55 protein-coding genes, 2 pseudogenes and 1 riboswitch (2 of these 58 only partly in view) are annotated in these 54,632 nt (G+C 73.2%); of the genes and pseudogenes, 24 read left to right on the forward strand and 33 right to left on the reverse strand.

What is annotated here, in order from left to right; all coding sequences use genetic code 11:
- A protein-coding gene (locus tag ACY8FT_RS07575; RefSeq protein WP_462418278.1) for a S66 family peptidase crosses the window boundary here: on the forward strand, nt 1–958 show its 3' portion. It extends 89 nt beyond the left edge of the window; 958 of the gene's 1,047 nt are visible here — the last part of the coding sequence; its start codon lies off the left edge, out of view; its stop codon occupies nt 956–958.
- A 71-nt stretch (nt 959–1,029) separates the two neighbouring features.
- Here ACY8FT_RS07575 and ACY8FT_RS07580 read toward each other — a convergent pair whose 3' ends face one another.
- Both ACY8FT_RS07580 and ACY8FT_RS07585 read right to left on the reverse strand, forming a co-directional pair.
- Nucleotides 1,030–1,662 (reverse strand): DnaJ family domain-containing protein, encoded by a 633-nt coding sequence (locus tag ACY8FT_RS07580; protein WP_462418279.1) that lies wholly within the window; start codon nt 1,660–1,662, stop codon nt 1,030–1,032.
- A 24-nt stretch (nt 1,663–1,686) separates the two neighbouring features.
- A complete protein-coding gene (locus ACY8FT_RS07585; RefSeq protein ID WP_462418280.1) occupies nt 1,687–2,232 on the reverse strand; it encodes an N-acetyltransferase family protein in 546 nt (181 codons plus the stop codon).
- Nucleotides 2,233–2,402: 170 nt separating this feature from the next.
- Here ACY8FT_RS07585 and ACY8FT_RS07590 point away from each other — a divergent pair, with 170 nt between their 5' ends.
- Nucleotides 2,403–3,668, forward strand: a complete 1,266-nt coding sequence (locus ACY8FT_RS07590) for a metallophosphoesterase family protein (protein WP_462418281.1) — start codon at nt 2,403–2,405, stop codon at nt 3,666–3,668.
- A gap of 102 nt (nt 3,669–3,770) precedes the next feature.
- On the opposite strand, the gene ACY8FT_RS07595 is transcribed toward ACY8FT_RS07590, so the two are convergent.
- Nucleotides 3,771–5,087, reverse strand: a complete 1,317-nt coding sequence (locus tag ACY8FT_RS07595) for an MFS transporter (protein WP_462418282.1) — start codon at nt 5,085–5,087, stop codon at nt 3,771–3,773.
- Nucleotides 5,088–5,452: 365 nt separating this feature from the next.
- The gene (locus tag ACY8FT_RS07600; RefSeq protein ID WP_462418283.1) at nt 5,453–5,932 is read right to left on the reverse strand and encodes a MerR family transcriptional regulator; all 480 of its coding nucleotides are present in this window, start codon (nt 5,930–5,932) and stop codon (nt 5,453–5,455) included.
- 190 nt (nt 5,933–6,122) lie between these two features.
- On the opposite strand from ACY8FT_RS07600, the gene ACY8FT_RS07605 reads away from it, so the two are divergent.
- The 3 genes from ACY8FT_RS07605 (at nt 6,123) to ACY8FT_RS07615 (ending at nt 8,625) form a co-directional block, all read left to right on the forward strand.
- Entirely contained in the window at nt 6,123–7,700 is a 1,578-nt protein-coding gene (locus tag ACY8FT_RS07605) for a SulP family inorganic anion transporter (protein WP_462418284.1), read from the forward strand.
- A 165-nt stretch (nt 7,701–7,865) separates the two neighbouring features.
- The gene (locus ACY8FT_RS07610; protein WP_462418285.1) at nt 7,866–8,252 is read left to right on the forward strand and encodes a thiol-disulfide oxidoreductase DCC family protein; all 387 of its coding nucleotides are present in this window, start codon (nt 7,866–7,868) and stop codon (nt 8,250–8,252) included.
- Between the two features lie 172 nt (nt 8,253–8,424).
- Nucleotides 8,425–8,625, forward strand: a complete 201-nt coding sequence (locus tag ACY8FT_RS07615) for a hypothetical protein (RefSeq protein ID WP_462418286.1) — start codon at nt 8,425–8,427, stop codon at nt 8,623–8,625.
- 538 nt (nt 8,626–9,163) lie between these two features.
- Here the strand turns inward: ACY8FT_RS07615 and ACY8FT_RS07620 are convergent.
- Entirely contained in the window at nt 9,164–9,610 is a 447-nt protein-coding gene (locus ACY8FT_RS07620; protein WP_462418287.1) for a TY-Chap domain-containing protein, read from the reverse strand.
- A 235-nt stretch (nt 9,611–9,845) separates the two neighbouring features.
- Between ACY8FT_RS07620 and ACY8FT_RS07625 the strand changes: the two genes are divergently transcribed.
- Both ACY8FT_RS07625 and ACY8FT_RS07630 read left to right on the forward strand, forming a co-directional pair.
- Nucleotides 9,846–12,476: an excinuclease ABC subunit UvrA gene (locus ACY8FT_RS07625; RefSeq protein ID WP_462418288.1), complete on the forward strand. Its 2,631-nt coding sequence runs from the start codon at nt 9,846–9,848 to the stop codon at nt 12,474–12,476.
- Nucleotides 12,477–12,507: 31 nt separating this feature from the next.
- The gene (locus ACY8FT_RS07630; protein ID WP_462418289.1) at nt 12,508–13,158 is read left to right on the forward strand and encodes a lytic transglycosylase domain-containing protein; all 651 of its coding nucleotides are present in this window, start codon (nt 12,508–12,510) and stop codon (nt 13,156–13,158) included.
- Nucleotides 13,159–13,191: 33 nt separating this feature from the next.
- Here the strand turns inward: ACY8FT_RS07630 and trhA are convergent, their stop codons facing one another.
- The 3 genes from trhA to ACY8FT_RS07645 are packed head-to-tail and all read right to left on the reverse strand — an operon-like array spanning nt 13,192 to nt 15,328.
- Nucleotides 13,192–13,878 carry a PAQR family membrane homeostasis protein TrhA gene (gene trhA / locus ACY8FT_RS07635; RefSeq protein WP_462418290.1) on the reverse strand — a complete coding sequence of 229 codons (687 nt, stop codon included), beginning with the start codon at nt 13,876–13,878 and terminating at the stop codon, nt 13,192–13,194.
- The gene (locus ACY8FT_RS07640; RefSeq protein WP_462418291.1) at nt 13,875–14,570 is read right to left on the reverse strand and encodes an alpha/beta fold hydrolase; all 696 of its coding nucleotides are present in this window, start codon (nt 14,568–14,570) and stop codon (nt 13,875–13,877) included. Before ACY8FT_RS07640 ends, trhA begins: the two co-directional genes overlap by 4 nt.
- A 59-nt stretch (nt 14,571–14,629) precedes the next feature.
- Nucleotides 14,630–15,328, reverse strand: a complete 699-nt coding sequence (locus ACY8FT_RS07645) for a 5'-methylthioadenosine/adenosylhomocysteine nucleosidase (protein ID WP_462418292.1) — start codon at nt 15,326–15,328, stop codon at nt 14,630–14,632.
- 84 nt (nt 15,329–15,412) lie between these two features.
- Between ACY8FT_RS07645 and ACY8FT_RS07650 the strand changes: the two genes are divergently transcribed.
- The 4 genes and pseudogenes from ACY8FT_RS07650 to ACY8FT_RS07665 all read left to right on the forward strand — a co-directional run.
- The gene (locus ACY8FT_RS07650; RefSeq protein ID WP_462418293.1) at nt 15,413–15,988 is read left to right on the forward strand and encodes an aminotransferase class IV; all 576 of its coding nucleotides are present in this window, start codon (nt 15,413–15,415) and stop codon (nt 15,986–15,988) included.
- Between the two features lie 10 nt (nt 15,989–15,998).
- Nucleotides 15,999–16,178, forward strand: coding sequence for a hypothetical protein (locus tag ACY8FT_RS07655; protein WP_462418294.1), 180 nt, complete (start codon nt 15,999–16,001; stop codon nt 16,176–16,178).
- 38 nt (nt 16,179–16,216) lie between these two features.
- A pseudogene (locus ACY8FT_RS07660) lies at nt 16,217–17,692 on the forward strand (glutamine amidotransferase-related protein); the annotation flags it as partial.
- Between the two features lie 25 nt (nt 17,693–17,717).
- Nucleotides 17,718–18,224, forward strand: a pseudogene (locus tag ACY8FT_RS07665) (chorismate-binding protein); the annotation flags it as partial.
- 22 nt (nt 18,225–18,246) lie between these two features.
- On the opposite strand, the gene metX reads toward ACY8FT_RS07665, so the two are convergent.
- From metX to ACY8FT_RS07685, 4 genes are all read right to left on the reverse strand, one after another.
- Nucleotides 18,247–19,416: a homoserine O-acetyltransferase MetX gene (gene metX / locus ACY8FT_RS07670; protein WP_462418295.1), complete on the reverse strand. Its 1,170-nt coding sequence runs from the start codon at nt 19,414–19,416 to the stop codon at nt 18,247–18,249.
- Nucleotides 19,413–20,831, reverse strand: a complete 1,419-nt coding sequence (locus tag ACY8FT_RS07675) for an O-acetylhomoserine aminocarboxypropyltransferase/cysteine synthase family protein (protein WP_462418296.1) — start codon at nt 20,829–20,831, stop codon at nt 19,413–19,415. Before ACY8FT_RS07675 ends, metX begins: the two co-directional genes overlap by 4 nt.
- Nucleotides 20,832–21,082: 251 nt before the next feature.
- A riboswitch (SAM riboswitch) is annotated at nt 21,083–21,184 on the reverse strand.
- 122 nt (nt 21,185–21,306) lie between these two features.
- The gene (locus ACY8FT_RS07680) at nt 21,307–22,476 is read right to left on the reverse strand and encodes an alanine racemase (protein ID WP_462418297.1); all 1,170 of its coding nucleotides are present in this window, start codon (nt 22,474–22,476) and stop codon (nt 21,307–21,309) included.
- 13 nt (nt 22,477–22,489) lie between these two features.
- Nucleotides 22,490–23,080, reverse strand: a complete 591-nt coding sequence (locus tag ACY8FT_RS07685; RefSeq protein WP_462418298.1) for a TIGR03086 family metal-binding protein — start codon at nt 23,078–23,080, stop codon at nt 22,490–22,492.
- 106 nt (nt 23,081–23,186) lie between these two features.
- Here ACY8FT_RS07685 and ACY8FT_RS07690 point away from each other — a divergent pair, with 106 nt between their 5' ends.
- Nucleotides 23,187–23,726, forward strand: a complete 540-nt coding sequence (locus tag ACY8FT_RS07690; protein ID WP_462418299.1) for a YbhB/YbcL family Raf kinase inhibitor-like protein — start codon at nt 23,187–23,189, stop codon at nt 23,724–23,726.
- Between the two features lies 1 nt (nt 23,727).
- The gene (locus tag ACY8FT_RS07695; RefSeq protein WP_462418300.1) at nt 23,728–24,207 is read left to right on the forward strand and encodes a hypothetical protein; all 480 of its coding nucleotides are present in this window, start codon (nt 23,728–23,730) and stop codon (nt 24,205–24,207) included.
- Nucleotides 24,208–24,292: 85 nt separating this feature from the next.
- On the opposite strand, the gene ACY8FT_RS07700 is transcribed toward ACY8FT_RS07695, so the two are convergent.
- Together ACY8FT_RS07700 and ACY8FT_RS07705 are read right to left on the reverse strand one after the other, a co-directional pair.
- A complete protein-coding gene (locus tag ACY8FT_RS07700) occupies nt 24,293–24,613 on the reverse strand; it encodes a hypothetical protein (protein ID WP_462418301.1) in 321 nt (106 codons plus the stop codon).
- Entirely contained in the window at nt 24,610–24,978 is a 369-nt protein-coding gene (locus ACY8FT_RS07705) for an ArsR/SmtB family transcription factor (protein ID WP_462418302.1), read from the reverse strand. The genes ACY8FT_RS07700 and ACY8FT_RS07705 overlap by 4 nt, the downstream gene beginning before the upstream one ends.
- A gap of 98 nt (nt 24,979–25,076) precedes the next feature.
- Between ACY8FT_RS07705 and ACY8FT_RS07710 the strand changes: the two genes are divergently transcribed.
- Nucleotides 25,077–26,279, forward strand: coding sequence for an NYN domain-containing protein (locus tag ACY8FT_RS07710; RefSeq protein ID WP_462418303.1), 1,203 nt, complete (start codon nt 25,077–25,079; stop codon nt 26,277–26,279).
- Between the two features lie 54 nt (nt 26,280–26,333).
- On the opposite strand, the gene ACY8FT_RS07715 is transcribed toward ACY8FT_RS07710, so the two are convergent.
- Nucleotides 26,334–27,260, reverse strand: a complete 927-nt coding sequence (locus ACY8FT_RS07715; RefSeq protein ID WP_462418304.1) for a siderophore-interacting protein — start codon at nt 27,258–27,260, stop codon at nt 26,334–26,336.
- Between the two features lie 41 nt (nt 27,261–27,301).
- Nucleotides 27,302–28,174 carry a CPBP family intramembrane glutamic endopeptidase gene (locus ACY8FT_RS07720; protein WP_462418305.1) on the reverse strand — a complete coding sequence of 291 codons (873 nt, stop codon included), beginning with the start codon at nt 28,172–28,174 and terminating at the stop codon, nt 27,302–27,304.
- 60 nt (nt 28,175–28,234) lie between these two features.
- Here ACY8FT_RS07720 and ACY8FT_RS07725 point away from each other — a divergent pair, with 60 nt between their 5' ends.
- Nucleotides 28,235–29,434: an MFS transporter gene (locus tag ACY8FT_RS07725; protein ID WP_462418306.1), complete on the forward strand. Its 1,200-nt coding sequence runs from the start codon at nt 28,235–28,237 to the stop codon at nt 29,432–29,434.
- 84 nt (nt 29,435–29,518) lie between these two features.
- Here the strand turns inward: ACY8FT_RS07725 and ACY8FT_RS07730 are convergent, their stop codons facing one another.
- The 4 genes from ACY8FT_RS07730 to ACY8FT_RS07745 are packed head-to-tail and all read right to left on the reverse strand — an operon-like array spanning nt 29,519 to nt 34,198.
- Nucleotides 29,519–30,727 (reverse strand): MFS transporter, encoded by a 1,209-nt coding sequence (locus tag ACY8FT_RS07730; protein WP_462418307.1) that lies wholly within the window; start codon nt 30,725–30,727, stop codon nt 29,519–29,521.
- A 30-nt stretch (nt 30,728–30,757) separates the two neighbouring features.
- Nucleotides 30,758–33,550: an MMPL family transporter gene (locus ACY8FT_RS07735; RefSeq protein ID WP_462418308.1), complete on the reverse strand. Its 2,793-nt coding sequence runs from the start codon at nt 33,548–33,550 to the stop codon at nt 30,758–30,760.
- A complete protein-coding gene (locus tag ACY8FT_RS07740) occupies nt 33,550–33,951 on the reverse strand; it encodes a hypothetical protein (RefSeq protein ID WP_462418418.1) in 402 nt (133 codons plus the stop codon). Before ACY8FT_RS07740 ends, ACY8FT_RS07735 begins: the two co-directional genes overlap by 1 nt.
- Nucleotides 33,842–34,198 carry a TetR/AcrR family transcriptional regulator gene (locus ACY8FT_RS07745; protein ID WP_462418309.1) on the reverse strand — a complete coding sequence of 119 codons (357 nt, stop codon included), beginning with the start codon at nt 34,196–34,198 and terminating at the stop codon, nt 33,842–33,844. The genes ACY8FT_RS07740 and ACY8FT_RS07745 overlap by 110 nt, the downstream gene beginning before the upstream one ends.
- Nucleotides 34,199–34,288: 90 nt before the next feature.
- Between ACY8FT_RS07745 and ACY8FT_RS07750 the strand changes: the two genes are divergently transcribed.
- A complete protein-coding gene (locus ACY8FT_RS07750) occupies nt 34,289–35,758 on the forward strand; it encodes a basic amino acid/polyamine antiporter (RefSeq protein WP_462418310.1) in 1,470 nt (489 codons plus the stop codon).
- Here ACY8FT_RS07750 and ACY8FT_RS07755 read toward each other — a convergent pair.
- Genes ACY8FT_RS07755 through ACY8FT_RS07770 form a run of 4 tightly spaced genes read right to left on the reverse strand, consistent with a single transcriptional unit; the run spans nt 35,697 to nt 40,189 of the window.
- The gene (locus ACY8FT_RS07755) at nt 35,697–36,536 is read right to left on the reverse strand and encodes a GAF and ANTAR domain-containing protein (RefSeq protein WP_462418311.1); all 840 of its coding nucleotides are present in this window, start codon (nt 36,534–36,536) and stop codon (nt 35,697–35,699) included. The two genes, ACY8FT_RS07750 and ACY8FT_RS07755, sit on opposite strands and share 62 nt — an antisense overlap.
- A gap of 46 nt (nt 36,537–36,582) precedes the next feature.
- Complete coding sequence (locus ACY8FT_RS07760) at nt 36,583–37,293, reverse strand: ABC transporter ATP-binding protein (protein WP_462418312.1); 711 nt, start codon at nt 37,291–37,293, stop codon at nt 36,583–36,585.
- The gene (locus ACY8FT_RS07765; RefSeq protein ID WP_462418313.1) at nt 37,290–38,921 is read right to left on the reverse strand and encodes an ABC transporter permease; all 1,632 of its coding nucleotides are present in this window, start codon (nt 38,919–38,921) and stop codon (nt 37,290–37,292) included. Before ACY8FT_RS07765 ends, ACY8FT_RS07760 begins: the two co-directional genes overlap by 4 nt.
- Before the next feature lie 23 nt (nt 38,922–38,944).
- A complete protein-coding gene (locus tag ACY8FT_RS07770; RefSeq protein ID WP_462418314.1) occupies nt 38,945–40,189 on the reverse strand; it encodes a thiamine ABC transporter substrate-binding protein in 1,245 nt (414 codons plus the stop codon).
- A gap of 240 nt (nt 40,190–40,429) precedes the next feature.
- Here ACY8FT_RS07770 and ACY8FT_RS07775 point away from each other — a divergent pair, with 240 nt between their 5' ends.
- Entirely contained in the window at nt 40,430–40,807 is a 378-nt protein-coding gene (locus tag ACY8FT_RS07775) for a DUF4235 domain-containing protein (RefSeq protein WP_462418315.1), read from the forward strand.
- Nucleotides 40,808–40,966: 159 nt separating this feature from the next.
- On the opposite strand, the gene ACY8FT_RS07780 is transcribed toward ACY8FT_RS07775, so the two are convergent.
- Nucleotides 40,967–41,848, reverse strand: a complete 882-nt coding sequence (locus ACY8FT_RS07780; protein WP_462418316.1) for an alpha/beta hydrolase — start codon at nt 41,846–41,848, stop codon at nt 40,967–40,969.
- A gap of 165 nt (nt 41,849–42,013) precedes the next feature.
- The gene (locus ACY8FT_RS07785; RefSeq protein WP_462418317.1) at nt 42,014–43,396 is read right to left on the reverse strand and encodes an HNH endonuclease signature motif containing protein; all 1,383 of its coding nucleotides are present in this window, start codon (nt 43,394–43,396) and stop codon (nt 42,014–42,016) included.
- A gap of 235 nt (nt 43,397–43,631) precedes the next feature.
- Here ACY8FT_RS07785 and pdhA point away from each other — a divergent pair, with 235 nt between their 5' ends.
- Genes pdhA through ACY8FT_RS07800 form a run of 3 tightly spaced genes read left to right on the forward strand, consistent with a single transcriptional unit; the run spans nt 43,632 to nt 47,100 of the window.
- Nucleotides 43,632–44,756, forward strand: coding sequence for a pyruvate dehydrogenase (acetyl-transferring) E1 component subunit alpha (pdhA, locus tag ACY8FT_RS07790; RefSeq protein ID WP_462418318.1), 1,125 nt, complete (start codon nt 43,632–43,634; stop codon nt 44,754–44,756).
- Nucleotides 44,753–45,784 (forward strand): alpha-ketoacid dehydrogenase subunit beta, encoded by a 1,032-nt coding sequence (locus ACY8FT_RS07795; RefSeq protein ID WP_462418319.1) that lies wholly within the window; start codon nt 44,753–44,755, stop codon nt 45,782–45,784. The genes pdhA and ACY8FT_RS07795 overlap by 4 nt, the downstream gene beginning before the upstream one ends.
- A complete protein-coding gene (locus ACY8FT_RS07800) occupies nt 45,781–47,100 on the forward strand; it encodes a dihydrolipoamide acetyltransferase family protein (RefSeq protein WP_462418320.1) in 1,320 nt (439 codons plus the stop codon). The genes ACY8FT_RS07795 and ACY8FT_RS07800 overlap by 4 nt, the downstream gene beginning before the upstream one ends.
- A 173-nt stretch (nt 47,101–47,273) precedes the next feature.
- On the opposite strand, the gene ACY8FT_RS07805 is transcribed toward ACY8FT_RS07800, so the two are convergent.
- The 4 genes from ACY8FT_RS07805 to ACY8FT_RS07820 all read right to left on the reverse strand — a co-directional run bounded on the left by ACY8FT_RS07805 (nt 47,274) and on the right by ACY8FT_RS07820 (nt 51,058).
- Nucleotides 47,274–47,483, reverse strand: a complete 210-nt coding sequence (locus ACY8FT_RS07805) for a hypothetical protein (RefSeq protein ID WP_462418321.1) — start codon at nt 47,481–47,483, stop codon at nt 47,274–47,276.
- A 71-nt stretch (nt 47,484–47,554) separates the two neighbouring features.
- The gene (locus ACY8FT_RS07810) at nt 47,555–48,292 is read right to left on the reverse strand and encodes a response regulator transcription factor (protein WP_462418322.1); all 738 of its coding nucleotides are present in this window, start codon (nt 48,290–48,292) and stop codon (nt 47,555–47,557) included.
- Nucleotides 48,289–49,773 (reverse strand): sensor histidine kinase, encoded by a 1,485-nt coding sequence (locus ACY8FT_RS07815; RefSeq protein WP_462418323.1) that lies wholly within the window; start codon nt 49,771–49,773, stop codon nt 48,289–48,291. The genes ACY8FT_RS07810 and ACY8FT_RS07815 overlap by 4 nt, the downstream gene beginning before the upstream one ends.
- Before the next feature lie 79 nt (nt 49,774–49,852).
- The gene (locus ACY8FT_RS07820; RefSeq protein WP_462418324.1) at nt 49,853–51,058 is read right to left on the reverse strand and encodes a M20 metallopeptidase family protein; all 1,206 of its coding nucleotides are present in this window, start codon (nt 51,056–51,058) and stop codon (nt 49,853–49,855) included.
- A gap of 297 nt (nt 51,059–51,355) precedes the next feature.
- Between ACY8FT_RS07820 and ACY8FT_RS07825 the strand changes: the two genes are divergently transcribed.
- Together ACY8FT_RS07825 and ACY8FT_RS07830 are read left to right on the forward strand one after the other, a co-directional pair.
- Entirely contained in the window at nt 51,356–51,556 is a 201-nt protein-coding gene (locus ACY8FT_RS07825; protein ID WP_462418325.1) for a M20/M25/M40 family metallo-hydrolase, read from the forward strand.
- Nucleotides 51,557–51,585: 29 nt separating this feature from the next.
- Nucleotides 51,586–51,966 (forward strand): M20/M25/M40 family metallo-hydrolase, encoded by a 381-nt coding sequence (locus ACY8FT_RS07830; RefSeq protein ID WP_462418326.1) that lies wholly within the window; start codon nt 51,586–51,588, stop codon nt 51,964–51,966.
- Nucleotides 51,967–51,997: 31 nt separating this feature from the next.
- Here the strand turns inward: ACY8FT_RS07830 and ACY8FT_RS07835 are convergent, their stop codons facing one another.
- The 3 genes from ACY8FT_RS07835 to ACY8FT_RS07845 form a co-directional block, all read right to left on the reverse strand.
- The gene (locus tag ACY8FT_RS07835; protein ID WP_462418327.1) at nt 51,998–52,393 is read right to left on the reverse strand and encodes a hypothetical protein; all 396 of its coding nucleotides are present in this window, start codon (nt 52,391–52,393) and stop codon (nt 51,998–52,000) included.
- Nucleotides 52,394–52,424: 31 nt separating this feature from the next.
- Nucleotides 52,425–52,862 carry a helix-turn-helix domain-containing protein gene (locus ACY8FT_RS07840; protein ID WP_462418328.1) on the reverse strand — a complete coding sequence of 146 codons (438 nt, stop codon included), beginning with the start codon at nt 52,860–52,862 and terminating at the stop codon, nt 52,425–52,427.
- 63 nt (nt 52,863–52,925) lie between these two features.
- Nucleotides 52,926–53,171 (reverse strand): hypothetical protein, encoded by a 246-nt coding sequence (locus ACY8FT_RS07845; protein ID WP_462418329.1) that lies wholly within the window; start codon nt 53,169–53,171, stop codon nt 52,926–52,928.
- A gap of 194 nt (nt 53,172–53,365) precedes the next feature.
- On the opposite strand from ACY8FT_RS07845, the gene ACY8FT_RS07850 reads away from it, so the two are divergent.
- Both ACY8FT_RS07850 and ACY8FT_RS07855 read left to right on the forward strand, forming a co-directional pair.
- On the forward strand, nt 53,366–54,385 hold the full coding sequence (locus tag ACY8FT_RS07850) for a hypothetical protein (protein ID WP_462418330.1): 1,020 nt from the start codon (nt 53,366–53,368) through the stop codon (nt 54,383–54,385).
- A 14-nt stretch (nt 54,386–54,399) separates the two neighbouring features.
- Nucleotides 54,400–54,632 carry the 5' portion of a hypothetical protein gene (locus ACY8FT_RS07855; RefSeq protein ID WP_462418331.1) on the forward strand. 109 nt of this gene lie beyond the right edge of the window, so the window shows 233 of its 342 coding nt (coding positions 1–233); the start codon lies at nt 54,400–54,402; its stop codon lies beyond the right edge, outside the window.

The raw sequence follows: 54,632 nt of genomic DNA on the forward strand, positions 1-54,632 counted from the left end.
CGCGGTGCACGAGCAGGCGATGCACCGGCTGACCGAGGTCACCGGTCTGGTGCCGGTGGAGTACCCGACGACCCGGCGACTCAACGCCAGCCCTGAGGACCGTGCCCGCGACCTGAACGCCGCCTTCGCCGACCCCGAGATCCGGGCGGTGCTGTCCGTCATCGGCGGCGAGGACCAGATCACCGTGATCCCGCACCTCGACCGCGGGGCCGTGCAGCGTGACCCCAAGCCCTTCCTCGGTTACAGCGACAACACCAACCTGCACCAGTGGCTGTGGAGCCACGGCGTCGCGAGCTTCTACGGCGGCTCCACCCAGGTGCACCTCGGTCCCGGCCCGGCGGTCGATGCCGTGCACGCCGACTCGCTGCGCGCTGCCCTGCTGACTGGCGAGGCCCTGGAGGTCACCGAGCCCGGCGAGTCCGAGGACTTCGGCATCGACTGGGCCGACCCGCGGGCGCTGACCGACCACGGCGAGCGCGAACCCACCGAACCGTGGACCTGGGCCGGTCCGGCGCGCCGCGTCACGGGCCCGACCTGGGGCGGCTGCATCGAGGTGCTGCAGTGGGTGCTCACTGCCGGGCGCTTCCCGAGCGATCCCGGGGTACTGGGCGGTGGCGTGATGCTGCTGGAGACCTCCGAGGAGCTCGTCCCGGCCCGGGAGGTGGGCTGGATCCTGCGCGCGATGGGTGAGCGGGGCCTGCTGGAGGCGGTCGACGCGGTGGTGGCCGCCCGTCCGCCGACGGCGAGCCGCGAGGCCTCCCGCGACTCGGAGACCCGCGCCCGCCTGCGCGCCGAGCAGCGCGACGTGGTCATCGACGCCGTGGCCCGCTACAACTCCGAGGCCGTCGTCTGCGTCGGCCCGCCGTTCGGGCACACCCGTCCGCAGTGGGTCGTCCCCCACGGCGGCCTCATGACCGTGGACGGCGCCGAGCAACGGATCTGGGCCGACTACGCCTGAGGGGCTCGTTCAGTCCACCACGCACACCTTGGCCTGGTGGCTCCCGGACAGAAGCCTGACGTCGCAGGTGATCAGCGACGACGCCGCCACCAGCGACGCCGACCCCGTGCCCGACGATCGGCCTCGGCGCGCTGCTGTTCGGCCTCCGCGGCCGCCTGCTGAGCCAGCCGAGTGGCCTCCGCCTCCACCACGGGGCGCGCGACCCGCCATCGGGCCAGGTACTCCTCCACGTCCACGCGCCCGACGATCGGCGGGGAGGCGTCACCGGCGTGGGGCCGCTTGCGGTCGGCGATCACCCGGGCGTTGAAGTCCTCCAGGTGCTCGCGGGCCTGCCGCTCGGTGGGCAGGGTCAGGATCGTCTCCGCCAGCGCAGCCTTCTCCCGCCGCAGCTGCATGACCCCCGGCAGCGCCGCGGACAGGTCCGCGTTCTCGCGGCGCAGCTTGTCCCGGGCCCACCACTCCGGGTCGTAGGGCTCGTCCAGCCCCTCCAGCGGCCTGCCGGCGCCGGGCAGGTCGTCGAACTCGCCCGCACGCTGCGCCTGGAGGATCGCCTGGTCGGCCACGGTGCGGGCGATCGCAACCGTCATCTCCGGCCGCTCGTCGGTGTCGGCGGACGGCTGGACCGGCTCGTCCGGCCCATCCACCACCGGAGCCGGCACATTCGCGTCATCCGGCTCGTCCGACCATGCGGGATCCTGCACCATCCGCTCCAGCCTCGGCAGCGCGCGTCAGCGATTCGGGGCAGGCGGCGGGTCGAGCACCATCCCGATGACGTCGGGGGCCTCCGGCCGCAGCCACGCAGGCCGCTGCCGAGTCACCTCGCGCCAGCCCAGGTGCCGGTACAGCCCGATGGCGCGGTCGTGCGTCGCGAGCACATCCAGACAGGGCACGCACCCGGCCTCGAGGATCTGATCGGTGACGTGCCGCAGCAGCATCACGCCTGCACCGTTGCCACGGGCAGGGCGGGCCACGAACAGCCCCGCCACCACCTGCAGCTCGTCGGCGGTGCGGCCGGTGGCCTCGCACCAGGCGTCCACGAAGGGCGCCTCCCCCGGGTCGTCGGAGACGGCCAGCACCGCGGCGTGACCCACCGGCTGCTCGTCCTGCTCGGTCACCCACGCCGAGACCTCGGCCGGGCGCTGCAGGAAGCTCTCGACCGGCGCGGGGATCGGGTTCTGGTGCGGATAGCCGGTCTCCTCCTGCTGCTCCAGCAGGGCCACCGCGAGGGGTGGGAGGTCGGTGTCCCGGCGCGGTCGGATGGTGGCGGTGCTCATCCGGCCAGTCTCCCAGCCAGCCCCGCACACCGGCCCGGACCGGTCGAACGTCGTTCTCGCACTGTTTCTCCGGCCGATGCCGGCTGGTCACTCGGCATCGGCCCACCGGACACCCGCCGCTCCTACCGTGCACGGGCACTTCTCCTCCCCCTCACGAACGGAGCCCCCTCATGACCTCCCCCATCGACCGCCGCTCCGTGCTGCGCGGTGCTGGTCTCGGAGCCGCCGGTGCTGCGGCCACGGCCGCCAGCGCCACCTCGCCCGCCGCGGCCTCCCCGGTGCGCGGCGGCATCGAGCGGGCGCGCCTGCGCTTCGGCAAGGACGGCTCGTTCACCGTCGTGCAGTTCAACGACACCCAGGACACGCACACGACCGACCGCCGCACCACGCAGCTGCAGGAGGCCGTGCTCGAGGACGTGAAGCCCGACCTCGCCCTCATCAACGGCGACGTCGTCAACGGTGACATGAGCACCACCACCCAGGTGCGCCAGGCCATCAACAACGTCGTTCTGCCGATGGAGGAGCGCGGCATCCCGTGGGCGATCACGATGGGCAACCACGACGAGGACTCGGCGGAGAACACCGGCATGACCGAGCGCCGCATCCTGGAGTTCGTGCAGCGCTACCGCCACAACGTCAACGGCGACGGCGCGCGGGGCATCACGGGCACCGGCAACATGGTGCTGCCGATCCGCGGCTCCCGCGGCGGCCGTGCGAAGGCGGCCGTCTGGCTGTTGGACTCCGGTCGCTACGCCCCGGACGAGATCGTCGGCCAGGACTTCGAGGGCTACCCCGACTGGGACTGGCTGCGCTTCGACCAGGTGGAGTGGTACGCCCACACCTCCCGCCAGCTCGAGCGCATGAACGGCGGGCCGGTGCCCGGGCTGGTGTTCCAGCACATCGCCCTGTGGGAGCACCGCTTCATGTGGTGGGACAGCGTGGACTCGCGCACCGAGGCCGACCACGCACGCGCGGTGGAAAAGCACCGCATCACCGGCGAGCGCAACGAGGACGAGTGCCCCGGGCCGTTCAACTCCGGCATGTTCAACGCGATGCTGCACCGCGGCGACGTGCGCGGCCTGTACGTGGGCCACGACCACATCAACACCTACGAGGGCGACTACTTCGGCATCCGCCTGGGCTACGGCCCCGGCACGGGCTTCGGCGCCTACGGGCTGGGCGGGGCGCAGGACCACCGCCTGCGCGGTGCGCGGGTGTTCCACCTGACCGAGGGCAGCGACGCGCTGTACACCAGCGAGCTGCGCCTGGCCTCTGACTACGGCATCGACCTGACCGAGGGCTACCAGCCGGGCGAGCCGCGCCCGCTGCCGAAGTACGTGCGCTGGGCGGCGGGAGCCGCCCCGCCCCGGGGCGGCTCCGTCCCAGGGCAGGGCTCGACGCCGGGGTTGGGCAACAGCCTTGCCCGGGAGGGGTGATCTATCGGGCGATAGGTCGACCGGAACCCAGGCACCTGCCTGCGTGTTGGTCGACCTATCAGGCGTTAGCTCACCCCTCCCGCGGAACAGTTCCCGGCCCCGCTAGTGACGGGCCGGCTCGGGGTCCTCGATGTGCGCGATGTGCCCCAACGAGCGCCAGATGAGCAGCAGCGTCAGCCCCGAGCCGACGAAGCCGACCCAGAACGGCGCGGTGATGCCGAACGCGTCGGCGAGCACACCGCCGATGGGCATGCCGATGACCATGCCCCCGGTGAGTCCCACGAGGTTGATGGAGCTCATGCGTCCCATCATGTGGTCAGGCGTCGCCCGCTGACGGACGGCTGCCGAGGTGGCCGCCCAGAAGAAGCCGTAGAGCCCGAACATCAGCATGGTCAGGTAGGCGACCAGCGCCGAGGTGGTGAGTGCCAGCGTCAGGTGCCACAGCACCTCCAGGGAGAGGCAGACCCTCATCACGGTGGCCAGCGACCAGCGCGCGATGACGCGGTCGTAGGCGAAGGTCGCCACGATGCCGCCGACGGCCGTCATCGAGTTGAGCACGCCGAACCCGACCGCCCCCAGGCCGAGGCGCTCGTGGGCGTACAGCACGAGCACGCCCCAGCCCATGGCCCAGGTGACGTTGAAGGTCAGGATGGTGAGCACCAGGGTGCGCACAGCGGGCGCGTTCCGCAGCCAGCGCAGGCCCTCGACGACATCGGTGTGCAGGCCACGCAGTCCGGACGCGGCGGCCTCGGCAGGCCCCTCCGCGGACGGGTCGGGCACACGACGGGGCACCACCATCCGGGAGACGGACGCCGCGGCGAGCGCCAGCATCAGGGCGGCGGAGCTGAACGACCACACGGCCCCCAGCGCGAACAGCCCCGCGCCCACGGCGGGACCGAGCATCTGGTTGGCCACCAGGTTCGCCGACATCATGCGGGCATTGGCCGTCGTGAGGTCGCGCCGTTCCACGATCGAGGGCAGGAGCGTGGTCGCGGCGCTGTCGGTGACCACCTCGCAGACGCCCAGCAGGAGCGAGACCGTCAGCACGACACCGATGGGTGCGTTGCCGGTGAGCAGCGCGAGCACCAGGAGCGTGAGGACCACCACGCGGGCGAGGTCGCCGGTCATGGTCATGTGCTTGCGGTCGACGCGGTCGGCGATCGCACCGGCGCCCAGGCCGAACAGCAGCCACGGCAGGCGGTTGAGCATCGGGGCGGCCGAGATGAGCAGGGCCGAGTCGGTACGCGTGGCCACCAGCAGCGGAGACGCAGCCAGGATGATGCCGTCCGCAAGGTTGGCCGCGTACGCACCGCCGATCAGCCAGCGGAAGCTGCGCCCCATCCGGGGCGGCAGGAACCAGTCCGCGGCACGCGCCACCGGCCCGGCGGGGCGGGCAGCGGGGGCGGAGGGGGCGGCCACGGCGCAAGGGTATGCGCGGGGCGCGGCAGCGGGGAGTGGCGAGCACCGACGCGACCCGGCAGCGTCTAGCCGACCAGGGGCTGGGCGCGGCGGCGGCGCAGCGGGGGGCGGCGGCGCAGCGGGGGGGGGCATCACCTCACCCGGGGGTTGGTCCGGTCGTCCCGGGGTTGGTCCTGAAGCACACAGAGCTGACCCGGGACAAGTGGACCCGACCCCGACCAACCGCACCGACCCCACCGCACCTCCGCCCCGGGGCACACCCTGGACACCACGGTTCCGGCAGCGGGGCACGGGTCCAGCAGGATCCCCGAGAGAGGTGGGACCCGCAACGGAACAGCAGCCGTGGCCCACACACCGCGACCTGGTCAGCCCTCGGACTCCGGGGCCAGCCACTGGACGAACGCTTCGGCCCGCTCGAGCCGACGCCGCAGCTCGGCCACCCGCTCGACGGCCGTGGCGTGCACGGTGCTCACGGTCTCCCGGGCCAGCCGCTCCGCGTCCCCCGTCGCGCCACCGGCCCCGGAGGCATCCAACTCACGCGCACCGGCCCCTCGTGCACCCGGTCCGTGCCCGTCGCCGACGCCGCCCAGGACGTCGAGCGCGTCGAGCAGCTCGCGCATCTCGTCCAGGGAGAACCCGAGCGGCTTCATCGGCGTGACCAGCTGCAGTCGGGCCACGTCCTCCTCGGAGTACAGCCGGAACCCACCCTCGGTGCGGGCGGTCGGCGTCACCAGCCCGATCTCCTCGTAGTACCGGATGGTGCGGTGGGACAGCCCCGTGCGCTCGGCGACCTCGCCGATGTGCGCGTGCTGCCCGGTGCTGTCGGGCACGTCGTTCTCGGGCACGTGGCCTCCTGGGCTGGGCGTTCGCCGCAGGCTACCGGTCCGCCCCGCCCGCAGAGAGGAACCCTGACGTTGCGGTAGGGTTCGGGCGGCCGCATCCGCGATGCCCAACGTCGCGGGCACCGCCCCGCCCCCCACACCTTCCTCCCGCAGGTCACGCACGCCTGCACACCCGGACCGCCCGAGGAGCCACGTGTCCACCACCCCATCCGCGCCCGCACACGCCCCCGACCTGGTCGACGACGGCGACGAGTTCCCCCTCGTCCCCGAGGCCGGCGCCCGCGAGACCTCCACGCTCGCAGCGCTGCGGAACCCCCGCCGCCTGCGCACCGAGGTGCTCGCCGGCCTGGTCGTCGCGCTCGCGCTCATCCCCGAGGCGATCAGCTTCTCCATCATCGCCGGGGTGGACCCGCGCCTGGGCCTGTTCGCCTCGTTCACGATGGCCTGCACCATCGCGCTCGTCGGCGGCCGCCCGGCGATGATCTCGGCGGCCACCGGCGCCATCGCCCTGGTGATCGCGCCCGTGGCCCGTGAGCACGGCATGGACCACTTCATCGCCACGGTGATCCTGGCCGGCGTGCTGCAGGTGGCCCTCGGGCTGATCGGCGTGGCCAAGCTGATGCGCTTCATCCCGCGGATGGTGATGGTCGGCTTCGTGAACGCGCTGGCCATCCTCATCTTCATGGCCCAGCTGCCGCAGCTGGTCGACGTGCCGGTGCTGGTCTACCCGCTGGTGGCCGTCGGGCTGGCGATCATCCTGCTGCTGCCGCGGCTGACCACGGCCGTTCCGGCACCGCTGGTGGCGATCGTGCTCATCACGGCCGCCGCCATGGCCTTCGGGTGGACCGTGCCGACGGTCGGCGACATGGGCGAACTGCCCGACTCCCTGCCGAGCCTGTTCCTGCCCGACGTGCCGCTGACCCTGGAGACGCTGCGGATCATCGGCCCGTTCGCCCTGACGATGGCACTGGTGGGCCTGCTCGAGTCGCTGATGACCGCCAAGCTGGTGGACGACGTCACCGACACCCACTCGAACAAGACCCGCGAGTCCTGGGGCCAGGGCGTCGCCAACGTGGTGACCGGGTTCTTCGGCGGCATGGGCGGTTGCGCGATGATCGGCCAGACGATGATCAACGTGAAGGCGTCCGGGGCCCGCACGCGCATCTCGACCTTCCTGGCCGGCCTGTTCCTGCTGCTGCTCGTGGTGGCGCTCGGTGACGTGGTGGGCCGCATCCCGATGGCGGCCCTGGTGGCGGTGATGATCTTCGTGTCCTACGCGACCTTCGACTGGCACTCCATCGCCCCGAGCACGCTGCGTCGGATGCCGTGGAGCGAGCTGGTGGTCATGCTCGTGACCGTGGTGGTCACCGTGGTCACGCACAACCTCGCCTACGGCGTGATCCTCGGCGTGGTGACGGCGTTCATCGTGTTCGCCCGCCGGGTCGCGCACTTCACGACCGTGGAGCGCGTGGAGAGCGCGGACACGAACGACGACGGCGTCATCGACACCGCCACCTACCGGGTGACCGGTGAGCTGTTCTTCGCCTCGAGCAACGACCTCGTCTACCAGTTCGACTACACCGGCGACCCGCGGAACGTGGTCATCGACCTGTCCGACAGCCACGTGTGGGACGCCTCGACGGTGGCGGCGCTCGACAGCATCGAGACCAAGTACGCCGCCAAGGGCAAGCAGGTGAGCATCGTCGGGCTCAACGAGGCCTCGGCAGCGCGGCACGGACAGCTGTCCGGGCACCTCGGCGGGGGCCACTGAGGCGCCGGGTCGCAGCGGCGGTCCGGGCCCAGGCGGCGGGGCCCGGTGCGGTCGTCGTGGCGGGTGGGGCGGCTGTGCCCAGCCGGCGGCGCGGGTGTGCCGGACGCATCGGGCGTGCCGGGTGGGGTGCGCCGAGTGGGGGCGAACCTCCGGGACGATGGCCCCATGAGCGCGCTGCTGTACGACCCCGACTGCGGCTTCTGCACCCGGGCGGCCGAGCTCCTGGCGCACTGGCCCGTCACGTGCGAGGTCGCGCCGATGTCGCCCGCTCGGCTGGCTGCCCACGGCATCGACCCGGACCGGGCCCAGCGGGGGATCCCCTTCGTGGCCGATGACGGGACGCTCCGGTTCGGTGCGGCCGCCATCGCTGCCGCCCTGCGCACCGCCAGCACCTCCTCGGTGGGCGGCCGGGTGCTCGTGGCGGCCGGCGCGCTGCTGGGCTCCGCCCCGGTGCTGCCGGTCGCCCGGCGCGTCTACGCCTGGGTGGCCGACCACCGCCACCAGCTGCCCGGTGGCACGGCGGCCTGTGCGCTCCCGTCGGCGGCAGGCTGACGACCTCCGCGGGCGCAGCAGCCGGCGGCACGGGACTGCTCGCTCAATCGCCCGGTGGCCGTCTCCCGCTTCAACCCCACCGCCCAGCGACTGCCTCGCAGCCAGCGCAGCGCCCCACGTCGTCAACCCCACCCGACACGTCCCCGACAGCGGCCCTCGTTACGGTGAGGCGATGCAGCAGAACGAGACCCCGACCCGCACGATGATCCTCGTCCAGCTGGTGTGCGGTGTGATCGTGACGCTGTCCGGAGTGCTGAACCTCTTCACCTTCGAGGGGTGGTGGCTCCTGCTGGCCGGCGGGTGCGTGGTCAGTGGGCTCGCCCTGATGGCCACTGCCTGGCAGCAGTACCGGCGACTCGACCGCGACGGCTGAGGAAACGAGCGCGGGGGCTCGGGCTCGGTGGCCCAACACGCGGGTGCGCAGCGCGCGGGTGCGGGGGGGGCTCGGCGGCCCAACACGCGGGTGCGGGGGCGGGGGCCATGTGGCGCCACAGCAACTTCCGCGAGCGGGCGCAGCGCGCAGGTGCGGGGGGCGGGGCGTGCGTGGCCACCGGTGCGACCACCCGCATGCTGCCGCGCAGGGCGTGGGGGGGCGTGGGGGGGGGGGCGTGGCAACGCGAGCACTGGGTCCTAGATGTGCAGGGACCTGGGGCGCGGGCTCAGTGCCCTGCACACGCAGCGCAGTCCGTTGGGGAGCGGTGGGTCCGGGCCACATGGCCGGGGGCCGACCACGTGACCTGGGGTGGGTCCGGGCCACATGGCCGGGGGTTGGTCCAGTTGGCCCGGGTGAGGGCCGCGTGCTTCAGGATCACCCCGGGCCAACCGGACCACACCCCGTCCAACGCGACCACCCCCGGGGGCCACCTGGACTCCCCCCCCCCCCCCCCCCCGGTCTCACGCCACCAGGACCGTCAGCCGTCTGGCTCCACCTGCAGGTTCCAACCGGTGCCGGGCGTGACACCCAGCGCCCGAAGGGCCTCCGCCATCGCCCGTGCGACAAGGGCCTCCTGGCCCACCTCGGTGAAGCGCAGGAGCCAGTCCGCCGGGTAGCTCGAGCGACGACGCAGCAGACCGCGCCGCTCGGGCGGTGACCATCCCCGTTCGCCCAGGTACCGGTCCACGGCGTCATCGCGCTGCACGGGGTCGGCCGGGTGCACCTCGGCCACCCACCCCGTCTCCACCCGAAGCACCTGGGCGAAGGCGGCGGGACGGCCGGGACCGCGCACCCCACCGGTTTCCCCGCCCTCGCCAACTTCCCCGCCCTGCGGCGGCTCGAGCACCACGAAGCCTCCGGTCCGACACCGGCCCATGGCCGTCACGAGCGACTGCTCCACCTGTGCCCACGTCTGTGCATCCATCGCCCCGAGCCTGCCAGGCACCAGACGCGCCCGTGGTCCCAGCCCTCACCTGCGGGCCACCCCGGGCGAGGGCACCCTGGAGCCCGGCTTGGCCTCGCCTCCCCGCCCCCGCGGATCACAATTCTGGGAGTGGTAAGCGTGGTTTTTGGGCGCACTCGCCCCTCCCCGCCCCCCGCGGATCACAATCACCTGCCAGCCGCCCCCAGCACCCGGCCACGCCTGAAACACTGGCCCGATGAGCACCGGCCCCGCCGACCCGACGCCCGACGTGCCCATCGCGCCCGGACTCGCCACCACGCCCGCACCCGACACCACCGCCACCCCCGGCCCTGCCGACCCGGCCACCCACATCACCGTCACCGGTGCCCGCCTGCACAACCTGCGCGATGTCTCGGTCACCATCCCCCGCAACCAGCTGGTGGCGGTCACCGGCGTCTCCGGCTCGGGCAAGTCCTCGCTGGCCTTCGGCACCATCCACGCCGAGGCGCAGCGCCGGTACATGGAGACGGTCGCCCCGTTCGCCCGCCGCCTCATCCACGGCGCGCTCGACCCGCAGGTCCGCAGCATCACCGGGCTCCCACCGGCCGTCGCGCTGGGCCAGCAGGCCACCACCAGCGGCACCTCCTCGCGCTCCACGGTAGCGACGGTGACGCAGACCAGCAGCATCGTGCGGATGCTGTTCAGCCGATGCGGGGACTTCCCCGAGGACGTCGGCACGCTCTACTCCGACGCGTTCAGCACCAACACCGCCGCTGGCGCCTGCCCCGAGTGCTCCGGCCTGGGCGTGGTCCACGAGCCCACCGAGGCGTCGATGGTCCCGGACCCCGATCTGTCCGTGGCCGAGGGGGCGATCGCCGCCTGGCCCGGTGCCTGGCAGGGCAAGAACTACCGCGACATCACCGCCACCCTCGGGTACGACATCGAGGCGCCCTGGCGCACGCTGCCGCAGGCCGACCGCGACTGGATCCTGTTCACCGACGAGCAGCCCACCGTCGAGGTCGTGCCGCAGCGCGAGGCGGGCCGGGTCCAGCGCCCCTACCAGGGGCAGTTCTCCTCCGCCCGCCGCTACCTGATGCGGACGCTCGCCGAGACGAAGTCCGCCACCCAGCGGGCCCGTGCCCTGCGCTTCGTCGAGTCGAACCCCTGCCCCACCTGCGGCGGCGCGGGTCTGCGCCCCGACGCGCAGCGGGTGACCTGGCGGGGGCTGAACATCACCGCGCTGACGGACCTGCCCGTCGAGCGGCTGCATGCCCTGGCGACCGAGCGCCTCGCAGAGCTGCCCGGCGGCGAGGGCACCAGCGACCAGGGCGCCGACGGCCAGAGCACCACCGACGGGGACGGCGCCGCCGGCCAGAGCAGCCCCAACGACGCCACGGCGCAGGAGGCCGCGGAGCGGAACCTCCTCACCGACCTCACCGCCCGGCTGGCGGTGCTGCTCGAGCTCGGCCTGGGCCACCTCTCCCTGGGGCGCCGCAGCACCACGGTCTCCCCCGGCGAGATGCAGCGGCTCCGGCTGGGGACCCTGCTGCACAGCGGGCTGTTCGGCGTCGTCTACGTGCTGGACGAGCCCTCGGCCGGCCTGCACCCCCGTGACACCGAGGCCCTCCTGCGCCTGCTGCGCCGCCTCGTCGACGCCGGCAACACCGTGCTGGTGGTCGAGCACGACATGGCCGTCGTGGCCGCCTGCGACCACGTCGTCGACGTGGGGCCCGAGGCCGGTGCGGCCGGTGGCGAGGTCCTCTACAGCGGCCCCGTGGCCGGTCTGGCGGAGGTGCCCGCGTCGGTCACCGGGCAGTACCTCGAGCGCCCGGTCCACCCGGAGGAGGTGGAGGCCACCGCCGCCGAGCCCGACTCCCCGCGCGGCAGCCTGACCGTGCGCGGCATCACCCGCCACACGGTGCGCGATGCGGAGGTGACCCTGCCGCTGGGCGCCGTCACCGTGGTGACCGGCGTCTCGGGGTCGGGCAAGTCCTCGCTGCTCGACGGCATCGCGGACGCCGTGCGCGCCCACGCCGAGGAGGTCAGCACCGAGGCCGAGGGCGAGAGCACCACCGACGAGGACGCGGAAGCCCCCACCGGCCCCGGGCAGGGCGGCGGCCCCCGCCCCGAGGCCAGCGTCACCGCCCGCGACGGCGAGGTGCCGGGCCGGCTGGTGCGCATCACGCAGAAGCCGATCGGCCGCTCGCCGCGCTCCACGGTGGCCACGTACACGGGGGCGTTCGACCGCATCCGCAGCCTGTTCGCGGCCACGCCGCAGGCCAGGGAGCTCGGCTTCGGTGCCGGCCGCTTCTCCTTCAACACGAATCCGGGCCGCTGCCGCACCTGCGAGGGCCAGGGCTCGGTGTCGGTGGAGCTGCTCTTCATGCCCGGCACCTACTCGGTCTGCCCGGACTGCCACGGCGCCCGCTACGACGAGGAGACGCTCCAGGTCCGCTGGCAGGGTCTGACCATCGCCGAGGTGCTGGACCTGGGTGTCGCAGAGGCGGTCGAGCTGTTCGCCGACGAGCCCGCCGTCCGCCGCACCGTGCAGGCCCTGGCCGATCTGGGTCTGGGCTACCTGCGGCTGGGCCACCCGGCCACCGAGCTCTCCGGCGGCGAGGCGCAGCGCATCAAGCTGGCCACCGAGCTCCGCGTGCAGCGCCGCCGGCCCACCCTGTACCTGTTCGACGAGCCGACGACCGGCCTGCACCCCGCGGACACGCACCGCCTGGTGCGCCAGCTGCACGCGCTGGCCGGGGCCGGGCACACCGTCGTGCTGGCCGAGCACGACCCGGTGGCCGTCGAGACCGCGCACCGGGTGGTCGAGATGGGCCCCGGCGCGGGCGAGGCCGGCGGCAAGGTCGTCTCTCCCAGCCGGGCTGGGTAGGCTGCCGCGTCCCCTCACCCCCAGGAGAACCATGGCCCGCCGCCGAGCCCGGCGCCGTTCCGTCGCGAACGACCGGCGCCTCTGGATCGCCCTCCTCGCCGTGGGCGCCCTCGTGCTCGCCTACCTCGTGGCGGTACTGAACCCTGCCAACGAGCGTGCCGACGACATCCCCGACACCGCGCGCGACGCCTACGAGCAGGCCGCGCGCAACGCGGAGGACTTCGAGCACCCCTGCCACGGGCTCGAGTGGCAGGTGATCGCCGGCATCGGGCGGGTGGAGTCCAAGCACGCCGAGGGCGGCCAGCTGGACGACGACGGGCTGGCCGACCCGGAGATCTTCGGCGCCCGCCTCGACGGCAGCGGGGCCGGCGGCAACGTGACCGGCCACGGGGACACCGACGGCGGCGAGTTGGACGGGGACGCCGAGTACGACCGCGCCGTGGGGCCGATGCAGTTCATCCCCTCCACCTGGGAGATCCACGGCAAGGACGGCAACGGCGACGGCAAGGCGGACCCGCAGAACATCTACGACGCGTCGCTCGCCGCGGCCAGTCTGCTGTGCGGCAACCAGGAGCGGGACCTGAGCGACAAGGACACGATGCGCGCGGCGATCAAGCGCTACAACAACTCCGGGGAGTACATCGACCAGGTGCTCACCTGGACCGAGCGCTACGGCGGCTGACCGGCCCCGCCGCGCGCTGCCCGGCGCGCGTCCTCAGGCCGGGATGACGTACAGCGCCAGCATGGCCCAGTGCAGGGCGGCGGCGATGACGACCAGCACGTGCCAGATCTCGTGGAAGCCGAGCACGCCGGGCCACGGGTTGGGGCGCTCGACGATGAAGACGACGAAGCCGGCCGAGTAGACCAGCCCGCCGGCGGCCAGCAGCGCGAGCATGCCGGGGGCGAAGGTGACCCCACCGAGCACGAGGGCCACCGGCATCCAGCCGAGCACGATGTACAGCGTGTTCGTGGCGGCCTTGGGCAGCTGCGTCCACACCGAGCGGGCGACGATGCCGGCGACGGCGATGGCCCACACGGTGCCCAGGACGGCCCAGCCCAGCGGGGTGCGCACGTCCACCAGCACCAGCGGGGTGACGGTCCCGGCGATGAGGCCGAAGACGGCGGTGTAGTCCAGCGTGCGCAGCACCGCGTCGCCGCGGGGCCCCAGGGTCAGGCCGTGGTGGAGGGTGCTGCATGCGAACAGCACCAGCAGGCTGGCGCAGTAGACGCTCGCGCCGACGATGCGCCAGGGGTCCCCGGCCTGGGCCGCCAGGGTGACGAGCACGGCCGTCCCGAGCAGGGCGAAGCAGGTGCCGACCAGGTGGGACAGCGTGTTGATGCGCTCGTCGGTGACGTGGACGCTGCCGTCCTTGCTGCGCTCGGGCAGATTGCGGGTGCTCACGCCGTGAAGGCGGTGACGGCTTCGGCGAAGGCCTCGGGGGCCTCGACGTTGGCGCGTCGGCCGGCGCCGGGCACCTTCTCGAGGCGGGCGTCGGGCAGCAGGCGAGCGATCTCCTTGGCCATCGCCCCGCCGGCGCGGTCGTTCTCGCCCACCAGCACCAGCGTCGGCTGCTCGATGCGGCGCAGGGCGTCCGTGAGGTCCAGCCCGCCCAGGGAGTCCAGCACCGCCATCGTCTTCTGCCGGTCGATGCCCTTGGCGACCAGGCTGTTGCGGGTCTGTGCCTGCAGGGCGAGCTTCTGCATGCGGACGGCCATCCTCGGCATCTTCAGGAGCACGCCGGAGAGCACGACGCGGCGCACCTTCTCGGGGTGGTCGGCCGCGAGCGTGGCCGCCACCATGCCGCCGACGTCCTGACCCACGACGTCGAACTCGCGCCAGGTCATGACGTCGGAGTTGTAGAGCACCGCCGAGGCGCACTGGTCGAGGTCGAAGCCGCCCTTCTGCGTGGGCTTGAGCCCGTCCACCCACGGGGCCGCCATCGGCCGACCGGCACCGATGCGGCTGACCACGTCCTGCCAGTCGATCGGGTTGGTCCCGAGGCCGTGCACCAGCGCCAGCGGGGTCGGCCGGGGGTCGGGGGTCTCGGGCTCACCGTCGCCGCTCGTGCGCGGGGTGGGGGTCTGCTCGCTCACGGCCCCACGCTACCCGCGCGGTCCCGCCCTCGCGCTTCGCAGGGGCCGCCCGATGCGGCTCAGCGGAGCTCGCGGACCACCTCGCGGACGATCTGCTCACCACGGACGGCCGCCATGTCCAGGAAGGCGGGGAAGTCCACGACCGCCTCCTCGTCGGCGGAGTCGCTGATGCTGCGCACCACCGCCCACGGAACCCCCATGCGGGCACACGCCTGCGCGGTGGCAGCCCCCTCCATCTCGGCGGCCAGCGCACCGAAGGTCTCACGGAGGCGCGCCTGCTGGTCCGCGGCGGAGATGAACTGGTCCCCCGAGGCGATGCGGCCGGTGTGCACCGCAGCCGTCCCGGCGACCGCACGGGCCGCGGCCTCACACGCCGCCCGCAGGCGCGGGTCGGCCACCCAGGCGGCCGGCTCCCCGAGCAGCTCGCCGGGGGCACGGCCCAGGGGGGTGCAGTCGACGTCGTGCTGCACCACGTCCTCGGCGATGACGAGGTCCCCCACCGCCACTCCCCGGCCGAGGCCCCCGGCGACACCGGTGAACACGATGCCGTCGGCGCCGGCGACGTGCAGCGCGGCGGCACCCAGCGCACCGTTCACCTTGCCGACACCGCAGCGGGCGACGAGGACGGGAAACCCGTCGAGCTCCCCGCGCGTGACCTCCACCCCGAGGACCTCCTCGGTCCGGGCCCCGGTGAGCGCCGCACGCAGCGACACGACCTCGGCCTCGATGGCTCCCAGCAGACCCAGCACCTCGGACATGGCGGCATGGTGCCACGCCGGCTGCCCCGGGCCGACGGGGCGACCTCCCCGCGAGCCGGTGTGTCCATGGCGCACAATGTGCCGATGTCGTGGCGAACGGGACGCCGACCGCGCCCGGCGCAGGAAGGTCCGGAGGTGGAGTCGGTGGACGAGACGGCAGTGGTGAGCTCCTGGCGGCACACCGACGGGCACTGGCCCGGGCGGGACGCCCACCTGCGGCGCACGATCGACGGTGCACGCCGCATGTGGCCGCTCCTGCACCACTGGGAGGAGCGCATCCACGAGGCAACCGACCTGCTGCCCGAAGAGCTGGCCACCGGGGACTGGTTCCCCAGCCTGGAGGCCCGTCCCAGCGGCGTGACCGTCCTGACGCGACCGGCACCACCACGACGGCCGCTCACCCGGCTCTGGACCCTCCCCGAGGCCGATCCGCGCACCCACCCCGAGGTCAAGGGCCCCGACCTCCTGCTCCAGGGCGACCTCCGTCGGAGGGCCCAGCGCGAGGGTGCCGACGAGGCCGCCCTGTGCGATGCCGCGGGGCACCTGGTGGAGGGCGGCTTCGGGACCCTGGTCTGGTGGGAGGACCACCACCTGGTGCTGCCGCCCCCCGGAGGGGCGCCTGCCGTCGGTCACCGAGCAGCGCCTGTGCACCCTGGCTGAGCAGCGCGGAGTGGGGATCCGGCACGCGCGACGCCGCCCCGAGGAGCTCGTCGGCCACGAGCTGTGGTGGCTCAGCTCGCTGCACGGCATCAGCGGCGTCAGCGCCTGGCAGCACGACGGGCAGGAGCTCGGGCTGTCGGAGCCCGAGCGCGCCGAGGTGTGGTACGAGGCCCTGGCCCGCATGCCGTGAGCAGCGGCCCCGCCACGGCACCCCTGCGGGTGCTGCTCGTGGACAACCACGACTCGTACACCCACATCCTGGCCGACCTCCTGACGCAGGCGGCGGGGGCGGCGCCGCTGGTCCTCGCCCACGACGACGCCCGCATCCGGACGGCGGTGCACGAGGTGGACGCCCTGGTGATCTCCTCGGGTCCCGGCACCCCGGACCACGCGGAGGACGTGCGGCTCTCGGCGTGGGCACTCGAGCACGCCACGGTGCCGACCCTCGGGGTCTGCCTCGGGCACCAGCTGATGGCCGTGGCCACCGGCGGACGGGTGGTTCCGGCGCCACGGCCCCAGCACGGCCTGGTCGACGAGCTGATCCACCAGGGCGGTGGCCTGCTGGCCGACGTGTCCGACGGCGCACAGGTGGTGCGGTACCACTCCCTCGCGGTCGCCGAACCGCTGCCGGAAGGGTGGGTGGTGGACGCCCGCTCGGGCGACGGGGTCGTCCAGGCGATGCACCACACCGAGCGCCCGTGGTGGGGCGTGCAGTTCCACCCGGAGTCGGTGGCCACCACCGTCGGGGAGCAGGTGGTGGGGGCCTTCGTCGCCGCGGCACGTCAGCACGCTGCCGCGTCACCGGACGCCCCGTCGTGGCGGGTGGTCGTCCGGCACCTGCCCGCGGACGACTGCCCGGACGGCCCCCAGGTGGCCGGCTGGGCACGCACGCTGGCCGGGGGCACCGCTGACTCGTGGTGGCTGGACACCTCCCGCCCGGGCGTCTGTGAGGGGCGCTTCTCCTTCATCGGTGTGCCGGGAGGGCCGTGGTCCGAGACGGTCGCACCGGACCGGGACGAGGACCCCTTCGTCGCACTGGAGGAAGCCCTCGCCGGACGGCCCACACCGCCCGATCCGACGTTGCCCTTCGACCTGCAGGGCGGCTACGTGGGCTGGATCGGGTACGAGGCACGACGCTGGCTCGACCCGCGCCCCGACGCACCCGCGGTCGCGCCGGCCGACTCCCCGGAGGCCCGGTGGCACTCGGCGGACCGGTACGTGGTGCTCGACCACGAGTCCGGAGGCGGGTGGGTGGTGGCCCACTGCCCCGACGACCCGTCCTCGGTGGAGACCTCCGAGCGGTGGGTCGGTGAGGCCGTGGCAGCCCTGGGCCGGGCGGCGACCCGGCTGCCGCGTCCCGCCGTGGCCGAGCAGCCGCTGGTGCGGAACCCGCTTGACCACCTGGTGTGTGCGCGGAAGGACTACGAGCGCCGGGTGGAGGCCTGCCGGGCCCTGCTGGAGGCCGGTGAGTCCTACGAGCTGTGCCTCACCACCCGGGTCTCCGCCCCGCTCGGTGGAGAGGGCGTGGTGCCGACCGGGAACGACGCGGTGGACACGGTGCAGGCGGCGTACCTCCGGCAGCGTTCCACCAACCCGGCGCCCTACGCAGCGCTCCTCCGGAGCGGGGAGTGGTCAATGCTCTCCTCCTCCCCCGAGCGCTTCCTGCGGGTGCGGCACGACGGCACCGTCGAGACCCGGCCGATCAAGGGGACCGCCCCCGCGCCACGAGGACCCGGCGCAGGACGCACGGGCGGCCGCACGACTGGCGGCCGACCCGAAGACACGCGCGGAGAACCTCATGATCGTGGACCTCCTGCGCAACGACCTGGCGCGCGTGTGCTCAGCCGGAACGGTGCGGGTGCCCGCGCTCATGCAGGTGGAGTCGCACGCCACGGTGCACCAGCTCGTCACCACCGTCACGGGACGCCTGTCTCCCGGGCTCGGGACGCTCGACCTGCTGCGGGCGACCTTTCCCGGCGGGTCGATGACGGGCGCACCGAAGCTGCGTTCCATGGAGCTCCTGGACTCCCTGGAGGACGGCCCGCGCGGGGTGTACTCCGGCACGCTCGGGTACCTGTCGGCCACCGGTGCGGCGGATCTCGCGATCGTCATCCGCACCGCCGTCGTCGGGGGCGGCAGGGTCGAGATCGGGGCGGGCGGGGCCGTGGTGCTCGCCTCCGACCCCTCGGAGGAGTTCGACGAGATGGTGGCGAAGGCCTCGGCTGTCTGCCGGTGAGGGACGCGGTCCTCCCCTCGCCTCAGGCGAGCGCCTCGCGCAGCACCTGCCCCGTCGCCTCGGACTCGATGAGGAAGCCGTCGTGGCCGGCGTCGGTGTCGATCTCGACGTACGCCCCGCCCGTGCCGGCGGCCACCCGGCGCACCTCGGCCGGGGACACCAGCCGGTCGCTGCTCACCGCGACCGTGGTGACCCGGGCCCGGATCCCGGCCAGAGCGGCCTCCACGCCGCCCCGTGCACGCCCGACGTCGTGGCCCGCCATGGCGTCGGAGAGGGCGAGGTAGGCACCGGGGTCGAAGCGCTCCACGAAGACGTGCCCGTGGTGGTCGAGCCAGGAGCCCACACAGGACCGCGGGTCGACCGCGGCCGGGTCCCCGAACCGTCGCTCCAGTCCGTCGGCGCTGCGGTAGGTCAGCATCGCCATCCGGCGCGCCAGGGCGAGTCCCGCCACCGGGCCGGGGCCCGGGTGGTAGTCACCCTGCGCCCAGGCCGGATCGCCCTCGACGGCTGCTCGCTGCAGGGCCACACCGGCCCGGAGGTCCGCCGAGGCCACCGCGGGGGCGGCCACGACGCAGAGGTGCCCGACCTCCACCTCCTGCTGCAGACCCCACTCCAGGGCCCGCATGCCACCGGCCGAGGCACCGATGACGTGCGCCACCCGCCGCACCCCGAGGGCCTGCAGGGCAGCAACCTCCACGGCCACCTGGTCGCGCACCGTCACCGCCGGGAAGCGGCTGCCCCAGGCCCGGCCGTCCGGGGCCGTGCTGGCCGGGCCGGTGGTGCCGCTGCAGCCGCCCAGGACGTCGGGGGCGACGACGTGGAGGCGCTCGGTGTCCAGCGGCCGCCCCGGCCCGATGACGTCGGGCCACCACCCGTCCGGCGCGTGCGACGGCCCGCCCGGTCCCCCGACGTGGGAGTCCCCCGTGAGTGCGTGCAGCACCACCACGACGTTGGAGCCGTCGGCGGCCGGCGGTGGCCCCCAGGAGCGGACGGCGACCTCGGGACGCAGCAGCTCCCCGGACTCCAGCCGCACCGGGCCGGGCCGCAGCAGGCGTCGGGTGGGAGCCGCGGCAGGGCCCGGGCGGACCTCCGTGCCCGGCTCCCCGGGCCGCACTGCACCCCGGCCCGCACCCGGCGCGACGCCCCGGACGCACTCCCACGCGGGCGCCTCGGACAGGAACACGCCGCTCACCGCGCCACGCCCTCGGTGCTCGGCAGGGCCGCGAAGCCCCGCTCGAGGTCGGCGAGCAGGTCGTCGACGTCCTCGATGCCCACGCTCAACCGCACCAGGCCCGGTGCCACACCCGCGGCGCGCTGCTCCTCCTCCGAGAGCTGGGCGTGGGTGGTCGAGCCCGGATGGATCACCAGCGAGCGCACGTCCCCGATGTTGGCCACGTGGCTGTGCAGCCGCAGCGCGGAGACGAACGCCCGGCCGGCCTCGGCGCCACCGGCGACCTCGAAGGAGAGGACCGACCCCGGCCCCTCGGGCAGGTAGCGCCGGGCCACCTCGTGGGAGGGATGGTCGGGCAGTCCGGCCCAGTGCACGCGCTCGACCTGCGGGTGCGCGGCGAGCCACTCGGCGATCACCCGCGCGTTGGCGACGTGTCGCTCCATCCGCAGCGTCAGCGTCTCCAGCCCCTGTGCGATGAGCCAGGCGTTGAACGGGGCCACCGACGAGCCGAGGTCACGCAGGAGGACCACTCGGGCACGCAGGATGAAGGAGAGGTTCACACCGAAGGCACCGCCCTCCCCGAGGTCGCGGGCGAAGACCAGCCCGTTGTACGTGTGGTCGGGTTCGGTGAAGTGCGGGAACCGGTCCCCGTGGGCCCCGTAGTCGAAGCGGCCGCCGTCGACGATCGCACCGGCCACCGCGGTGCCGTGCCCACCGAGGAACTTGGTGGCCGAGTAGACGACCACGTCGGCCCCGTGCTCCAGGGGCCGCAGCAGGGCCGGTGTGGCGATGGTGTTGTCCACCACCAGCGGAACCCCCACCTCGTGGGCCACCTCGGCCACGGCGGCGACGTCGAGCACCACTCCGGACGGGTTCGCGATGCTCTCGGCGTAGAAGGCCTTGGTGTGCTCGGTGACCGCCTCGCGCCAGGCAGCCGGGTCGGTCGGGTCGACGAAGCTCACCTCGATGCCGAGGCGCCGCAGGGTGACGGAGAAGAGGTTCTGCGTGCCGCCGTACAGGTGGCTGGAGGCCACGACGTGGTCCCCGGCGTCGCACAGGTTGAGCAGGGCCAGGGTGGTGGCCGACTGCCCGGAGGAGAGCAGCAGGGCACCGACCCCGCCGTCGAGGGCCGCGAGCCGCTCCTCGACGGCCTCGCTGGTGGGGTTGTTCAGCCGGGTGTAGATGGGGCCGAGCTCCGCGAGCGCGAAGCGGCCGGCGGCCTGGTCGGCGTCCCGGAACACGTAGCTCGTGGTCTGGTACAGCGGCAGGGCGCGGGACCCGGTGTCCGAGTCGGGCACCTGACCGGCGTGGACCGCGCGGGTGGACAGGCCCCAGGTGACCTCGTCAGCGGCGGACGGGGTGGTGGTGCCGGTCTCCGGGTGCGCCGTCTCGGCGGGGGTCGCGGTGGTGGAGGTGGGATCGGTGGACTGCGTCATGGCGTCTCCTGGGTGTGCGTGGCCGCCCCGCGGTGCACGTCACGCAGGGGGGTACGGCCTGCCGACCACCCGGTGGACGGGTGGCGGCGGGAAAGGTGGTCGTCGGGCCTCGAGGGCTCGGCGCAGGGGCTCAGTGGGCCCGCTGCGCCTGCGGCATTCGTATCGACGACGACGGGATGACCAGGACGGCAGGACCGGCCACGGCGGTGCGCGTCAGGTGGGTGGAGGTGCGCTGCTGCATCTCGATCTCCTTCGCATCGATCGTGGCAGTGGCACCCGTGGGTCGGACCTCTCGGTCCGCCGGGTTGCCGCGGCGTCGTGGAGCCACGTCTCTCGGCCGCTCTGGATGAGTTCCCGGCACTGTACGCCTCTGCTCCCCAAGGGGCAAGGGTGCATTTCACCGGACCCCGGCCACCTCAGGCGTTCCGCCCCTGGCCCAGCCGGCCGCGCCGAGCCCGCCCTCCGGACACCGGCCTCAGGCGTTCAACCCCCGAGCCTCGACGGCCCACCGCTCCCGGACCTGCCCGGCCTCCTCGACCAGCAGCTCGTCGGTGAGGTTCACCGCGTTGCAGACGTGGTTGGGCACCACCCGCACGACGCTGCCCCGGGCGGGCAGCGGCTCCCCGTCGGGCAGCACGACCACGGCGTGGTGCTCCGAGAGCAGCTCGATCCGGGCCTCCGGGTGGTCCAGCAGGCGCCCGTACCCCGAGGCCCACCCGGGACGGTCGGCGCCGAGGGCCTTGCTGCCGGCATCGAGCACCAGGCGCCCTCCCGCGTGGGAGACGACGGTGGAGTGCACGGTCAGTGCGATCTCCTCCGGTGTGCAGGTGCCGAGCTCCCACTGCTGCGCGTCGCCGAAGACGTAGACACCGGGGCGCAGCTCGTCGAAGCCGCTCTCCTCCAGCGCCACCGAGGGGGTGGATCCGCCGGAGACCAGCGGGGCGGGCACGCCGGCCCGCCGGAGGACGTCAGCGGCCCGGGCGATGACCGCGGCCTCGTCGGCGACCACCTGCTCGCGCCCCTCGGGGGTGTAGCTGTGGCCGGGGAAGGTGAAGACACCGCGCACCACCAGACCGGCCCGGAGGGCGGCGCGTGCCACCGCCTCGATCTCCTCGGGCTCGCACCCGCTGCGGTGGTGGCCGGTGTCGACCTCCACCACGAGCTCCGGCCGGGTCGTGGGCACCTCGCCCCGCGTCCGCAGCCCGCCGACCGAGCACACCCGGTCGTCCGAGCTGGACGTGTCGTCCGGTCGGGCCGACGACGCACCCCACAGCCCGGCGAGGCGCTCGACGGCCTCGACCGAGTCGACCCCCACGGCCAGACGCACCCGGGCAGCCAGCTCGGCGGCCCGGCGGGCCTGGTCGGCCGTCCACCACACCGGGTAGGCGATGAGCAGATCACCGCAGCCGGCGTCCGCGAACACCTCGGCCTCCCCCAGGGTCGCGACCGTCAGCCCGACCGCCCCGGCCTCCAGCTGCAGGGCCGCGATGCGGGGGCACTTGTGGGTCTTCGCGTGCGGACGCAGGGCCTGCCCACGGGAGGCGGCCAGCGCGGCCATGCGCTCCACGTTCGCCCCCAAGCGCGCCCGGTCCACCACCACCCGCGGGGTGGGCGGCAGATGAGGTGCCTCTGCGGCCTGCTGCACCGGCGCGCCCACCTCAGCGCCCCAGCAGGGCGACGAGCTGGTCCATCGGGTGGTCCGAGCGCGGACGGGTCGGCGGCCCGAAGAGCCCCATGGCCCGCCCCTGCTCCACCCGAGGCTTCTCGTAGGCGAAGGCCACGCCCACCGCATCGGTGAGGACGGGCACGCCCACGCCACCAGCCTGCGCGACGTCCCAGGCGTGGACGGTCAGGTCCACCAGCATCTGGTGGGCGTACTCCCCCACGGTCTGCTCGCCCCCGGTGAACGCCACCGGCTGCTCCACGTCGTCCACCTGTGCCCAGGCCTGCAGCGCGCCGAGCATCGCCATCCGCCAGGACCGGCGGGCCGCGTCCGGGGAGTCGCCCAGCACGTTGCCGTCGTAGCGGTCCCCCACCTGCTCCAGGGACTCCCCGCGCAGCAGGTGCGGTGCCCACAGGTGCTCGGCCACGACGTGGTTGGCGACGTCCCGCACCGTCCACCCGGTGCACGGGGACGGTCGCCCCCAGGCCTGGTCGTCGAGGCGGTCGAGCACGACGCCGAAGGCGCGTGCGGACTCCGGCAGCAGGTCGATGGCCTGCCGGGAGGTGGACGGGGCAGCAGCAGTCATGCCGGCACGGTATCCGCCACCCCGGGAGCCGCACGCGACCGAGAGCCGCTCCTGGGGACGGCGGGCGTGGGTGACGCGACCCGTCACAGCGGCATACGGTGGGCCCATGGATCTGCAGCGACCCCAAGCCCCTGAGCCCTACGGTCTCCTGCCGGAGACGGCCTCCTTCGAGGTGACGAGCCGCGACGTGCGCGAGGGTGAGCCGATGGACGCCCGACACGCGCAGGATGGCGAGGAGACCTCCCCGCACCTGGCGTGGAGCGGTGCCCCGGAGGGCACGAAGTCGTTCGCCGTCTCCTGCTTCGACCCCGACGCCCCGACCCCGGCCGGGTTCTGGCACTGGACGGTGCTCAACATCCCCGCCGACGTGACCGAGCTGGCGGCCGACGCTGGCGCCGAGGGCGGGCACAACCTGCCCGAGGGCGCCTTCATGCTGAACGCCGACTCGGGTGTCAAGGCCTGGTCCGGCATGGCCCCGCCGCCCGGCGACGTACCCCACCGGTACATCTTCGCCGTGCACGCGCTGGACACCGAGGACCTCGGCCTGGACCAGTCCGCCACGGCCACCGTGGGCGCGTTCACCATGCTCTTCCAGACGCTGGGCCGCGGCACCCTCACCGGCACCTACCAGGTGCAGGAGGGCTGACATGGGTGCTCGCCCCCGGGTCCTCGGCCCGCTCGTGCTCACCGCCGGCGCAACGGCCATGACGGCCCTGCCGGACTGGGTGCCCCAGCGTCGCGTGCGCTGGCCGATGCAGGGGGCCCTGTCGCTCACCACCGCCATGGCCTACGCCGTCCTGACCCCCGAGCGGCTGGCTCCGGGCACCGGGACCCGGACCACGGACGAGGAGGCGCCGTCCGCGGAGCAGGAGCAGGCGGCGGGCTCGTCCGACTGGGACGAGCAGTCGCTGCCGGCCGCCGCACAGGGGCTGGACCAGCCCGACATCCGGGTGTCCCCGGCCACGTGGGCGGTCGTGGGCGGGCTCGCCGTGGCGTCCGTGGCCGGTGGCTTCGCCCTCGAGCACTGGCTGGTGCGGAAGCTGGCCGCCCGCGGTGTCGAGCACCCGTGCACGGCACTGGCCCTGGGCTGCGCACCCCTGGCCTTCGCCGCGGCCGTGGCGGGCTGACCGGCGCGGCACCGCTCCGGAAGCACGAAAGGAGCCCCACCAGAGGGTGGGGCTCCTCTCATGTCCGGGGACTCGCCGAGGGACGTCAGCCCGCGTGCTGGCAGGTCTTGCAGCTGCAGTCGGTGCAGGTGCAGGAGGAGCAGCTGTCGGTGCAGTTCGCGCACTCGCAGGTGGCGTGCACGCAGTTGGCGCAGGTGCAGTCCTTGCCGGCGGAGCAGGTCGCACACGGCCCCTCGCACCCGCAGGCGCAGGAGGAGCACTCGTCGTAGTGGCCCTCGTGCTCGCGGTGCGCGTGGCCGTCGTGCAGGTAGTCCACGTGGTTCAGGTGCACGATCGCCTCGTGACCGCAGTCCGGACCGTGGGTGTGGGCGTGCTCGGTGTGGGTCTCGTGGGTGATGGTGGTCATGCGTCCTCCTGTCGTGCGGAGCCCTCGCCCCGCTCCCGCGGCGCGGGCTCTGTGTGGTCGTGCTCGCTGGCGTGCGCCAACGTGTCCGCGACCACGTGGAGCACGTGGTCGTCGAGGATCGAGTAGTGGGAGACGCGTCCCTCGCGACGGACACTCACGAGGCACTGGTCCCGGAGCACCCGCAGGTGCTGGGAGACCAGTGGCTGCGACTGCCCCACCGCCTCCACCAGGTCGGAGACCGTCCGCTCGCCCTCGGCGAGCAGCTCGATCAGCTGGATGCGGAGGGGGGACGAGAGCACCCGGAAGGTCCCGGCCGCCTGCTCGCGCAGACGCTGCTGCTCGTCCTGCGTTCCCTTCGAACTCATGCGTTGACTCTAATATGCGAACCACCGCATATGCAAGGCGGCGCATGCGTTCCGTGGTCAGGCCGGGCCCGCACCCACGGCCGCGTAGAGTCGGTGGGGTGACTCACGAGGAACGCATCGCCCTGTTCGTGGACTACGAGAACCTCGCCCTGGGGGCACGCGACCACCTGGGGGGAATGACCTTCGACCTCAAGCCCATCGCCGACGCCCTCGCCGAACGCGGCCGCGTCGTCGTGCGCAAGGCCTACGCCGACTGGTCCTACTTCGACGAGGACCGGCGGATGCTCACGCGCAGCCACGTCGAGCTCATCGAGATGCCGCAGCGCATGGGGGCATCCCGCAAGAACGCGGCCGACATCAAGATGGTCGTGGACGCGATCGAGATGGCCTTCGAGCGCGACTACATCACCACCTTCGCCATCTGCACCGGCGACTCGGACTTCACGCCCCTGGTGCACAAGCTGCGCGAGCTGAACAAGAACGTGATCGGCGTGGGTGTGCGCAACTCGACCTCCGCGATGCTGCCGCCGGCCTGCGACGAGTTCCTCTTCTACGACACCCTCGACGGCGTCGACCCCCACGTCCCCGCCGACTCGGGGGCGAAGGAGCAGCCGGACACCGCGGATGGTCGTGGGCGAGGCGGCAAGTCGAAGGACAAGGCCAAGGAGCGCACGGAGACCACCGCTGGGTCGGCGCCGAAGGACCCCGCCGAGAAACCGGCCGGCAAGGGCGGCAAGAAGGGCGGCTCCTCGCGCGGCCAGCGCAAGACCACCCCGGAGACCACGCCCGACGGCGAGGAGGTCGCGACCGCCAACCAGGGCACCGGGGCCATCGCCCCGATGGTCGCCCAGACGGTGGCCGGCCTGGCGCGCACCGCCAGCGGCCCGGTGACCGCCTCGGCGCTGAAGCGCACGCTGCTGCGCAAGGACCCGACCTTCTCCGAGGCGGACTTCGGCTTCCGCGCCTTCGGCGAGCTGCTCAAGCACCTGGACGACCGCGGGGTCATCACCCTCTCCGACGGCCCGTCCTCGGGCGACCCCACCGTCGAGCTGCCCGGTGAGGCCGATCGCGAGGTCGCGTTCGACCTGCTGCACCGCGTGCTGGACGAGGAGGACCCCGAGGGCGACGGCGTGCCGCTGTCGGGCCTCAAGGACCGCCTGCGCCACCACGAGTCCGAGTTCAGCGAGAAGTCGCTCGGATACTCGAGCTTCCTGCAGTTCTGCAAGGCGGCGGACACCGAGGACGTCGCCGAGCTCTGGTGGGACGAGGACCACGACGGCTACCTGGTGGCCGCTCTCTGAGACCACCCCGGCCCGTGGCACCGGCCCCGTCCGCTCCTGCGGGCGGGGCCGCTCTCACACCTGGCTGACGCCGCGCTTCCAGTAGCCCATGAAGGCCACCTGCCGGCGGTCCCAGTCGCGCTCGCGCACCAGGTGACGACGCAGGGCCTTCACCGCGGACGACTCGGCCGCCAGCCAGGCGTAGGCCAGCTGTGCGTCCTCCACCTCGGCCAGCTCCCACGGCACCGCCTCGGCGTCGTCGGTGACATCGGGGCCCTCCGCGGTGGCGTCCCGCTCGGCAGGGGCACCGCTGCCTCCACCGGGTGCGACGGCGAGGCGCTCCGGCACCACCTCGGTGAGCAGCGCCCCGGGCTCCTCCCCCGCGTCCCGGGGCAGCCAGACGACCTCGATGCCGGAGGGCGCGGTGAGCTCGCGGACGTCACCGGCGCCGGGCACCTCGAGGAAGGCCTGCCCCGTCGCCCCCTCCGGCAGCGTGCGCAGGATGTTCACGATGGCCGGCAGCGCGGTCTCGTCCCCCGCCAGGAGGAAGCGCTCGGCCCGTCCGGGGGTCCAGTCGACACCGACGCCCTCGTGGCCGGCGACGGTGGCGTCCGGTCCCCAGACCATCACCGGGTCGCCGGGGCGGACCGTGAGGGCCCAGGCCGAGCCGGGGGCCGAGTCACCGTGCACCGCGACGTCGACGTCCAGCTCGCCGGCCTCCCGCCGCACCGCGGACGGGGTGTAGGTGCGGAAGGTGTTGCGCTGGTCGTCCGGGAGCTCGCGCCAGGCGAGGTACCAGGTGTCCCCGGTCGGGAAGGTCGCGAAGGGATCGGTGCCCGGCCCGGCGTCCGGCAGCGGGAAGACGACCTTGATGCGCTGGTCCAGACAGGTGTCGCCGAAGTCGCGCAACCCCCCGTCGGCGAGGGTGACCCGCACGAAGCTCGGCGAGACCTGCTCGACGGCGGACACGGTGGCGCGGAAGTCCCGGTAGTTCGACGGCATGGCGCACAGGCTACGTGAGGTGAGGCATGCCTCACAAAGGGTCAGAGCCAGCCGACGCGCGGTGCGATCCAGGCGTAGCCCAGGAAGGCGACCAGGTCGATGAGGACGTGCGCCACGACCAGCGGCATCACCCTGCCTCGGCGCAGGAACCAGGCGCCGAAGAGCAGTCCCATCACCACGTTGCCCAGGCCGCCGGCGAAGCCCTGGTAGAGGTGGTAGACCCCGCGCAGGAGGGCCGCGACGACGACCGCCGCCCACGGGGCCCAGCCGAGCTGCCGGCCGCGGGTGGTGAGGTAGCCGACGACCACGACCTCCTCGAGCACACCGTTCTTGAGGGCGGCCAGGACGAGCAGGCCGACGGCCCACCACGGGGGCGTGGCCGTGGCCGGTTCGACCGTGGAGTTCAGACCGGCCGCGGTGGCTGCCAGGTAGAGGGCCAGTCCGGGCAGACCCACCAGGGCGGCCAGCAGCGCACCGTCCCGCAGGTCGCGGACGGGGTGGCGAAGATCGAGCCCGATGCCGCGGGCGCCGGTGCGCACGGGCTGCTCGTCCGAGGCGGGGGCCGGAGACATGGGACCCGGCGAGGCGGAGGCCAGCGTGGCGGAGGTCGGCACGGTGGACACCTGCGTGGCGGGGTCCGGTGTGGCGGAGGTGCCACCCATCCCGTCGCGGCCGAGCAGGTACAGCGCCAGCACCGCCGGCACGAGGGCCACCACCAGCGACACGAGGTCCGAGGCGACCGACAGCCACGGACGGGTGGGGTCGGCGGGGGTGTTGAGGCTGGTCGTCGCCCCGGCCAGGCCACCGGGGCGGGTCAGCAGGTCGGCCAGGCGCACCAGCGACCAGAGGGCCGAGGCCCCCAGCGAGACGCCCAGCACCAGCCAGACCTCGGTGCGCAGGGCGGAGCGGCTCATGGCAGGGAGGGTACGACCCGGAACCGGCAGCGGCACCGGGTGTCTGGGAGGATCCGGCGCATGCTGCGTCCTGCCCTCGCCGCCGCCCCGCAGGTGGCCGCGATCTTCGCCGTCAACGGCTTCCTCATCGGCATCTGGGGTGGCCTGCTGGCCAGCATCCGCGAGCGGGTCGGCATCCACGAGGGGGAAGTGGGCCTGCTGCTGGTGACGGTCGGCTTCTGCGCCGCGGTGACCATGCAGGTCTCGGGGCGGCTGGCCGACCGCATCGGGGCACGGCGCCCCACCCTGGTCGGCGCACTGGTGATGATGGCTGCCTTCCTCGTGCTCTGCGCGGCCACCAGCTGGCCGGTCGTGCTCGCGGGCGCAGCGCTGCTGGGGCTGGGCAACGGCGCCATGGACGTCTCCATGAACTCCCTGGCCGTGTACGCCGAGAGGGCCTCCGGGCGGCGGATCATGAGCAGGCTGCACGCCTTCTTCTCGGTGGGCTCGCTCGCCGGGGCGAGCGCGGTGCTGCTGGCCGGGCAGGTGAGCGACGGGCCGACGGGCACGGTCGTGGTCGCCGCGCTCACCGGCGTCGCGCTGGCCCTCACGCTGCTCGCTGTGTCCGCCCGCCGCCTGCCGGACACCCCGCGGGTCTCCCACCGCTCGCACGACGGCGCACGCACGCGGCTGCCGGCGGTCACCTGGCTGCTAGCCGCGATGGCGGTGCTCTTCGGCATCACCGAGGGCACCGGGTGGGACTGGTCAACCATCCACGTCACCGACGTCACCGGGGTGTCCCCAGGGCAGGGCGCCGCGGGGCTCGCGGTCTTCTCCGCGGCGATGGTGGTGCTGCGCCTGGCCGGGGACGCGCTGGTGGACCGGCTGGGAGCCCGCACCGTGCTGGCCGGTGGCGCCGCGATCGCGGTCGCCGGCTACCTGGTCGCGGTGACGCAGTCGGCCTTCTGGGTGGTGCTGGCCGGCTGGCTGCTGGTGGGGAGCGGCGTGGCGGTGCTGGCACCGATGATCTATGGCATGGCCGGGCACCTGGGCGGTGGGCGCATGCTCGCGGTCGTCGCCGGGGCCGGGTACCTGACCTTCCTGGCCGGTCCCTCGCTGATCGGCTGGGCGAGCCTGCACTGGGGCATGGCCACCGCGATGCTGGTGCCGACCGCCACGGCTCTGGCCGTGGCCCTGCTCTCGCTGCTGCTGCCGCAGGAGGCCGCCGAGGCCGCGACCGCGGAGGCGGGTGAAGCGCCCGCCCCGCAGCCGGCGCACTGAGGGGACGGGACGCCCGGGGCGCGAGCGCTGCCCGGTGCGCGACTCGACGAGGGAGTCAGGGCCACCTTGGGCGCGTGACGCGGCTCAGGAGGTGAGGGCCGCCCGGGCCGTCTCGCGCCGGCCCAGCCACACCAACAACGAGGCGGCCATGATGATGCCGGTGAAGCCGAAGGCGACCCCGTAGCCGTACCGCTCGGCCACCAGGCCCACGACGATCGGGCCGAGGATGGCCCCGACGTCCTGCGCCATCTGGAAGCCGGCCAGCACCGTGCCGGCGGAGCGCTCGTTGCCGACCACGTCGGCGACCGCGGCCTGCTGCCCAGGGTTGAGCATGCCCGCCCCGATGCCGGCGACCGCCATGACGGCCAGGTAGAGCCAGACGTCAGTAATGAGACCCGAGAAGGCGGTGAACACACCGCAGACCACCAGGCCACCCATCACCAGCGGTCGGCGGCCGATGCGGTCGCTCATGCGGCCGGCGTGGTTGAGCACCAGCACGTTGCCGAGCGCGAAGGCCGCCAGGGCGAACCCGGCCATCCGCGGGCCGGCGTGCAGCACCTCGACGACGAAGAGCGGCACGAGCGCGACGCGGACACCGAAGTTGGCCCACCCGTTGGCGAAGCCGCTGGTCAGGCAGGCGCGGTAGACCGGGTCGGCCCAGGCCTCGCGGACGGACATGCGCGGCGGGGCACCGGCGTCGCCCTGCGGCGGGCGGATCGCCTCGGGGCGGATGCCCAGGCCCACCGCGACGGCCGCGAGGAGCAGCGCCACGCCGTAGATGACGAACGGTGCCCGCAGCCCCAGCGGTGCCAGCAGCCCGCCGAGCACCGGGCCGAAGACGTTGCCCAGCAGGAAGGCCGACCCGTAGGCGGCCGAGACACGGCCTCGACGGTTGGGCGGTGACAGCCGCACCAGCAGGGCGACCGCGGACACGGTGAACATGGTCGACCCGATGCCGCCGAGCGAGCGGAACACCAGCAGCCACAGGTAGCTGGGCGCGAAAGCCGCCGCGCAGGTCGACAGCGCCACGATGACCAGCCCCACCAGGTAGACGGGGCGTTCCCCGAAGGCCTCCGAGAGGCGCCCTCCCACCGGCGCGAAGGCCAGGCGGAAGGCGGCGAAGGCCGAGACGATGACGGCCGCGGCCGAGGCCCCGACGCCGAAGCTGCGCGCGAACTGCGGGATGGCTGGGGCGACGATGCCGAAGCCGATGGCCACGACGAAGGCGGCGCCGATGAGGATCCAGACCTCCCGGGGGAAGCCCTCCTTCACCTGCGCCGCCGTCGTCGTCACCAGCGGAAGCCTAGGCCCCCGCCCACCGGCTCATGCAGCCACGTGGTGCCCCTCGGCGTCGACCCCGTGATCCCGCTGCAGCCGAGCGCCCTCCACGTCGAGGTCGGGCAGCAGGCGGTCGAGCCAGCGCGGCATCCACCAGGCCTTCTCGCCCAGCAGGTGCATGACCGCCGGGGTGAGCGTCATGCGCACCAGGAAGGCGTCCACGAGCACACCCAGCGCCAGGGCGAAGCCCATCGGCCGGATCATGGTCAGCTCGGCGTGGATGAAGCCGGCGAAGACCGACACCATGATGAGCGCCGCGGCGGTGACGACGGCCGCACCGGCCCCGAAGCCCCGGTGCACGGCCCGGCGCGCCCGGTCGCCGTGGGCCCAGGACTCGCGCATCCCGGTGACGAGGAACATCTGGTAGTCCATCGCCAGGCCGAAGAGCACGCCGATCACCATCGTGGGCAGGAAGCTGAGGATGGCTCCCGGCTCGTTGACTGCGAAGAGCTCGCCCAGCCAGCCCCACTGGTAGACCGCGACGACGGCACCGAAGGCCGCGCCCACGCTCAGCAGGAAGCCGGCGGTGGCCACCAGCGGCACCACCAGGCTGCGGAAGACGAGCACCAGCAGCAGCAGCGACAGCCCGACCACGACGCCCAGGTAGAGCGGCAACGAGTCGGCGAGCGCCTCGGAGATGTCGATGTTGGCCACGGTCAGGCCCGTGAAGCCCATGTCGACCTTCTCCGCGGACTCGATGCCGGTCGCCTTGTCGCGCAGCGTGTGCACGAGGTCGACCGTCTGCTGGTCGTTCGGGGCGGTGCTCGGGGTGATCTGGAAGGCCAGCGTCGAGCGGTCCTCGCTCGTGCCGGCGGGCACCACGTACTCGACCCCGGGGGTGTCCTTCAGCTGCTCACCGATCTGGATCTGCAGGTCGGCGGCCTCCTGCTTGCTCAGCGGCTCGTCGGTGGAGGCCATGGCCACGATCGGCCCGTTGGCGCCCTCGCCGAAGTGGTCCCGGACGGTGTCGAAGGTCTGGTAGCCCTGCGAGTCCGCCGGGGCGGTGGAGCCGTCGGGCATGCCCAGCCGCATGTCGGTGACCGGCCAGGCCAGGACACCCAGACCCAGCACGACGGCCAGGATGGTGAGCCACGGCATGCGGGTCGTCAGACGGGACCAGAACGGGTTGGTCCGGTCGTGGCGCGGGTCCACCTCCGCCGGGGCGTTGAAGAACGAGGTCGCACCCCCGCGGCGCACCGGCTGCTCGGCAGCCGCCAGGACCGCCGCCCGCTGCTGGCGCCCGCGGCGTCCCAGCACCTTGTCCCCCATGAGGGAGAGCAGGGCGGGAGCCAGGGTCCAGGAGACGACCACGGCGACCAGTACGGTCGCGGCGGCCACCAGGCCCATCGTCGCAAGGAAGGGGATGCCGGTCAGCGTCAGCGCCGCCAGGGCGATGATCACGGTCGTGCCGGCGACGCCCACCGCGTTGCCCGCGGTGCCGGTCGCCAGACCGATGGACTCGTGCTTGTCCATGCCGCTGGCCAGCTGGGTGCGGTGGCGGTTGACGATGAAGAGGGTGTAGTCGATGCCGACGGCCAGGCCCAGCATCACGGCCAGAACGGGGGTGATGTCCTGCATGGTCACCCACGCGCTCGTGGCCATCGCACCGGCCACACCCACCGCGACACCGACGACGGCGTTCAACAGGGGCAGCCCGGCGGCGGTGAGCGAGCGCAGCATGACCAGCAGCACGATGCCGGCGAAGACGAGACCGACGATCTCGCCCGGGCCCATGATCGAGCTGGCGTCCTGGGACATCTCCTGCGAGAAGCTGGTGGTGACGCCCTCGTCCGCCAGGCCGTCGGCCTGCTCCATGACCTTCTCACGGTCGGCGATGTCGACGTTGTTCAGCTCGTCGTCGAAGCGCACCTGGGTGAAGGCGATGTCGCCCTTCTCGGAGACGAAGCGCATGCCCTCGCTGAGCTGCTGCTGGGAGCGGCCCTGCTCCAGGTCGGCCTTGCCGGACTCGAGGTCCTTCTCGGCCCGGTCGAGCTTCTTCTCGTTGGCGTCGAGCTCCTTCTTCCCCTCGGCCAACTTCTTCTCACCGGCCTCGAGCTCCTTCTCCCGGCCGTCCAGCTCCTGCTGACCGGCCTCGAGCTCCTGTTCCTTGCCGTCGAGCTGCTGCTGACCGGCCTCCAGCTTCGCCCTGGCCTCTGCCACCTGGGGTGCGTCCGGGCCGAGCTTGGCCTGCAGTTGCGCAACCTGCTGCTCCTGCTGCTTGAGCTGGGCCCGACCCTGCTCGAGCTTCTCGCGCCCGGCGTCGATCTCGCCCTGGGCCTCCTGGATCTTCTTGCGGCCCTGCTCGAGCTCGCCGGACTTCTCCTTGAGCTGGGCCCGGCCCTGCTCGAGCTTCTCGCGCCCGTCGGCCACCTCCTGGCGACCGGACCGCAGGTCCTTCTGGCCCTGGTCCAGCTTCTTCTCGGCGTTCGTCAGCTGCTTCTGCAGCGCGAACGGACTCCGCGCGTCGGTGACGACGTCCACGGCGCCCATGTCCTTGACCGCCTGGTTGATGGCGGTGCGCTGCTCCGGGGTGAACTCGCCCGATTCGGACTCGAAGACCACGGTGCCGACGCCACCGGCGGCGTCGGGCAGCTCCTCCTTGAGCTGGTCCTGCACCTGCTGGAACTCGGTGCCGGGGATGCTGAACTGCGTGCTCAGCGGCTTGCTGAAGACGGCGGCGGCACCGGCGACGCTCGCCAGGACCAGCAGCCAGGCCAGGATCACCGGCCACACGTGGCGCGAGGCCCAGTGCCCCACTGCGTAGAGACGTTCGGCCATCAGGGCCGTCCTTCCGTGGTGTCAGGGATGGGAGGGGTGGAGGCGCTGCCGTAGCCGCAGCGCAGGTGGTCCAGGGCTTCCTGGGCGAGCTCGAGGAAAACGGCGCGGGACTCGGCACCCCGGGCACCGTCGGTGCGTTCGTGCCAGACCTCGGCAGCGGTCTCGATGACGCCGAGGGCGCTGCGGACCAGCCCGCCGAGGAAGACGCGGTCCGGCGGCTGCCCCGGGGCGTGCAGGCGGTCGAGCAGCAGCTGCACGGCCTCTGCGGTGCACTGGGCGACCATGTTCGCCTCAGCCCGCTGGAGCGCCGGACTGTCCGCCAGGACGGACCAGATGCGGGCCGTGTGGTCGAAGCGCTCCTCGTCGAACACCCGGGGCAGCGCGTTGCGCAGGACGTCCAACGGGGGGCAGGTCGGCGGGGAACCGCTGGAACTCGGCCACGAGCGTCTCCATGACCGCGTGGACGGGCTGCAGGAGGCACTCCTCCGCACTCCCGAAGTAGTTGAAGAGCGTTCGGCGTGACACCCCCGCCCGCTCCGCGACGGCATCGGGGGTGAGCTCGGCGATGCCTCGGTCGTCGACCAGCTCACCGGCGGCTGCCACCAAGGCGGCCCGGGTTCTCTTCTTGTGGGCCTCCCGCAGCGACATGACCCCAGCGTAGGCCGCTCACTGCACCGCGTGCAAACTTTCCTGCCGTGCAGGATGGTGACGCTGCTCACGGGAAGGCAGAATGCGCGCATGGCACACCCCCTCAAGGCCCCCGCCGGCGAGACCGACGCACCGGCCGGGCACGACAAGAAGGGCTCCCTCCTGGGCCTCCCCCAGCTGACCGCCCTCGTGGTCGGCTCCATGATCGGCGGCGGCATCTTCGGACTGCCGATGAACATGGCCCAGGCCGCGGCCCCCGGCCCCCTCCTCATCGGCTGGGGCATCACCGGCATCGGCATGCTCATGCTGGCGCTGACCTTCACGCTGCTGGCCCGCCTCGACGCGAACCCGGACGGCGGCGTGTACGGCTACGCCCGCGAGGGCTTCGGCCGGTTCATGGGCTTCTCGTCCGCCTGGGGCTATTGGATCAGCGCCTGGCTGGGCAACCTGTCCTACTTCATCCTCATCTTCTCCACGCTCGGCCTGTGGTGGCCCACCCTCTTCGGGACCGGCACCACCTGGGCAGCCGTCGCCGGACAGAGCGTGCTGCTGTGGCTGTACGTACTGCTGCTGCTCAGCGGCGTGCGCGAGGCCGCGGGCTTCAACCTGATCATCACCGTCGCCAAGCTCGTCCCGATCATCGCCTTCGTCGTGCTCACGGCGGTGGCCTGGGACTACGGCGTGTTCACCGCCGACTTCTGGGGCCGGCAGACGACCGGCACGGGCGTCTGGGAGCAGGTGCGCAACATGATGCTGGTGACCGTGTGGGTCTTCGTCGGCATCGAGGGCGCCACCGTGTACTCGCAGCGTGCGCGCCAGCGCAAGGACATCAGCCGCGCCACCGTGGTCGGCTTCCTCACCGTCATCGCCCTGCTGGTGTCGGTCAACCTGCTCAGCGCCGGCATCCTCAGCCAGGCGGAGCTGGCCGACCTGCAGGACCCGTCCATGGCCGGTGTGCTGCGCGAGGCCGTCGGCCCCTGGGGCGCCGGTCTGGTCAGCGTGGGTCTCATCGTCTCCGTGGTGGGTGCCCTGCTGGCGTGGATGCTGCTGTGCGCCGAGATCCTGGACGTCACCGCGCGCGACGGCGCCATGCCACGGGTGCTCTCGAAGGAGAACCGTCACGGGACGCCCACCTGGGCGGTGCTCACCACGGCCCTCGTGCTGCAGGCCGCGCTGGTCTACGCCCACTTCAACTCGTCGAACTACCTCGTGGTCATCCTCATGGCCGGTTCGATGATCCTGCTGCCCTACCTGCTCAGCGCCGTCTACGGCGCGATGCTCGCCTGGCGCCACCGCCGGGACGGATCGGCCGGCACGAAGCACGTGGTCATGGCCGTCGTGGCCGCCGTCTACGCGCTCTGGCTGGTCTTCGCCGGCGGGCTCGACTACCTGCTCATGACGGCGCTCTTCTACGCCCCGGGGCTCGCGGTCTACGCCTGGGCGCAGAAGGAGAACGGGCGACCGGTGCTCAAGTCCTGGGAGTGGGTCATCTGGGGCGTCATGGCCGTGGCCTTCGTCGCCGCGGTGCTGGGCTTCCGACAGGGGTGGCTGGCGCTCTGAGGCAGCCTCGGGGGACGTGCCCGGGCACGCCCCCCGCTCCGGGCGAGCGCGCCTCGCCGGCCTTGCGGGCGCCGGCGACCACGGACGAGGCGACCTCCACGAGGCGCACGTTGGTGTGCCGGGAACGCTCGCGCAGCACGTCGAAGGCGGCGTCCTCCCCCACCTCGAGGCGGGCCATGAGATTCCCCTTCGCCTGCCCGATGAGGTCACGGCTCTCCAGGGCCCGGCCCAGGTGGATGACGTGCTGACGGCTGCTCAGGGCGAACGAGGCGGGAGCCTCGACGCGTCGCGCGTTCTGCTCGGTCTCGGGATCGAAGCGGTGGGGGCGGTCCGAGTAGAAGTTGAGCGCACCGAGGCCGGCCCGGCCGGTGGTCGGGTCCGACTCGTCCCCCTCGAAGGTCTCCATCCGCACCGCCATCATCGAGGCGACCTCGTACCGGGCCGCCCACCGGCTGAAGGTGGGCCACTCGGGGTCCGTGGCGGTGTCCTCCAGGTGGGTCACGGGCTGCTCGCGGGCCGCCGAGGCGCAGGGCCCCTCACCGACCTCCTCCTGGTAGCGGTCGACCTCGAAGCAGATCGGGTCGGTCGCGGCGACGGTGTCGATCTTCCCGCCACTGCGCAGCAGCGAGAGCGAGACGTGCAGGTCCTGCCCCACGGCGTCCTGCGCGACCTCGCAGATCTCGAGAGCGAGCTCCTCGACGGACTCATGGACGCGGAAGCGACGGATCCACGCCTCCAGCTGTTCGGTGGCGAGATCCCGGGTGCGTTCCTGCGTCATGGGGACATAGTGGGTCGAGATGCGACATCGCGCCACCAGGTCTGCGTCACACCAGCACCTGGTCCGGGGTGCCCACCTCGACGACGCGACCGGCGTCCATCCGCGCGACGGCATCGGCCAACCGGGCCTCGTCGTGGTCGTGCGTCACGAGCACGGCCGTCGTCCTCGTGCGGACGACGATGCGGCGCAGGTCATCTCCCAGTGCCACCCGGAGGTCGCGGTCCAGGGCGCTGAGCGGCTCGTCGAGCAGGAGCACGTCCGGGTCCGCGGCCAGCCCCCGGGCCAGCGCCACCCGCTGTCGCTGTCCACCGGAGAGGGTGCGCGGGTCACGTGCCTCGATGCCGGGCAGGCCGACGAGGTCGAGCAGCTCGGCGGTTCGCTCCTGCCGGGCGCCACGACCCACGCCGCGCAGGCGCAGGGCGTAGGCGACGTTCTGGGCGACCGAGAGGTGGTCGAACAGCTGGCCGTCCTGGAAGACGAGCGCGAAACCCCGGCGGTGCGGCGGGACGGCGGTGAGGTCCTTGCCGTCGAAGCGGACCGCGCCGGAGGTCAGCGACTCCAGCCCGGCCACCACCCGCAACAGGGTGGACTTGCCGCACCCGGAGGGCCCGAGCACGGCGGTCATGGTGCCGGCCGGCACGGTCAGGTCGACCTCCTCGAGCGCCCGGACCGAGCCGTGTCGGGTGGGGAACTCCACGGTGGCGCCCTGCACCTCCAGGCCGGTGCGGTCGGCGGGTCGGGGGCTGCTCTCGGTCACCAGGTACCTCCGGTGTTCGGGGCGAGGCGGTCGACGACGGCCATCACGGCCACGGTCACGGCGGCCAGCAGCACGCTGGCGGCCAGGGCCAGGCCGAAGCCCGACCCACCGGGACGGCTGACGAGCTCGGCGATGACGACGGGCACGGTCGGTGCATCGGGGCGGGCGAGGAAGCTGGTGGCGCCGAACTCCCCCAGGCAGACGGCCAGCGCGAATCCGGCCGCCGCGGTGGCCGGTCGGGCGGCGAGCCGGACGTCGACCGTGAGGAACTGCCGCCACGGCGGTGCCCCCAGCGAGGCCGCGGCCTGCCGCTGCCGGTCGTCGATCCCCTCCAGCACGGGGGTCAGCGTGCGCACGACCAGCGGCGTGGCCACGAGTGCCTGTGCCAGCGGGATCAGCAGGGGCGAGGAGCGCAGGTCCAGCGGCGGGGAGTCCAGGGCGATGAGGAGCCCGAAGCCCACGGTCACCGCGGAGACCCCGAGCGGCAGCATGAACAGCAGGTCCAGCGCACGCACGGTGCGTGCCCGACCCGGGGTGCGGCCGGGTCGGGAGAGGGCCACGGAGACCAGGATCCCCAGCACGAGGGCCACGACCGTGCCGTCGACCGCGATGCGCCAGGAGTTCTCGAGGGCCTCCAGCACGGTCCCCTGCAGCGCGGCGTCGTCGGCGGCGGCGCGGGAGCCCAGGTCGCGGTAGTTGCGCAGCGACCAGGCGGTCCCCTCGGCGGTGGGGACCTGCAGGGAGCGCACGACAAGCGCGACGACCGGTGCGGTGACGAAGGCGAGCACCGCCATCGCCACCGCGACCGCGGGCAGGTCGCCGCGGCGCACCGGACGAGGCGCCGAGCCGGCCGAGGTGGCCCGGGCGCTGCCACGCAACCGGGCGGCAGCACCGACGAGCAGCCCGACGGTCACGACCTGCAGCACCGAGAGCACCGCGGCGGCCCGGAGGTCCAGGTACTGGGTGGTCAGCAGGTAGATCTCGGTCTCGATGGTGCGGTGCTTCAACCCGCCGAGGGTGAGGACCACCCCGAAGGCGGTGCTGCAGAACAGGAAGACGACCACCGCGGCGCTGATGACCGCCGGTGCCAACCGCGGCAGCGTGATGTCGCGCAGGACCTGCCACGGGGCCGCACCCAGCGAGGCGGCGGCCTCCTCCGCCCGCCGGTCCAGGCCGGACCAGGCACCGCCGACGGTCCGCACGACCACCGCGAGGTTGAAGAACACGAACGCCGCCCCGATCGCCCACGGGGTGCCGTCCCAGCCGAGGAGGCCGAGCGGCCCCTGCGGACTGAGCAGGCTGCGGAACATCACACCCACCACCACGGTCGGCATGACGAAGGGCATGACCACCCAGGAGCGCGCCAGCCCGCGCAGCGGGAAGCGCAGCCGGTACAGCACGAACGCGGTGGGCACGCCGAGCAGCACGGTCACGACGGTGCCCGTGAGCGCCGTCGCGACGGTGAACCCGAGCACGCGCAGGGTGCGGCCACGGCCCAGCACCTCGGTGACGGCCGAGGGGTCGAACTGGCCGCCCGGCGCGAGCCCGCGCCCCACCATCGTGCCGACGGGCAGGGCGAAGAAGAGCGCGAAGACCAGCAGCGGGACCGCGGCCCACAGCAGGGGCACCCAGGCGCCCCCGTGGCGTCGCCTCACTGGCCGGTGGCCTCGCTCCAGCGCGTCAGCCAGTCCTCACGGTTCTCCTGGATGCGGGTGGCGTCCACCTCGACCGGCTCCGAGGCCGGCGGGGCCCACTTCTCCCACTCCTTGGGCAGCTCCACGTCATCGCGGACGGGGTAGACGTACATGGAGTCCGGCAGGCCGGTCTGGAACTCCTCACCCAGCAGGTGGTCGACCAGCGCAGCGGCCGCCTCGGGCTCCTTCGCCCCCTCCAGCACCCCGGTGTACTCCACCTGGCGGAAGCAGGTGTCGAGCAGGGCGGAGGTGGTGGGCTCGTCGGCGCCCTCGGGCACGGTGAAGGGCGGGCTGGAGGCGTAGGACAGCACGATCGGGCGGTCGCCCTTGCCGCCGGCACCGGTGAAGTCGACGTTGTAGGCGTCCTCCCAGCCGGCGGTGATCTTCGCGTCGTTGGCGACCAGGTCCTTCCAGTACTGCTCCCAGCCGTCGTCGCCCTTCTCACCGATCGTGGCCAGCAGGAAGGCCAGGCCCGGGCTCGAGGTGGCGGCACCGGGGGCGACGAAGAGGCCCTTGTACTCGGGCTTCGTGAGGTCGTCGAGGCTCTCGGGCGGGTTGATGCCCTCCTTCTCGAACCACTGGTCGTCGACGTTCACGCAGACGTCGCCGTAGTCCACCGGGGCCAGGCGCTTGCCGCCGTCGGCCTCCATCACGTGGTCCGCGACGCCCGACGGCAGCTCCTCGCCGTGCTCGGCGACGACTCCCTCGGCCAGGGCGCGGCCGCCGAAGGTGTTGTCGATGCCGAACACCACGTCGCCCAGGGGCTTGTCCTTGGTGAGGACGAGCTTGTTGGTCAGGGCGCCGGCATCACCGGACTTCTGCACCTTGACCTTGATGCCGGTGTCCTTCGTGAACTGCTCCAGCGAGCCCTTCGGCGGGTTGAACGAGTCGTGGGTGACGAGGGTGACCGTCTTGCCGCGCAGCGCGGGGTCGGCGCCCTCGCCGGAGCCCGAGACCCCACCGGAGGCAGGACTCTCCGCGCCGGACTCGCCGCCGGCCCCGCTCTCGTCGCCACCCGAGGAGCCCTCGCTGGCCGCCGGGCTCTCCGCGGAGGACTCGTCGGCAGGGCCCTCGGTCGTGGTCTCGGACTCCTCGGACCCACCGGTCCCCAACGAGCAACCGCCCACGGTCAGGAGGGCGGTCAGGGACAGGGTCACCGGGGCGACGACCCGGCGGTGGGTGCTTCGCGCTGCGCTGCGCATCGTGGTGCTCCTCGTTCGACTTCCTCCGCCGGTGGTCCCGGCCAGGTTCCAAGGGTCTGCGGCTCGCCGCACTCTCAACGCCGTCGTGGCGCTCCCCTGTCGTGCGGCCGAAGATAGTCCATGGCCGCGAGGGCACCACCGGCGCCCGGCAGCATCACGGGCGGCGTGACAGACTCGAGGACGAGACGTACCCACTGCGCCGCACACCGTGCGGGCGCCCAGCAGGCGAAGGAGAGTTCCATGAACCTTGCGTACAAGGCCCTGGCGACCGTTCTGCCGATCGTGGCCAGCGTGGTGGCCAGCAAGGTGGCCGACGGCACCTGGAAGCTGACCACCGGCCGCTCCGCCCAGAACCCCGACGACCCCGAGGTGGGCATGAAGGAGGCCGCCGCCTTCGCCCTCATCTCCGGTGCCATCGTCGGTGTGGCCAAGATGGTGGCCAACCGCCAGGCGTCGCACTTCTACATGAAGAACAACGGCATGCTGCCGCCGGAGCTGACCAAGAAGCTGGGCCTGACCGAGGAGCAGTCGCGCGCCAAGGCGCTCGCCAAGCTCGAGTCCGAGGGCAACCGCAAGGCCGCCAAGAAGGCGGCGAAGAAGGCCGACCAGAAGAACTGAGAACCGGCCACCGTCACGGCCCCGTCCACCCGGTGCGGTGGGCGGGGCCGCGTCGTGTCCCGGGGCAGGCGGACGGTGGAGTCAGCCCGTGCCCGACCGGTTGGGCCCGGGCGGCGCTGCCCCGGGTGAGCCCCGTCCAGCCGGTCGGCCGCGGGCCCCTCAGTCCCGGTCCGTCGTCAGGAACTCCACGACGGCCCGGATGTACCCCGGACGATCGGCGAAATAGGCCCCGCAGTGGCCCACGCCCTCGACGATGCGGAGTTCCGCCCCCTCACCCGCGGACGCGGCCAGCCGGTGGGCGTGGTCGACGGGGATGACCTCGTCCTCCGTGCCGTGCAGCAGGAGCAGCGGGCGCGGCGCGATGGCGCCCACCACCTCGACCGGCTGCACCTCGTCGAAGCGGTAGCCGTAGCGCAGCCGGGTCGCCTGGTCGACGAGCTGCACCAGCGGCACCGGCGGCAGTCGCAGACCCCGTGCAGCCGCTTCGATGACCCCCTGCATATCTGCGAACGACGAGTCGGCCACCACCCGTCGGACCCGCACGTCGCGGGCCGCGACCTGCAGGGCGACGGCAGCCCCCATCGAGAAGCCGAGCAGGTCGATGCCGACACCCGGGCAGCGCGCCGCCACCCAGTCCAGGGCAGCTTCGAGGTCCCGCTGCTCGTAGTGGGCCAGGGACTGGGGGCCGTCCTCGGAATCACCGTTTCCGCGGAAGTCCAGGAGCAGCACGGACCACCCGGCACGCCAGAGCCCCGGCCCGATGCCGAGCATGTCCGCCTTGCTCCCCCGGTGGCCGTGGCAGACGACCGCGACCCGATCGCTCTCGCCCAGCAGCCACCACGCGGCCAGGCGCGTGCCGTCCGACGCGTGGAGCGTCACGTCCTCGACGCGCTCGTCGGGCACCCGGACCTCGAAGGGCGTGAAGTTGTAGTCCAGCGCCGGACGCTGAGGTCCACTGATCTGGCGGGCACCGGCGAGCGCGCCGACAGCCACCCCCGCAGCAGCGACGACGGGCAGGGCCAGGGTGGTCCGGCGGGGCATGCACCCGGCCTATGAGGGCACCCCGGAGCCACCCGACCTCGCATCTCACCCACCTTCACCCCGCTCCTCTTGGCTCCACCCGTTCCCCGGCGGAGCGCACCTCTGCCCTCACCCACCCACTGACCGGTGAAGGCCCATCGCCCCTGCCCGATACACGCCCCGTCCTCACCCACTGCCTGCGGACGGCCCCGGCGGATCACCCGGCGGGTGCCAGACCCACCGACCGTCCCTGCGCGTGGCGGTCAACCCGTCACGGTGCACGACCGTGTGGTGCCGGGAGCAGAGCAGCGCCAGGTTCTGCAGGTCGGTCGGCCCACCGTCCGCCCAGTGGACGACGTGGTGGGCGTGGCACCACCCCGGCGGTCGCCCACAGCCGCGGAAGGTGCACCCACCGTCTCTCCTCACCAGTGCCGCCCGCTGGTGACCGGTGGCCAACCGCTCGGTGGCTCCGACGTCCAGGGGCTCGGAGTCCGCACCGAGCACCATCGGGATGATCTGGGCGTCACAGGCCGCCTGTCGCACCTGGGCCGGCGTGAGCACCTCCCCGTTCACCGTGGTGGCGAAACCGGTGGGCCCGGCGTCCTCGACGGGCTCGGACAGTCCCCGACCCCAGCCGACGCGACCGGGCTCCCGCGCACGGCGGGCCAGCTCGGAGGTGAGCACGGCGTGGTCCAGCGTCACGAGCAGCGTGGTGGACCCGGACAGTCCACGACCTCCACCGCCACCGTCCCGGTCGGCGGCCTGCGCCCTGGTGACCAGCTCCAGCAGGGCGTCCGCACGACGGCGGGCAGGGGTCCGCGCGTCCCGCACCGTCTCACCGGCCTCGCCCTCCGTGGGGCGCGGTGCGGCGAGGCCGTCCACCGCTGCCCGCACCCTGGCGGCGTCCGGCTGGTTGAGCTCCCAGGTGAACCGGACCAACCCCGTCGGCAGGGTGCGCTCGGTGAGCACCGAGCACTCCTTGGCCCGATCGTCCTGCTCGTCCAGGGTGTGCCGGCCGTAGCGGGCGATGATCTCCCTCGTCAGCTGGCGCAGGGCCCGGTCGCTGGCCGCGTGGCCCATGGCCGCCAGGTTCTCCGCGTGCGCCAGGTAGTGCCCCAGCACCTCGCCCCGCTCGGCCCCCGGCAGCACCGGCTGGACCTTCTCGGCCTCCCGCAGCATCACGTGCGCGGCCCCCACGGACACACCGCCGCCCCAGATCGCCTCGGCCAGCGGCTCGGTCCCGAGTTCGGTGGTCGCCTCGGCCACCCGGGCCAGCGCATGGGCCCGGCCGGAATCGGTGATGCCGGCCTGCTCCCGTACCCATGACGTGGTGCCTGCGGCGGTCGACGCCGCGACCACGCCCCGGGAGCAGGCCTCACCCACCACCCCGGCCATGGCCGCCTCCGCCGCCCGCACGAGATCACCCAGGACCCCGACCACGCGGCCGAGGTCGTCACTCCCCACCCGCCAGAGCTCCGGACGCACCGCCTGGAGGTCGTCGACGAGATCCGCAGCCCGTTCGAACGGATCCGCCGGCGCCACCGATGCCGTCACGACAGCGCGTCGCACGGGTGGAGGAGCACTCGAATCCCCTCCCGGCCCCCACGCCGGCCACGCGTCCTGTCGGTCCATCCGCATCACCCCCGTGAAGCCACCCCACTCCCACCGACAACGTCATCATACAGAACACCCCACCCGATTGCAACACGTGTTGCACAGGGGGCTCGCACCCCTCACCCCCACCCCACCGTGTGACGTGAGCCATACTGGCCGGCGGCCCACATCACGTCTCCCGGGAGGTTCCATGGCCACCCCGCAGGACCTGCTGCCCAGCAGCGATCCGGTCCAGTTCATCGCACCCGGCGGCGAGCTCACCGCATCGGACCACCCGCGGGGCTACACCCTGCCGGACGCCGAGAAGCTCCTCGCCCTGTACCGCGGCATGGTGCTCGGACGCCGCTTCGACAAGCAGGCCACCGCCCTCACCAAGCAGGGTCGCCTCGCCGTCTACCCGAGCAGCTTCGGGCAGGACGCCTGCCAGGTCGCCACCGTCCAGGCCCTGCGCGAGGACGACTGGCTGTTCCCCACCTACCGCGACTCGATGGCCGTGGTCACCCGCGGCGTCGACCCGGTCGAGGTGCTCACCCTGCTCAAGGGCGACTGGCACGCCGGCTACGACGTCAGCGCCACCCGCACCGCGCCGCAGTGCACCCCGCTGGCCACCCAGCTGGTCCACGCCGCCGGCACCGGCTCTGCCCTGGCCCGCAAGGGCTCCGACGCCGCGGTGCTCGCCTTCATCGGCGACGGCGCGACCTCCGAGGGCGACTTCCACGAGGGCCTCAACTTCGCCGCCGTGTTCAAGGCACCCGTCGTGTTCGTCGTGCAGAACAACACCTACGCGATCTCCGTGCCGCTCTCGAAGCAGACCAAGGCACCGTCGCTGGCCTACAAGGGCATCGGCTACGGCATCCCGTCCGAGCAGGTGGACGGCAACGACGCCGCCGCCGTCGCCGCGGTCATGGACACCGCCCTGGCACGCGCCCGGGCGGGCGATGGCCCCACCCTCGTGGAGCTGCACACCTACCGCCTGGACGCCCACACCAACGCCGACGACGCGACCCGCTACCGCGAGGACTCCGAGGTGCAGGGCTGGCTGGCCAAGGACCCGGTCGTCCGCCTGGAGCAGTACCTGCTGGCCCAGGGCCTGCTGGACGACGCCCGCATCGAGGAGATCCGCGCCGAGGGCGAGGAGCAGGCCGCGAGCCTGCGCGAGCGCATGAACGCCGACGTGGAGCACGACCCGATGGACCTGTTCGAGCACGTCTACGCCGAGCCCACCCCGCAGCTGCTGGAGCAGCGCGCCCAGGTGGCCGCCGAGCTGGCCGCCGCCGGTGAGGACGCCCAGACCACCGAGGAGGCCACCCGATGACCGTGACCATGGCCCAGGCCCTCAACCAGGCCCTGCGCGACGCGATGACCGCCGACGAGAAGGTGCTCGTGTTCGGCGAGGACGTCGGCACGCTCGGCGGCGTCTTCCGCATCACCGACGGGCTCACCCGCGACTTCGGCGAGGACCGCTGCTTCGACACCCCGTTGGCCGAGGCCGGCATCATGGGCTTCGCCGTCGGCATGGCCATGGAGGGCTTCCGCCCCGTGGTCGAGATGCAGTTCGACGCCTTCGGCTACCCCGCCTTCGAGCAGGTCGTCAGCCACGTGGCCAAGCTGCGCAACCGCACCCGCGGCACCGTGCAGCTGCCGATGGTGATCCGCGTGCCGTTCGCCGGCGGCATCGGCGGCGTGGAGCACCACTGCGACTCCTCCGAGGGCTACTACGCCCACACCCCCGGGCTGAAGGTCGTCACGCCCTCCACCCCGGGCGACGCCTACTCGCTGCTGCGCGAGGCCATCGCCAGCGACGACCCGGTGGTCTTCATGGAGCCCAAGGTCTCCTACTGGGCCAAGGAGGAGGTCGAGCTGCCCGTCGAGCGCGAGGCGTTCGGCACCTCCGCCGTCCGCCGCGAGGGCAGCGACGTCACCCTGGTGACCTACGGGCCGCAGCTGAAGACCTGCCTGCAGGCCGCCGAGGCCGCCGCCGAGCTGGGCTACGACTGCGAGGTCGTCGACCTGCGCACCCTCGTCCCCTTCGACGACGAGGGTGTGGCCGCCTCCGTGCGCAAGACGGGCCGCTGCGTGGTCGTCTCCGAGGCGCAGGGCTTCGCCGGCGTGGCCGCCGAGGTGGCCGCCCGCGTGCAGGAGCGCTGCTTCCACTCGCTGGCCGCGCCGGTGCTGCGCGTGACCGGTTTCGACATCCCGTTCCCGCCGCCCAAGCTGGAGCACGCCCAGCTGCCGAGCGTGGACCGGGTGCTCGACGCCATCGAGCGCCTGCAGTGGGACGACGAGCCCGACCTGACCCATGCCGGCGGCGCGGCCGCCCCGATGCCGGGAGGTGCCCGATGAGCGCACAGGTCTTCCTGCTGCCCGACCTGGGCGAGGGACTCACCGAGGCCGAGGTCGTCGAGTGGCTGGTGGCCGTCGGCGACGAGGTCGAGATCGACCAGAACGTCGTCACCGTCGAGACCGCGAAGGCGACCGTCGAGGTGCCCGTCCCCTTCGCGGGGACCGTCTCGGCGCTGCACGGCGAGGTCGGCCAGGTGATGGAGGTGGGGCGACCCCTCATCTCCGTCGGCGGGGCCGGTGACGACGCGGGGTCCGACGGATCCGGGGAGGGCGCGCAGGGTGCCGACGCCCCGGGTGACTCCGGGAGCGACCCGCGCGCCGGCCACCAGCAGTACCGCACCGAGGAGCAGGCCGGTGTCGAGGTGCCCGCCGAGGGCGGCGCCACGCAGGACGAGGGCTCCGGCGCGGTCCTCATCGGCTTCGGCACCGGGCACGGCGGCTCCACCCGGCGCCGCCGCACGCCCCGCGGTGCCGCCGCCACCTCTTCCCCCTCCCCGATTTCGTCCCCTGATGCGACCGAATCGGCACGACACGCCGCATCCACGCCCCAGAAGGGCACATCAGGGGACCAAATTGGGAAGAGGGATGGCGACGCGGCACAGGCGCCCCGCCTGTCGGACGAGCGCATCCCCCTCACCGGCGTGATGCGGATGATGACCGAGCGCCTCACCGCCTCCCGCAGCGAGATCCCCGACGCGACCACCTGGGTGGACGCGGACGCGACAAAGCTGCTGCGCGCCAAGGACGCCCTGAAGGCCGCGCGCCCGGACGCCGGCATCGGGGTGCTGCCGCTCATGGCCCGCATCGTGGTGGTCGGCTTGCACCGCCACCCGGCGCTCAACGCCTCGGTGGAGATGCAGGACGGCACCGCCGTCGCCGTGCAGCGCCACGCCCGCATCAACCTGGGCTTCGCCGCCCAGTCGCCGCGTGGCCTGGTGGTGCCCGTCGTCCACGACGCCGGGTCCATGACCACCACCGAGCTCGCGGCCGCCCTGCGGGAGCTCACCGGCCTGGCACGGGAGGGACGCCTCTCCCCCGCCCAGCTGACCGGCGGCACGTTCACGCTCAACAACTACGGCGTGTTCGGCGTGGACGGCTCGACCCCGATCATCAACCACCCCGAGGCCGCGATGCTGGGCGTCGGCCGCATCGTCGAGCGCCCCTGGGCGGTGCACGGCAAGCTCAAGGTGCGCAAGGTGACCCAGCTGGGCTTCACCTTCGACCACCGCGTCTGCGACGGCGGCACGGCCGGCGGCTTCCTGCGCTTCGTCGCCGACTGCGTGGAGGACCCGGCGCTGCTGCTCGCCGAGCTCTGAGCCCGGACACACGAAAGGCGTTCCGCGATCCCCCCTCAAGGATCGCGGAACGCCTTCGTCGTGCCCCCTCGTGCTCGAGGCTAGGAGCTGGCCGGCGCCGGGAACGTCCCACGGCGGCAGGGCTCTCGACCGCTTCCGACACCCCCGGCCTCCACCCGGGGGTGGAGGCCGGCTCAGCGTCGGGGCTGAGACGAGCCCCCGCCGCTCAGCGCGGAGCGCAGCGCGGCCCGGCCGGGGATGAGGATGATGAGGCCCAGCACCAGCGACACCCAGCGCGCGATCTCCGGGCTCATGCCGAGGAACTCGATCAGCGCGTAGCGCAGGCCGGTGAACACGAGCACGGCCAGGACGATGCTGATGATCCAGGACAGGACGGTCTGCATGGTTCTCCACTCTCGGTCGGGGCGGCCCGGTGGGCCGAGGAATCAGTGGTCCACGCTACCCGCGGGCCGGCTCAGCCGCGGGTGGATCCGCCGGCCGTCGTCTGGCCGCCGGCACCGGGCTGACCGACGATGCCGGCCTCGTAGGCCGTGATGACCAGCTGCACGCGGTCACGACAGCCCAGCTTGAACAGCAGCCGACCGATGTGGGTCTTGATGGTCGCCTCGGCCACGAACAGCTTCTTGGCGATCTCGGTGTTGCTGAGCCCGGAGGCCACGGCCTCGAAGACCTCGTACTCGCGCTCGGTCAGCACCTCGCGCAGGTACTCCTGCTGCTCGGCGGGGGTCGCGGTCTCCTCGGTCTCCGTGTTCAGGGTGGGCACGAAGCGCTCGAGCAGGCGACGCGTGGTGGAGGGGGCCACGACGGCGTCACCGGAGGCGACGGCGCGGATGGCGGTGAGCAGCTCCTCCGGTCCGGCGTCCTTGAGCAGGAAGCCCGAGGCCCCCGCCTCCAAGGCGGCATAGGCGTACTCGTCCATGTCGAAGGTGGTGAGCACCACGACCTTCGGCTCGGCGCCGCTGGGGTGGGAGTCGCGGCCCAGCAGCACCCGGGTCGCCTCGATGCCGTCCATCCGCGGCATGCGGATGTCCATGAGCACCACGTCCGCGGCGATCGTCTTGAGCTGGTCGACGGCGGACTGCCCGTCGGGCGCCTCGCCGACGACGCTCATGTCGGGCTGTGCGTCCAGCACCATGCGGAAGCCGGCACGCACGAGGGACTGGTCGTCCACGAGGAAGATGCGCGAGGTCATGGGGAGCTCCAAGGAAGGGGGCAGGGGGTGGCGGTCGGGTGGGTGACGGAGAACGGTGCGGGCGGCAGGCCCTGCGGCTCGGTGATCTCGGCCTCCTCCTCCGGCCGCTCCTCGGTGGCCGGCGCCGGGGGCGCGGCGGGCTGGGCCACCGGGGTGGGCCAGCCGGGCTCCTCCGGGCCGAGGTCCGGCCCCATCTCGGTCGGGGGCACGAACTGCCGGCTGCGGCGCCGCCGGGTACCGGAGGCGTTCGGGGAGAGCGGGAAGCGCGCGCGCACCAGGAAGCCACCGCCGCTGCGCATGCCGGTCAGCAGCTCGCCGTCCAGCGCCGCGACACGCTCGTGCATGCCCAGGATCCCGTGCCCGCTCGACTGGCGCTGGGTGGGCCCGGCGCCGTCGTCGGCCACGCTGATGGTCAGGTACGGCCCGGCCACCTGCACCCGGATGCGCACGACCGTCACCGGCCCAGCGTGCTTGATGACGTTGGTCGTCGCCTCCTGCACCACGCGGTAGGCCGCGGCGGAGAGGCTGGGGGTGACCGTCACCTGCTCCACCCCGTGCTGCGGGGTCTGGCCCATCGCCTCGGCGAGGGAGGGGTCGAGGATCGCCTGCACCGGCAGGCTGGAGTCCTCGAGCCGCTCGATGAGGGTGGGCAGGTCGCCCAGCCCCTGACCGGGGCTGTACTCGGCGCCGAGGTCCGGGTCGCGCAGCACGCCGACGAGACGCCGGGTCTCCCCCAGCGCCTCACGGGCGGTGGTCGCGATCTGCTCCAGCGCCGTCTGCGCGCCCTCGACCGCACCGGCCTGGGCGGCGTAGCGACCACCGTCGGCCTGGACGATCACCACCGACAGCGAGTGGGCGATGATGTCGTGCATCTCGCGGGCGATGGCCGCCCGTTCGCTGCGCACCGCCAGCTGCGCCCGCTGCTCGCGGTCGCGCGCCAGCGCCGCCTGCTGGTCCCCCTCACGGGCCATGACGGCGCGGCGGTGCTGCATGAGGTCGCCCAGCATCCACGGCAGGAACAGCCCGGCGGCGTAGATCACCATCATCACGACGGCACCCACCCCGGTCGGGGCGAAGTCGAAGCCGGCGGGCACCGAGGCCACGAGCAGCAGCACGAGGGCCGCCAGGCGGACGAGCCGGCGACCGTGGCTGGTGGACTTGTAGATGGCCAGGGGGATGATGAAGTTGCCCGGCATCATCGTGTCGGTGAACACCACCTGTGCCACGCCCAGGACGCTGAACGCCACGAGCATGGCCACCAGGCTCACCGAGCGCAGCAGGTAGGCCAGCAGATAGGCCGCCGACCAAAGCAGCGCCCACCACGGCAGGGTCCAGGCCGTCGCGGCCGTGAACACCACCACCACCGCAGCGCCCGTCGCGGCGTCGGCCAGGACCGGGTGCCGACGGGCCGCGTCGGAGAGCGTGTAGGCCCATCGGAGGAGCTCCAGGTCCTCGGATCGGCCACGGGTGGAGTCAGACATCGCGCCGACACTATGCACCGGCTCGTCCTCCGACCATCCGCCTGCGGTCGTGGTTCGGGAGACGTCACCGTCGCTGCCCCTACTCAGGGCGGGCCGCCAGTACCTGGACCCCGCCGAGGTAGCCCGCCACGAGGGTGCGCGCCATCGTGCCGATGACCTCGGCCGGGGGCAGGAAGCGCGCGTCGTGCAGACCCACCGCGTCGGTGACGTCGGGGGGCCGGACGCCGACGAAGGCCATGAGGCCGGGCATCCGGTCGGTGTAGAAGGAGAAGTCGTCGGCGCCCATCGACCGCATCGGCTCGGCGGGGCGGATGCCGGAGTCCAGCAGCCACCGGTCGGTGAAGCCGACCAGCGTCGGGTCGTTGGCCAGCACCGGCATGCCCCGGGTGTGGGAGGCACGGCAGTGCACCCCGAACGCCTCGGCCACCCGGGTGGCGTGCAGCGTGATGGCCTCCTGCACCCGGCGGCGGTCGTCGGCGTCCACCGTGCGGAGCGTGCCCATGACCACGCCGTCCTCGGGCAACACGTTGTCCGCGGGCGGACCGGCCGACAGGTGCCCGACGGTCACCACCACCGGGCGCATCGGGTCGGCCACCTTGCGGACGACGTCCTGCAGCCCCATCGCGGTGGTGGCCACGGCGGCCATCACGTCGTTGCCGGTGTGGGGGTAGGCCCCGTGCCCGCCCTCCCCGCGGCAGTCCAGCCGGAAGCTGTCGGCGGCCGCGTTCACCACGCCACCGCCGGTGGCCACGGCACCCAGCGGCACCGCGGCGTGGACGTGGGCCCCCACCGAGACGCCCACCCGGTGCTCGTCCAGCATGCCGCTGCTCACGACGTCGTACCCGCCGTGGGGCGCGGACTCCTCGCGCGGCTGCAGCAGGGGCACCAGGCCCACCGGCAGGTCCAGCCCGCGGGCGGCCCGGACCGCGGCCACCAGGGCGGCCATGTGCACGTCGTGCCCGCAGGCGTGCATGGCGCCGTTGGTGGAGGCGTAGGGCGCACCGGTGGCCTCCTCGACGGGCAGGCCGTCCATCTCCGCACGGAGCATCACCGACGGCCCCTCGGCCGGCCCGGTGCGCCCGATGCGCCCCGTCTGGGCGATGCGCTGCATCGGCACCTCGAGGGCGTCCTCCAGGAGGGTGGCCGTCGCCTCCTCGTCGCCCGAGAGGTGCGGGTCGGCATGGATCCGCTCGCGCAGCGCGCGGGCGGCCGGCAGCTCGGCGTCGAGGCGGGTCAGCCACTCCTCGCGCAGTGACGCGAGGTCGGCGAGGGGAAGGGCAGACATGGGCCGCACCTTACGCGCGAGCCGGGGCCACGACGGGCCCGTGGCCCTGCCGCGGGAGCGGGTCGGGACTAGCGTCGGGGGCATGAGCACCGCCGTCGAGAGGATCCTGCAGCCGCTGGAGGAGATCACCGCCTGGCAGCAGGAGGTGTACGAGGACCTGCACGCCCACCCCGAGCTGTCGATGCAGGAGGAGCGCACCGCGGACGTGGTGGCCGGCGCCCTGGAGGAGGACGGATACGAGGTGCACCGCATCAGCGGTGGGGGGTCGGGCTGCTGCGCAACGGGGACGGCGGCACCGTGCTGTTCCGCACGGACATGGACGCCCTGCCGGTGGCCGAGGACACGGGGCTGGGGTACGCCTCTGGGGTCACGCAGGTGGCCCGGGAGGGGACGGAGCGCCCGGTGATGCACGCCTGCGGGCACGACGTGCACACCGCCGTGGGGCTGGCCGCCGCCCGGCTGATGGCGCGCGGCACCGACCACTGGGCGGGCAGGTGATGGTGTCGGCCGGGCCTACTCCGACGGGGGTGCGCCACCAGCTGGTGGAGGGCGTCGAGCGGATCGTGCGCGCCGAGTGCGAGGCCTCCGGGTCGCCCCGGGAGCCGGAGTTCGAGTACTCCGCGCGGTACCCGCTGACGGACAACGACGAGGCGACCGCCGAGCGGGTGCGCGAGGCGCTGGTCGCGCAGCTCGGCGAGGACGCGGTGCAGGACATGCCCTCGCAGACCGCCTCGGAGGACTTCTCCGTCGTGCCCGACGCGCTGGGGGCGCCGTACTGCTACTGGGGCTTCGGCGGGTTCACGCCGGACCAGGACCCGGTGGCCAACCACAACCCGGGCTTCGCGCCGGCGCAGCAGCCGACGCTGCGGACCGGCGTGGAGGCGGCCGTGGCCGCCGCGGGGGCGTGACTGGGAGTGTGAGGGCGCTGCCCGGCGGGCCTCAGAACGGCAGCGTGGACAGGCCGATGACCGCGGCGCACGCGCCAGCCAGGACGCTGGCGACCGGGATGTTCCAGGTGGGCTGGCCCGGGCGCGTGCCGAGCAGCCAGCGGGTGGCGACGAACGCCGCCCCGGCCAGCGCGAAACCGACGCCGAGGGCGCTGATCCAGGCGTCCCCGTCGGTGAGCAGCCGGTCCAGGTGACGCTCGCCGGAGAGACCGCGGACGGCCATCATCAGGACGGCGGACGCCACCCACAGCGCGACGAAGGGCACCGCCCCCAACTCGTTGAGTTCCGCACGGCGGGCGGCGTGACCGGGCCCGACCAGCAGCAGCGCACCGTGGGCGAGCACGGTGACGACGGCCAGGACGGCCACGGCGGTGGCGAGGGTGGTCATGGGGCTCCTCGGGACAGGGGATGTTCACGGGTCAGACGTCGTCCTCGTAGAGGCCATGCGCGTGACCGAGCTCCGCGATCTCGTCGAGGCCCTGCCGTGTCGCGGCACGCTGCCGCTCCACGTGCGCCAGGACATCCGCCGCACGAACGCGTCGATGGGTCCCCACATGACGGAAAGGCAGCTCTTCCCGGTCCATCAGGTTGCAGACGTGGGTCCGTGAGACCCCCATGAGCTCCGCTGCCCTCGCAGTGGTCAGGAGCTCCTCGACGGCGCCCACGTAGACCCCCTCACCACGGGCGAAGTGACCCAGGAGGTCTCGGACGGCAGCGGCAGCCGCTCCATCCAGTTCGATGGTTCGGCCATCCATCTCGACGGACACGGGAGCAATCGGGGCCTGCTGAGTCCCTGCGACAGCTCGCGGCTCGCTGGGTGCCGACGTGAGGTCGGGCGTGTACGTGTGTGCGGTCACGGTGTCTCCTCTCGAAATGCCGAGCGTAACTGACGCAAGTGACACACCCTCGTGGAACAGTCGCTAGCCCACCACCCGCGCCACGGCCCGCCCGGCGACGAAGAACGGCCACAGCACCAGCTCCAGGGCGAGCTCGACCAGCCAGAACGGCAGGATCAGCAGCATCGGCACGAGCATCAGGAACGCGATGAACCCCGAGATCGGGTCGCTCCCGATGGGCGCACTGGTCAGCAGATCCGCGCAGCCCTTCATCCACGTCCCGGTGACCATCGGCCACGGAAGGCACCAGACGGAACGGTTCGCCCCCATCACCCCTCCTCTCGCACGCCGTGAGCCTAGCCCCGGGCCACCCGGCGCCACCGCAGTACGCACGGGCCATGGACACGTCATTCAGTACTCCGTCAAGACCTGCCGGCCCCGGTTGCCCCGAGTGGCGCGGGTCGAAACGGTGGACCCGCCTCATCGCCAAACGCGTTGCTCCACTTGAGGATCAGGAGGGGATCATGCACACCACGCTTCTCGCCTACGACTCGACCTGCGCCCTGTGCACCGAGACCGCGCGCTCGGTGGAGAAGGCCACCGAGGGGCGGCTCCGGGTCGAGGCCATCAACAGCCCGACGGTGCAGGAACTGTTCGCCCGCGCCGGGGGCGGCTACGGGTCGCGCCCGGCCATGGTGCGCTCGGACGGCAGCACCGTCGAGGTGTTCGAGGGAGCCCGTCTGGGGCTCGAGCTGGCCCGCTATCTGGGCGTCCGACGCACCTGGCGGGTCCTCCAGGCCCTGGGCAGCCGTCCGCAGGCCGACCCCACGGCTCTGCCGGTCTCGCGCAAGGGCTTCCTGGCCGGCGCCGCCGGCACCCTCGGAGCGTGGACGATGCTCACGGGACCGGCCGGAGCCGGCCCGCGCCCCACCTTCCAGCACTCCAGGGCGACCTGGCTCCAGGAGGTCCGGATCACGGGCTCCGAGGAGCTCCCCGGCGACCGGGCCCGCGCCGAGATGGAGCGCTACGTCCGGACGACCACGGCCTCCACGATGGGGGCCGGTGACCACTTCGGCGACCTCGGGCAGGCCGAGGTGAAGGGCGTCCTGCACCACACGGACAAGGGCGACTTCGTGGCCGTCTCGGCGACGAGCTCCTCGCAGGTGCTCGCCCTCTACGCCGGGACGATCGACGGCCAGGAGGTGGAGAGCACCCGCCTGTTCGAGGCGCGGGACCTCGACGCCGACGGCAGCCCCCGCACCGCGCGCCTGGTCTCCACCTCCCACCAGAGCGAGGTGGAGGTGACGCCGGCCGCGTCGTGCAACGACGAGGAGTGCCACGCGAAGGGGCGCTGCTACTCGTGCCAGTGCGTGGACCTGGACCTCAAGTGCGCGGTCACGTGCTGCGGGCCGTGCGCGTTCTCCTGCGCGGCGATCTGGCCCTGCCTGGGCTGCATGGTCGTCTGGTGCCCGCTGTGCGCCGGCTGGGCCGCGGAGTGCTGCCTCGGCTCGGCGTGCCAGCGCCGGACGAGCCCGAGCTGCTGACCCGAGGAGGTCCGATGTCCACGACCCACAAGATCCTCTGGACTCTGGTGGTCGTCGCCGCCACCGCCGCCCTGGGCTGGTCCCTGGCCTCGGCGGGGACGGCGTACCTGGCCAGCCTCTTCGTGCTGGCCGCCTCGTTCGTGGTGGCCGTGTGGCTGACCGGAGCGTCGCGGCGCCTCCTGGGGTGGCTGGTGGCCGGCGTCTCCGTGGTGGCGGCCTTCGTCTGGCTCCTCCAGCGCGACCCGCT

It is taken from the genome of Kytococcus sp. Marseille-QA3725 (assembly GCF_054950055.1).

What these genes read in the sequence shown, in the direction of transcription:
- ACY8FT_RS07580 (WP_462418279.1), bottom strand. Translation starts at nt 1,662, where the DNA reads ATGGTGCAGGATCCCGCATGGTCGGACGAGCCGGATGACGCGAATGTG.
- ACY8FT_RS07585 (WP_462418280.1), bottom strand. Translation starts at nt 2,232, where the DNA reads ATGAGCACCGCCACCATCCGACCGCGCCGGGACACCGACCTCCCACCC.
- ACY8FT_RS07590 (WP_462418281.1), top strand. Translation starts at nt 2,403, where the DNA reads ATGACCTCCCCCATCGACCGCCGCTCCGTGCTGCGCGGTGCTGGTCTC.
- ACY8FT_RS07610 (WP_462418285.1), top strand. Translation starts at nt 7,866, where the DNA reads ATGAGCGCGCTGCTGTACGACCCCGACTGCGGCTTCTGCACCCGGGCG.
- ACY8FT_RS07615 (WP_462418286.1), top strand. Translation starts at nt 8,425, where the DNA reads ATGCAGCAGAACGAGACCCCGACCCGCACGATGATCCTCGTCCAGCTG.
- ACY8FT_RS07620 (WP_462418287.1), bottom strand. Translation starts at nt 9,610, where the DNA reads ATGGATGCACAGACGTGGGCACAGGTGGAGCAGTCGCTCGTGACGGCC.
- ACY8FT_RS07625 (WP_462418288.1), top strand. Translation starts at nt 9,846, where the DNA reads ATGAGCACCGGCCCCGCCGACCCGACGCCCGACGTGCCCATCGCGCCC.
- ACY8FT_RS07630 (WP_462418289.1), top strand. Translation starts at nt 12,508, where the DNA reads ATGGCCCGCCGCCGAGCCCGGCGCCGTTCCGTCGCGAACGACCGGCGC.
- ACY8FT_RS07645 (WP_462418292.1), bottom strand. Translation starts at nt 15,328, where the DNA reads ATGTCCGAGGTGCTGGGTCTGCTGGGAGCCATCGAGGCCGAGGTCGTG.
- ACY8FT_RS07650 (WP_462418293.1), top strand. Translation starts at nt 15,413, where the DNA reads ATGTCGTGGCGAACGGGACGCCGACCGCGCCCGGCGCAGGAAGGTCCG.
- ACY8FT_RS07675 (WP_462418296.1), bottom strand. Translation starts at nt 20,831, where the DNA reads ATGACGCAGTCCACCGATCCCACCTCCACCACCGCGACCCCCGCCGAG.
- ACY8FT_RS07685 (WP_462418298.1), bottom strand. Translation starts at nt 23,080, where the DNA reads ATGACTGCTGCTGCCCCGTCCACCTCCCGGCAGGCCATCGACCTGCTG.
- ACY8FT_RS07690 (WP_462418299.1), top strand. Translation starts at nt 23,187, where the DNA reads ATGGATCTGCAGCGACCCCAAGCCCCTGAGCCCTACGGTCTCCTGCCG.
- ACY8FT_RS07695 (WP_462418300.1), top strand. Translation starts at nt 23,728, where the DNA reads ATGGGTGCTCGCCCCCGGGTCCTCGGCCCGCTCGTGCTCACCGCCGGC.
- ACY8FT_RS07700 (WP_462418301.1), bottom strand. Translation starts at nt 24,613, where the DNA reads ATGACCACCATCACCCACGAGACCCACACCGAGCACGCCCACACCCAC.
- ACY8FT_RS07705 (WP_462418302.1), bottom strand. Translation starts at nt 24,978, where the DNA reads ATGAGTTCGAAGGGAACGCAGGACGAGCAGCAGCGTCTGCGCGAGCAG.
- ACY8FT_RS07715 (WP_462418304.1), bottom strand. Translation starts at nt 27,260, where the DNA reads ATGCCGTCGAACTACCGGGACTTCCGCGCCACCGTGTCCGCCGTCGAG.
- ACY8FT_RS07720 (WP_462418305.1), bottom strand. Translation starts at nt 28,174, where the DNA reads ATGAGCCGCTCCGCCCTGCGCACCGAGGTCTGGCTGGTGCTGGGCGTC.
- ACY8FT_RS07725 (WP_462418306.1), top strand. Translation starts at nt 28,235, where the DNA reads ATGCTGCGTCCTGCCCTCGCCGCCGCCCCGCAGGTGGCCGCGATCTTC.
- ACY8FT_RS07735 (WP_462418308.1), bottom strand. Translation starts at nt 33,550, where the DNA reads ATGGCCGAACGTCTCTACGCAGTGGGGCACTGGGCCTCGCGCCACGTG.
- ACY8FT_RS07745 (WP_462418309.1), bottom strand. Translation starts at nt 34,198, where the DNA reads ATGTCGCTGCGGGAGGCCCACAAGAAGAGAACCCGGGCCGCCTTGGTG.
- ACY8FT_RS07750 (WP_462418310.1), top strand. Translation starts at nt 34,289, where the DNA reads ATGGCACACCCCCTCAAGGCCCCCGCCGGCGAGACCGACGCACCGGCC.
- ACY8FT_RS07755 (WP_462418311.1), bottom strand. Translation starts at nt 36,536, where the DNA reads ATGACGCAGGAACGCACCCGGGATCTCGCCACCGAACAGCTGGAGGCG.
- ACY8FT_RS07770 (WP_462418314.1), bottom strand. Translation starts at nt 40,189, where the DNA reads ATGCGCAGCGCAGCGCGAAGCACCCACCGCCGGGTCGTCGCCCCGGTG.
- ACY8FT_RS07775 (WP_462418315.1), top strand. Translation starts at nt 40,430, where the DNA reads ATGAACCTTGCGTACAAGGCCCTGGCGACCGTTCTGCCGATCGTGGCC.
- ACY8FT_RS07780 (WP_462418316.1), bottom strand. Translation starts at nt 41,848, where the DNA reads ATGCCCCGCCGGACCACCCTGGCCCTGCCCGTCGTCGCTGCTGCGGGG.
- pdhA (WP_462418318.1), top strand. Translation starts at nt 43,632, where the DNA reads ATGGCCACCCCGCAGGACCTGCTGCCCAGCAGCGATCCGGTCCAGTTC.
- ACY8FT_RS07795 (WP_462418319.1), top strand. Translation starts at nt 44,753, where the DNA reads ATGACCGTGACCATGGCCCAGGCCCTCAACCAGGCCCTGCGCGACGCG.
- ACY8FT_RS07800 (WP_462418320.1), top strand. Translation starts at nt 45,781, where the DNA reads ATGAGCGCACAGGTCTTCCTGCTGCCCGACCTGGGCGAGGGACTCACC.
- ACY8FT_RS07805 (WP_462418321.1), bottom strand. Translation starts at nt 47,483, where the DNA reads ATGCAGACCGTCCTGTCCTGGATCATCAGCATCGTCCTGGCCGTGCTC.
- ACY8FT_RS07810 (WP_462418322.1), bottom strand. Translation starts at nt 48,292, where the DNA reads ATGACCTCGCGCATCTTCCTCGTGGACGACCAGTCCCTCGTGCGTGCC.
- ACY8FT_RS07815 (WP_462418323.1), bottom strand. Translation starts at nt 49,773, where the DNA reads ATGTCTGACTCCACCCGTGGCCGATCCGAGGACCTGGAGCTCCTCCGA.
- ACY8FT_RS07820 (WP_462418324.1), bottom strand. Translation starts at nt 51,058, where the DNA reads ATGTCTGCCCTTCCCCTCGCCGACCTCGCGTCACTGCGCGAGGAGTGG.
- ACY8FT_RS07835 (WP_462418327.1), bottom strand. Translation starts at nt 52,393, where the DNA reads ATGACCACCCTCGCCACCGCCGTGGCCGTCCTGGCCGTCGTCACCGTG.
- ACY8FT_RS07845 (WP_462418329.1), bottom strand. Translation starts at nt 53,171, where the DNA reads ATGGGGGCGAACCGTTCCGTCTGGTGCCTTCCGTGGCCGATGGTCACC.
- ACY8FT_RS07850 (WP_462418330.1), top strand. Translation starts at nt 53,366, where the DNA reads ATGCACACCACGCTTCTCGCCTACGACTCGACCTGCGCCCTGTGCACC.